48 protein-coding genes and 6 pseudogenes (1 of these 54 cut by a window edge) are annotated in these 56,463 nt (G+C 70.5%); 26 read left to right on the forward strand and 28 right to left on the reverse strand.

What is annotated here, in order from left to right; all coding sequences use genetic code 11:
• Together RGU41_RS15605 and RGU41_RS15610 are read left to right on the forward strand one after the other, a co-directional pair.
• Positions 1-320, forward strand: the 3' end of a protein-coding gene (locus RGU41_RS15605) for a metal-dependent transcriptional regulator (RefSeq protein ID WP_322136800.1). The gene continues 370 nt to the left of window position 1, outside the view; 320 of the gene's 690 nt are visible here — the last part of the coding sequence; its start codon lies off the left edge, out of view; its stop codon occupies positions 318-320.
• 52 nt (positions 321-372) lie between these two features.
• A complete protein-coding gene (locus RGU41_RS15610; protein WP_134446205.1) occupies positions 373-1,173 on the forward strand; it encodes an HAD-IIA family hydrolase in 801 nt (266 codons plus the stop codon).
• A gap of 178 nt (positions 1,174-1,351) precedes the next feature.
• On the opposite strand, the gene RGU41_RS15615 is transcribed toward RGU41_RS15610, so the two are convergent.
• From RGU41_RS15615 to RGU41_RS15630, 4 genes are all read right to left on the reverse strand, one after another.
• A complete protein-coding gene (locus RGU41_RS15615) occupies positions 1,352-1,924 on the reverse strand; it encodes a hypothetical protein (protein WP_322136801.1) in 573 nt (190 codons plus the stop codon).
• Complete coding sequence (locus RGU41_RS15620) at positions 1,909-3,798, reverse strand: hypothetical protein (RefSeq protein ID WP_322136802.1); 1,890 nt, start codon at positions 3,796-3,798, stop codon at positions 1,909-1,911. The genes RGU41_RS15615 and RGU41_RS15620 overlap by 16 nt, the downstream gene beginning before the upstream one ends.
• A complete protein-coding gene (pyrE, locus tag RGU41_RS15625) occupies positions 3,798-4,346 on the reverse strand; it encodes an orotate phosphoribosyltransferase (RefSeq protein WP_134446203.1) in 549 nt (182 codons plus the stop codon). Before pyrE ends, RGU41_RS15620 begins: the two co-directional genes overlap by 1 nt.
• 73 nt (positions 4,347-4,419) lie before the next feature.
• Positions 4,420-4,545 (reverse strand): hypothetical protein, encoded by a 126-nt coding sequence (locus RGU41_RS15630; RefSeq protein WP_255454334.1) that lies wholly within the window; start codon positions 4,543-4,545, stop codon positions 4,420-4,422.
• Positions 4,546-4,679: 134 nt separating this feature from the next.
• On the opposite strand from RGU41_RS15630, the gene RGU41_RS15635 reads away from it, so the two are divergent.
• Positions 4,680-5,621: a LysR family transcriptional regulator gene (locus tag RGU41_RS15635; RefSeq protein WP_134560357.1), complete on the forward strand. Its 942-nt coding sequence runs from the start codon at positions 4,680-4,682 to the stop codon at positions 5,619-5,621.
• Between the two features lie 115 nt (positions 5,622-5,736).
• On the opposite strand, the gene RGU41_RS15640 is transcribed toward RGU41_RS15635, so the two are convergent.
• The 4 genes from RGU41_RS15640 to RGU41_RS15655 are packed head-to-tail and all read right to left on the reverse strand — an operon-like array spanning position 5,737 to position 10,502.
• Positions 5,737-7,047 carry an aspartate aminotransferase family protein gene (locus RGU41_RS15640; RefSeq protein ID WP_134446200.1) on the reverse strand — a complete coding sequence of 437 codons (1,311 nt, stop codon included), beginning with the start codon at positions 7,045-7,047 and terminating at the stop codon, positions 5,737-5,739.
• A gap of 37 nt (positions 7,048-7,084) precedes the next feature.
• Positions 7,085-8,101 (reverse strand): TIGR03842 family LLM class F420-dependent oxidoreductase, encoded by a 1,017-nt coding sequence (locus tag RGU41_RS15645; RefSeq protein WP_134446199.1) that lies wholly within the window; start codon positions 8,099-8,101, stop codon positions 7,085-7,087.
• Between the two features lie 59 nt (positions 8,102-8,160).
• Complete coding sequence (gene hydA, locus RGU41_RS15650; RefSeq protein WP_322137373.1) at positions 8,161-9,582, reverse strand: dihydropyrimidinase; 1,422 nt, start codon at positions 9,580-9,582, stop codon at positions 8,161-8,163.
• Between the two features lie 8 nt (positions 9,583-9,590).
• Positions 9,591-10,502 carry a nitrilase-related carbon-nitrogen hydrolase gene (locus RGU41_RS15655; RefSeq protein WP_322136803.1) on the reverse strand — a complete coding sequence of 304 codons (912 nt, stop codon included), beginning with the start codon at positions 10,500-10,502 and terminating at the stop codon, positions 9,591-9,593.
• Between the two features lie 694 nt (positions 10,503-11,196).
• Between RGU41_RS15655 and RGU41_RS15660 the strand changes: the two genes are divergently transcribed.
• The 5 genes from RGU41_RS15660 (at position 11,197) to RGU41_RS15680 (ending at position 15,842) form a co-directional block, all read left to right on the forward strand.
• Entirely contained in the window at positions 11,197-11,730 is a 534-nt protein-coding gene (locus RGU41_RS15660) for an ABC transporter substrate-binding protein (protein WP_322137374.1), read from the forward strand.
• A 3-nt stretch (positions 11,731-11,733) separates the two neighbouring features.
• Positions 11,734-12,807, forward strand: a complete 1,074-nt coding sequence (locus RGU41_RS15665; protein ID WP_416172964.1) for a putative F420-0 ABC transporter permease subunit — start codon at positions 11,734-11,736, stop codon at positions 12,805-12,807.
• A complete protein-coding gene (locus tag RGU41_RS15670; protein WP_134560361.1) occupies positions 12,798-13,598 on the forward strand; it encodes an ABC transporter ATP-binding protein in 801 nt (266 codons plus the stop codon). The genes RGU41_RS15665 and RGU41_RS15670 overlap by 10 nt, the downstream gene beginning before the upstream one ends.
• 76 nt (positions 13,599-13,674) lie before the next feature.
• Positions 13,675-14,676: a 2-phospho-L-lactate transferase gene (cofD, locus tag RGU41_RS15675; RefSeq protein ID WP_322136804.1), complete on the forward strand. Its 1,002-nt coding sequence runs from the start codon at positions 13,675-13,677 to the stop codon at positions 14,674-14,676.
• Positions 14,677-14,762: 86 nt separating this feature from the next.
• Complete coding sequence (locus RGU41_RS15680) at positions 14,763-15,842, forward strand: fructose PTS transporter subunit IIA (RefSeq protein WP_322136805.1); 1,080 nt, start codon at positions 14,763-14,765, stop codon at positions 15,840-15,842.
• A 223-nt stretch (positions 15,843-16,065) separates the two neighbouring features.
• Here RGU41_RS15680 and fgd read toward each other — a convergent pair.
• The 3 genes and pseudogenes from fgd to cofE all read right to left on the reverse strand — a co-directional run.
• Positions 16,066-17,067: pseudogene (fgd, locus tag RGU41_RS15685) on the reverse strand (glucose-6-phosphate dehydrogenase (coenzyme-F420)); the annotation flags it as partial.
• A 165-nt stretch (positions 17,068-17,232) separates the two neighbouring features.
• Positions 17,233-17,787, reverse strand: a pseudogene (gene cofC, locus RGU41_RS15690) (2-phospho-L-lactate guanylyltransferase); the annotation flags it as partial.
• On the reverse strand, positions 17,784-18,683 hold the full coding sequence (gene cofE / locus RGU41_RS15695) for a coenzyme F420-0:L-glutamate ligase (protein WP_241975476.1): 900 nt from the start codon (positions 18,681-18,683) through the stop codon (positions 17,784-17,786). The gene cofE and the pseudogene cofC, both read right to left, overlap by 4 nt.
• Positions 18,684-18,882: 199 nt before the next feature.
• Here cofE and RGU41_RS15700 point away from each other — a divergent pair, with 199 nt between their 5' ends.
• The 3 genes and pseudogenes from RGU41_RS15700 to RGU41_RS15710 all read left to right on the forward strand — a co-directional run bounded on the left by RGU41_RS15700 (position 18,883) and on the right by RGU41_RS15710 (position 22,545).
• Complete coding sequence (locus RGU41_RS15700) at positions 18,883-20,907, forward strand: fructose-specific PTS transporter subunit EIIC (protein WP_322136806.1); 2,025 nt, start codon at positions 18,883-18,885, stop codon at positions 20,905-20,907.
• Between the two features lie 129 nt (positions 20,908-21,036).
• Positions 21,037-21,872: pseudogene (locus RGU41_RS15705) on the forward strand (exodeoxyribonuclease III).
• 40 nt (positions 21,873-21,912) lie between these two features.
• A complete protein-coding gene (locus RGU41_RS15710; RefSeq protein WP_322136807.1) occupies positions 21,913-22,545 on the forward strand; it encodes an antibiotic biosynthesis monooxygenase in 633 nt (210 codons plus the stop codon).
• On the opposite strand, the gene RGU41_RS15715 is transcribed toward RGU41_RS15710, so the two are convergent.
• Complete coding sequence (locus tag RGU41_RS15715; RefSeq protein ID WP_322136808.1) at positions 22,542-23,519, reverse strand: AEC family transporter; 978 nt, start codon at positions 23,517-23,519, stop codon at positions 22,542-22,544. The genes RGU41_RS15710 and RGU41_RS15715 overlap by 4 nt on opposite strands.
• A gap of 81 nt (positions 23,520-23,600) precedes the next feature.
• Between RGU41_RS15715 and RGU41_RS15720 the strand changes: the two genes are divergently transcribed.
• Together RGU41_RS15720 and RGU41_RS15725 are read left to right on the forward strand one after the other, a co-directional pair.
• Complete coding sequence (locus tag RGU41_RS15720; protein WP_134560373.1) at positions 23,601-24,416, forward strand: alpha/beta fold hydrolase; 816 nt, start codon at positions 23,601-23,603, stop codon at positions 24,414-24,416.
• A gap of 228 nt (positions 24,417-24,644) precedes the next feature.
• Entirely contained in the window at positions 24,645-29,741 is a 5,097-nt protein-coding gene (locus RGU41_RS15725) for an SCO7613 C-terminal domain-containing membrane protein (protein WP_322136809.1), read from the forward strand.
• A gap of 60 nt (positions 29,742-29,801) precedes the next feature.
• Here RGU41_RS15725 and RGU41_RS15730 read toward each other — a convergent pair whose 3' ends face one another.
• From RGU41_RS15730 to RGU41_RS15745, 4 genes and pseudogenes are all read right to left on the reverse strand, one after another.
• Positions 29,802-30,248 carry a hypothetical protein gene (locus tag RGU41_RS15730; RefSeq protein WP_322137421.1) on the reverse strand — a complete coding sequence of 149 codons (447 nt, stop codon included), beginning with the start codon at positions 30,246-30,248 and terminating at the stop codon, positions 29,802-29,804.
• Between the two features lie 175 nt (positions 30,249-30,423).
• Positions 30,424-30,837 (reverse strand): annotated as a pseudogene (locus RGU41_RS15735) (SDR family NAD(P)-dependent oxidoreductase); the annotation flags it as partial.
• Positions 30,834-31,358: a pyridoxamine 5'-phosphate oxidase family protein gene (locus RGU41_RS15740; protein WP_322136810.1), complete on the reverse strand. Its 525-nt coding sequence runs from the start codon at positions 31,356-31,358 to the stop codon at positions 30,834-30,836. The gene RGU41_RS15740 and the pseudogene RGU41_RS15735, both read right to left, overlap by 4 nt.
• Before the next feature lie 9 nt (positions 31,359-31,367).
• Positions 31,368-32,387 carry a LacI family DNA-binding transcriptional regulator gene (locus RGU41_RS15745; RefSeq protein WP_134446184.1) on the reverse strand — a complete coding sequence of 340 codons (1,020 nt, stop codon included), beginning with the start codon at positions 32,385-32,387 and terminating at the stop codon, positions 31,368-31,370.
• A 139-nt stretch (positions 32,388-32,526) separates the two neighbouring features.
• Between RGU41_RS15745 and RGU41_RS15750 the strand changes: the two genes are divergently transcribed.
• On the forward strand, positions 32,527-33,471 hold the full coding sequence (locus RGU41_RS15750) for an NADP-dependent oxidoreductase (RefSeq protein ID WP_322136811.1): 945 nt from the start codon (positions 32,527-32,529) through the stop codon (positions 33,469-33,471).
• Between the two features lie 13 nt (positions 33,472-33,484).
• Here RGU41_RS15750 and RGU41_RS15755 read toward each other — a convergent pair whose 3' ends face one another.
• Positions 33,485-34,321 carry an SDR family NAD(P)-dependent oxidoreductase gene (locus RGU41_RS15755; RefSeq protein ID WP_134446182.1) on the reverse strand — a complete coding sequence of 279 codons (837 nt, stop codon included), beginning with the start codon at positions 34,319-34,321 and terminating at the stop codon, positions 33,485-33,487.
• On the opposite strand from RGU41_RS15755, the gene RGU41_RS15760 reads away from it, so the two are divergent.
• Both RGU41_RS15760 and RGU41_RS15765 read left to right on the forward strand, forming a co-directional pair.
• On the forward strand, positions 34,320-35,087 hold the full coding sequence (locus tag RGU41_RS15760; protein ID WP_322136812.1) for a hypothetical protein: 768 nt from the start codon (positions 34,320-34,322) through the stop codon (positions 35,085-35,087). The two genes, RGU41_RS15755 and RGU41_RS15760, sit on opposite strands and share 2 nt — an antisense overlap.
• Positions 34,996-35,523, forward strand: a pseudogene (locus RGU41_RS15765) (2,3-bisphosphoglycerate-dependent phosphoglycerate mutase); the annotation flags it as partial. The gene RGU41_RS15760 and the pseudogene RGU41_RS15765, both read left to right, overlap by 92 nt.
• Here RGU41_RS15765 and RGU41_RS15770 read toward each other — a convergent pair.
• Entirely contained in the window at positions 35,472-35,666 is a 195-nt protein-coding gene (locus RGU41_RS15770) for a hypothetical protein (RefSeq protein WP_322136813.1), read from the reverse strand. The pseudogene RGU41_RS15765 and the gene RGU41_RS15770 sit on opposite strands and share 52 nt — an antisense overlap.
• 3 nt (positions 35,667-35,669) lie before the next feature.
• On the opposite strand from RGU41_RS15770, the gene RGU41_RS15775 reads away from it, so the two are divergent.
• Positions 35,670-35,984, forward strand: coding sequence for a hypothetical protein (locus RGU41_RS15775; protein WP_322136814.1), 315 nt, complete (start codon positions 35,670-35,672; stop codon positions 35,982-35,984).
• A 26-nt stretch (positions 35,985-36,010) separates the two neighbouring features.
• Here the strand turns inward: RGU41_RS15775 and RGU41_RS15780 are convergent, their stop codons facing one another.
• The 8 genes from RGU41_RS15780 to RGU41_RS15815 all read right to left on the reverse strand — a co-directional run bounded on the left by RGU41_RS15780 (position 36,011) and on the right by RGU41_RS15815 (position 43,291).
• Positions 36,011-37,156, reverse strand: coding sequence for a glycerate kinase (locus RGU41_RS15780; protein WP_322136815.1), 1,146 nt, complete (start codon positions 37,154-37,156; stop codon positions 36,011-36,013).
• A gap of 116 nt (positions 37,157-37,272) precedes the next feature.
• The gene (gene rbsD / locus RGU41_RS15785) at positions 37,273-37,656 is read right to left on the reverse strand and encodes a D-ribose pyranase (protein ID WP_134446179.1); all 384 of its coding nucleotides are present in this window, start codon (positions 37,654-37,656) and stop codon (positions 37,273-37,275) included.
• Positions 37,653-38,591: a ribokinase gene (locus RGU41_RS15790; RefSeq protein ID WP_322136816.1), complete on the reverse strand. Its 939-nt coding sequence runs from the start codon at positions 38,589-38,591 to the stop codon at positions 37,653-37,655. The genes rbsD and RGU41_RS15790 overlap by 4 nt, the downstream gene beginning before the upstream one ends.
• Positions 38,588-38,911 carry a substrate-binding domain-containing protein gene (locus tag RGU41_RS15795; RefSeq protein ID WP_322136817.1) on the reverse strand — a complete coding sequence of 108 codons (324 nt, stop codon included), beginning with the start codon at positions 38,909-38,911 and terminating at the stop codon, positions 38,588-38,590. The genes RGU41_RS15790 and RGU41_RS15795 overlap by 4 nt, the downstream gene beginning before the upstream one ends.
• Positions 38,850-39,533, reverse strand: coding sequence for a substrate-binding domain-containing protein (locus RGU41_RS15800; protein WP_322136818.1), 684 nt, complete (start codon positions 39,531-39,533; stop codon positions 38,850-38,852). Before RGU41_RS15800 ends, RGU41_RS15795 begins: the two co-directional genes overlap by 62 nt.
• Positions 39,534-39,598: 65 nt before the next feature.
• Entirely contained in the window at positions 39,599-40,570 is a 972-nt protein-coding gene (locus tag RGU41_RS15805) for an ABC transporter permease (protein WP_322136819.1), read from the reverse strand.
• A gap of 5 nt (positions 40,571-40,575) precedes the next feature.
• Positions 40,576-42,201, reverse strand: coding sequence for a sugar ABC transporter ATP-binding protein (locus RGU41_RS15810; RefSeq protein ID WP_322136820.1), 1,626 nt, complete (start codon positions 42,199-42,201; stop codon positions 40,576-40,578).
• A 1-nt stretch (position 42,202) separates the two neighbouring features.
• Positions 42,203-43,291, reverse strand: a complete 1,089-nt coding sequence (locus RGU41_RS15815) for a LacI family DNA-binding transcriptional regulator (RefSeq protein ID WP_322136821.1) — start codon at positions 43,289-43,291, stop codon at positions 42,203-42,205.
• 245 nt (positions 43,292-43,536) lie between these two features.
• Between RGU41_RS15815 and RGU41_RS15820 the strand changes: the two genes are divergently transcribed.
• Both RGU41_RS15820 and RGU41_RS15825 read left to right on the forward strand, forming a co-directional pair.
• Entirely contained in the window at positions 43,537-44,382 is an 846-nt protein-coding gene (locus RGU41_RS15820; protein WP_322136822.1) for a hypothetical protein, read from the forward strand.
• Positions 44,383-44,459: 77 nt separating this feature from the next.
• Positions 44,460-44,738, forward strand: coding sequence for a hypothetical protein (locus tag RGU41_RS15825; RefSeq protein ID WP_322136823.1), 279 nt, complete (start codon positions 44,460-44,462; stop codon positions 44,736-44,738).
• A 79-nt stretch (positions 44,739-44,817) separates the two neighbouring features.
• Here RGU41_RS15825 and RGU41_RS15830 read toward each other — a convergent pair whose 3' ends face one another.
• Positions 44,818-46,932: a glucose PTS transporter subunit IIA gene (locus tag RGU41_RS15830; RefSeq protein ID WP_322136824.1), complete on the reverse strand. Its 2,115-nt coding sequence runs from the start codon at positions 46,930-46,932 to the stop codon at positions 44,818-44,820.
• Between the two features lie 345 nt (positions 46,933-47,277).
• On the opposite strand from RGU41_RS15830, the gene RGU41_RS15835 reads away from it, so the two are divergent.
• The 7 genes and pseudogenes from RGU41_RS15835 (at position 47,278) to RGU41_RS15865 (ending at position 55,230) form a co-directional block, all read left to right on the forward strand.
• The gene (locus RGU41_RS15835) at positions 47,278-48,687 is read left to right on the forward strand and encodes a DUF6421 family protein (protein ID WP_322136825.1); all 1,410 of its coding nucleotides are present in this window, start codon (positions 47,278-47,280) and stop codon (positions 48,685-48,687) included.
• 15 nt (positions 48,688-48,702) lie between these two features.
• Positions 48,703-49,392, forward strand: coding sequence for an SDR family NAD(P)-dependent oxidoreductase (locus RGU41_RS15840; protein ID WP_134446170.1), 690 nt, complete (start codon positions 48,703-48,705; stop codon positions 49,390-49,392).
• Positions 49,393-49,516: 124 nt separating this feature from the next.
• Positions 49,517-50,401 carry an ABC transporter ATP-binding protein gene (locus tag RGU41_RS15845; RefSeq protein WP_134561936.1) on the forward strand — a complete coding sequence of 295 codons (885 nt, stop codon included), beginning with the start codon at positions 49,517-49,519 and terminating at the stop codon, positions 50,399-50,401.
• The gene (locus tag RGU41_RS15850; protein ID WP_241987433.1) at positions 50,398-51,522 is read left to right on the forward strand and encodes an ABC transporter permease; all 1,125 of its coding nucleotides are present in this window, start codon (positions 50,398-50,400) and stop codon (positions 51,520-51,522) included. The genes RGU41_RS15845 and RGU41_RS15850 overlap by 4 nt, the downstream gene beginning before the upstream one ends.
• 54 nt (positions 51,523-51,576) lie before the next feature.
• Positions 51,577-52,644, forward strand: a pseudogene (locus RGU41_RS15855) (threonine aldolase family protein); the annotation flags it as partial.
• 70 nt (positions 52,645-52,714) lie between these two features.
• On the forward strand, positions 52,715-54,415 hold the full coding sequence (locus tag RGU41_RS15860; protein WP_322136826.1) for a long-chain-fatty-acid--CoA ligase: 1,701 nt from the start codon (positions 52,715-52,717) through the stop codon (positions 54,413-54,415).
• Positions 54,416-54,636: 221 nt separating this feature from the next.
• Positions 54,637-55,230, forward strand: coding sequence for a nitroreductase family protein (locus RGU41_RS15865; RefSeq protein ID WP_134446166.1), 594 nt, complete (start codon positions 54,637-54,639; stop codon positions 55,228-55,230).
• 111 nt (positions 55,231-55,341) lie between these two features.
• On the opposite strand, the gene RGU41_RS15870 is transcribed toward RGU41_RS15865, so the two are convergent.
• A complete protein-coding gene (locus RGU41_RS15870; protein ID WP_134446165.1) occupies positions 55,342-56,388 on the reverse strand; it encodes a zinc-dependent alcohol dehydrogenase family protein in 1,047 nt (348 codons plus the stop codon).
• Positions 56,389-56,463: the final 75 nt, after the last annotated feature.

Consider the following 56,463-nt stretch of genomic DNA (forward strand, 5'->3'; position numbering starts at 1 on the left):
TCGGCCGGCCGGCGGTCGACCCGCACGGCGACGCGATCCCCGCGGCTGACGGCTCCGTCACCGCGCGCGCCGGGCTCGTCGCGGCCGCAGCCGGCCCCGGCCTCGTCGGCGTCGTCCTGCGGATCAGCGACCGGGATCCCGTCGTGCTCCGAGGCCTCGCACGCGACGGCATCGGGCCGGGAACCGTGCTCGCGCTGCTGGGACCGGGCGTCGTGCGACTGCTGAACGGCAGCATCCGCCACCTGACCGATGCGGAGGCCGCGTCGATCTGGCTCGATGCGGAGCCCACCGACGAGCCCCGCGCGGAATCGAAGCGATGACACCGACCAAACCCCGGAACGCTACTCTGGAGGGGAACCCGAGGAGCGCCGAATGACACGCCGTGACGAGATCGAATGCTGGCTCACCGACATGGACGGGGTGCTGGTCCACGAGAACAGCCCGCTGCCCGGGGCCGCCGAGCTTCTGCAGCAATGGAGCGACGCGGGAACGCCGTTCCTCGTGCTGACCAACAACTCCATCTTCACGCCGCGTGACCTGAGCGCCCGGCTGCGCGCCTCAGGACTCAACGTGCCAGAGGAGCGCATCTGGACCTCGGCCCTCGCGACCGCCGACTTCCTGAAGAGCCAGATGCCCGGCGGCACAGCATTCGTGATCGGAGAGGTCGGCCTGACGACGGCCCTGCACGAGGCCGGGTTCATCATGACGGAGACGAACCCCGACTACGTCGTCGTGGGCGAGACCCGCAACTACTCCTTCGAGGCCATCACCAAGGCCATCCGCCTGCTGCTCGCCGGTGCGCGCTTCATCGCGACGAACCCGGATGCGACGGGGCCGAGCGCGGACGGCCCGATGCCCGCGACGGGCGCCATCGCCGCTCTCATCTCGAAGGCGACCGGCATGGAGCCGTACGTCGTCGGCAAGCCGAACCCGATGATGTTCCGCTCGGCGATGAACAAGATCGGCGCGCACTCGGAGAACACCGCGATGATCGGCGACCGGATGGACACCGACATCGTCGCCGGCATCGAGGCCGGCTTGTACACGCTGCTCGTGATGACCGGGATCAGCGACGAGGCCGAGGTCAGCCGCTACCCGTTCCGCCCGGACGAGATCATCTCCGGCGTCGACAAGCTCGTGTCCCTCGAACCCGTCGAGTCCGACGAGATCTAGCCCACCAGCGTCACCCCGCGTCGCCCATCCGGTTCGCGCGTTCCGAATTCAGGAGTTGAGCGCGTCCCCACCCGAACAGGGCGGATGCGCGGCACTGGTCTGGGGCCCTGCCTCGGCTCGCAGGGCTCGACTCCTGGATTCGGCACAGCGACGAACGAGGAGCCGGGAGTTCCTGCGGCTAAGCGGTCGGGCCGGGGCCGGCGAGGCTCCCGGTGATGCCGTCGCCGGAGGACCGGCTCACGAAGCAGAAGTACTGGTGCGGGGCGTCTGCCCACTGCTCGGCGGTGATCGGGTAGCTGCCCTGAACCTGCACATCGGGATACGCCGCCGCAGCGGTGAGGTCGATCACGCCGGGCGCGCTGCAGAGCAGGTTGATCTGCGCAGCAAGCGCCGCCTCGCCGGGGAACGGCGTGGTCGCGTCCCCGGGGAACAGACCGCGATAGACGAGCTGCGCCTGGTGCGGGGTCGCGCAGTCGGCGACCGTGAAGGTCTCCTCCCACGGGGAGACGTAGGGCTGCAGGCATTCGCCGCCGAACAGGGTCTGCCAGGCGTGCACGCCGACCGACTGCGCGGCGGTGGGCGCCGGGGTCGGCGTGGGGGTCGGCGTGGGGGTGGGGGTCGGCGTCTCCGAGGCTGTGGCCGCGACGGTCGATACCGGGGAGCCCACGAGGCGCTGGCCGAGCAGGAAGAGGCCGACGAGAACCACGAGGACAAGCAGGCCGACCGCGGTCCAGATCAGGGGTTTCGGCAACCCGCTGTGCCCGGCGGATGCCCCGCCGGGGCCATGCCCTGAACCACCGTTCCCGGAGCCGCCCGAACCGGAGCCGCCGTTCCCGGAGCCCCCGTTCCCGGAGCCGCCGACGGTGGGACCATTCGTTCCGGGCCTCTTCGGTCCGGAACCAGGTGTCGCCTCTGAACCGTTTGTCCCTGATCCGCCCGTGCCTGCCGCGGCTGTTCCTGGGTCGCCGGGGGCGTTCCCTTCGAGCGACGCGAAAAGAAGCCGGCAGCGGAGGCTGCAGGGGCGGGCGCATTCGCGACGCCCGGTGCAGCGAGAACCGTCGTCGGGGCAGCGGCCGTTGCGCCGGCGGCGGCGTCTCCGTCGGTGTCGGTGTCGGTGTCGGCGGCGGGCTGGAACAGTGCATCGAACGCGCTCAGCGCCCCCGCCGTCTCGCCGCCGACGACAGCCGGAGGGTCGGCCGGATGCCCGACAGAATCGGCGAGCGGAGCCTGAGGAGTGAAAACCTCGGTGTGGGCGAGTCCGGAATCGGCCCACGGGTCGCTCTCGACCGGGAAGGGAACGATCGGAGCCGGGAGCAGCGGCAGCGCCGCAGCCGGAGCCGCACTCGCTGACGCGACAGACGCCGCGGCAACCGCGGCGGCAGCACTCGCGGCGGCGGCCTCGAACACGGCGCGCTCGGCGGCGGCCTCGGTCTCGATCTCAGCTCGGGCCGCGGATGCGACGGCGTCCGCACGCTCGGCGGCAGCTTCGGCAGCAGCATGCTCTGCGGCGGCGGCGGCAGCTCGCGATGCGGCTTCGACTTCGGCGGCACGCTCGGCGGCCTCGGTCCCCGCGCGCGCGGTGGCTGCGGCCGTCGCGGCGGTGAGGGCTGCGGCGGCACGAGCAGCAGCGGCAGCTGCACCGGCGGCGGCGGACGCACCGGCGGGCGGCGTGATGACGGGTGCCTGGGCGGCGGCGCGACGCCCGCGGAGCCGGAAGTGCGACGGCGCAGGCACCACGGGCAGGGGCTCGGGGATGGGCTCCGGCTCGGGCAGGTTGCGAGCCGGGTACAGGGTGCCGCGTCCGTCGGCGGTGGCGGCGCGATCCGCGGCGACCTCTTCGGGCGTGAGCACGAGCGGCGACCGCGCGGGTGTGGTCCACCAGGGTTCGAGCGGTGCGTCCGGCCGGATGCCCCGGTCGGCCCCCACGACCGGCGAGCCTCCGGTGGGGCCCGGGTTCGGAGTCGCGGCAGCGCCGCCGGTCGTCGCGAGTGGGCGAGCGGACGGATAGAAGATGTCGCCGGGGACGTAGCCGGCGGAAGCAGCAGAGCCTGCGGACGCGGAGGCTCCTGCCGCTGCCGGACCGGCAGGGACAGAACCGGAAGAGGGCTCGATACCCGCAGGAGACCCTGTCGTCGAGGCCGCAGGGGCCGGCGGGGTGATCGGGGCAGGAGTCAGGCCGGCCCGTGCGGGAAAGGACGTGGCGCCGGCAGCGCGCGGCCGGAACACGGCCCGCTCGACCACAGAAGGCTCGCCCGCGGGCTCCGGCGAGTGCACGGCAGGCGTCGGGGCGAGCGGCGGGGCGAGCGGCGGAGCAAGAGAAGGAGCAACCGGCGGCGCAACCGGGGCGGATGCCGCCGGCTTGACCACGGTCACGGCGGCGGTCGCCGTCGTCGGCTTGAGTCCCCACAGGAACGCGGGCGCCGGAGTTTCAGGATCCGATGTCGTACCGGCACCAGGGGCGTCGCCGGAACGGGAAACCCGGCCGGGGGCATCCGCTGGGGCACCCTTCGCCCGGCGCGGGCGACGCATCACGAAGTCGTCCGGCAGGGTCGGCTTGGTGCCGTCGCCGAGCTGGGAGGCGAGCCAGTCGATTCCTTCTTCGCCGCTCCCCGACTGGTCTGGCATTAGTTCAGCCCCAGGTCCTCAAGGCCGATGGCGGCGAAGTAGGGGTAGCCGGCCGCTTCGATGACTTCGCGCGCACCGGTGTTGCGGTCGACGACGACCGCGACGCCGGCGATGATCGCGCCGACCTTGAGCAGGGCTTCGACGGCCGCGAGCGGGGATCCGCCGGTGGTCGAGGTGTCCTCGAGCACGATCACGCGCTTGCCCGCGAGGTCGGGGCCCTCGACCTGGCGGCCGCGGCCGTGGTCCTTGGGCTCCTTGCGCACGACGAACGCGTCGTAGGAGAGGCCGCGGGCGACACCCTGGTGCAGGATCGCCGCGGCTACGGGGTCTGCGCCCATCGTCATGCCGCCGACGGCGGTGACGTCGGGCACACCGGCGATGAGGTCGATCATGACCTGGCCGATCAGCGGGGCGACCCGGTGGTCGAGGCTCACCTTGCGGAGGTCGACGTAGTACGTCGCCTTCTTCCCGCTCGTGAGGGTGAAGTCACCGTGGAACACGGCCTCAGCCGAGATGTAGTCAATGAGCTGCTGCCGAATGTCCGTCACGGATCAACTGTATGCCATTCGGGATTGGCGACGCCTGCCCCGGCCCGGGGGACGGGGAGGCGTCACGCAGGGGTCAGAAGCCGCGAACGAAGGTGCGCTGTTCGGGCATGTGGCGGTAGCCGTCATTCTGCACATCGACAACAACGCCAACGATGGACGCGACAACGATCAGGGAGAGCACGGCAATGAGAACGAACACGAGGGGGCCTTTCAACCAGGGGTGGATGTCGGTGATACGGAGGCACTGCTGCACGTGTGCGACGTATTTATTTGACCACCTCTAACCATGCAGCACAATCGCATTGTCCTGTACTCATTGTGTAGCGTAGCTACATGGACATTCAGCGGCTCGAACTGCTCAGGGAACTGGCCGAACGCGGCTCGATCACCGAGGTCGCGCGGGCGACGCATCGCACGGCATCCGCCGTCTCCCAGCAACTCAAAGTGCTCGAGCGCGAGGCCGGGGTGCGCCTCACCGAGCGCCGCGGGAGGGGCATCGTTCTGACGGATGCCGGGCGCGCGCTCGCCCGCAGCGCCACCGATGTGTCGGTCGCGATCGCCCGCGCCACCGCCGTCTGGCACGAGTTCCGGAACGACGCCTCCGGAGGGGTCAGCGTGGTCACCTTCCCGACCGCCGGCGAGATGCTCCTGCCCGGGGCCATGCTGCAACTCGCCGACCGGCCCGGCCTCGTGGTCACGTGCACCGACCTCGACCCGGAGCTCCGGGACTTCCCTGCGCTCACGGCCGACTACGACATCGTGCTCGCGTACAGCCTGAGCGGCCAGCGGTCCTGGGGCGGGCGCGGCCTGACGGTCGTTCCGCTCATGACGGAGCCGATCGACGTCGGGCTGCCCGCCGATCACCGGCTCGCCGGCCGCTCCTGGCTCGCCCCGGCGGACGTGATCGACGAGACCTGGATCGGGGTGCCGGACGGGTATCCCTTCGAGCGGATCCTGGACGAGATCGAGGAGCGCACCCCCGGCCACGTCACTGTCGCCCAGCGATTCGCCGACATGAGGCTCATCGAGGCGTTCGTGACGGCAGGCCTCGGGATCGCCCTCGTGCCGCGCTACACGTGGGGAGGCGGCCAACCGGGGCGGGTGACGCTCAAGCCGTTGCGCGGGGTGGACGCCGAGCGGCAGATCGTTGCGCTGATGCGCCCGGACCGCGCCGAGCGCCTCGCCGTACGCACGGTCGTCGACGTGCTCCGCACCCAGGCCGCCAGCGTCCAGCAGGCCCACGCCCCCGCATCAGCCCCCACTCCCTCTCCCTGAGAAGCCGCGCCCACCCCTCACGCGAGAGTACGAAATGTGCCCGTATTCGCGCCATTTAGGGGCACATTTCGTACTCTCGCGGAAGAGCGGACGCGAGCAAGCGGGAGGGGAGGGGCTAGGGGAGGGAGAGGACCTCGTCGTAGATCGCCAAGGCTTCGGCTGCCTCGGCGTCGGTCACGACGCACGGGGGTACCACGTGGATGCGGTTCTCGGCGATGAAGGGCAGCAGTCCGCGGGCGAGCAGCCCGGCCTTGATCTTCGCCATCACCCCGGCTCCCACCGGTTCCCTGGTCGCGCGGTCCGCGACCAGTTCGAGCGCCCAGAACACGCCGACGCCGCGCACCTCACCGATGATCGGGTGCCGCTCCGCAAGCTCCGCGAGCCCCGGCGCGAGCACGTCCCTCCCTATCCTGGCCGCGTTGTCGACGATCCCCTCCGCCTCCATCGCGTCGAGCGTCGCCACGATCGCGGCCATGGCGAGCGGATGCCCGCTGTAGGTGAGTCCGCCGGGGAACACGGTCGTGTCGAAGTCGTTCGCGATCGAATCCGGGATGATCACCCCGCCCGCGGGCACGTACCCCGAGTTGACGCCCTTCGCGAAGGTGATCAGGTCGGGCACCACGTCGTAGAGATCGAGGGCGAGCCAGCTGCCGGTGCGGCCGAAGCCCGCCATCACCTCGTCGAGGATCAGCAGGATGCCGTAGCGGTCGCACAGGGCGCGCACCCCCGGCAGGTACCCGGGCGGCGGCAGCAGCACGCCCGCGGTGCCCGGGATCGTCTCGAGCAGCACGGCGGCGATCCCGCTCGGCCCCTCGCTCTGGATCACGCGCTCGAGGTGCCGCAGGGCGCGCTCGCACTCCTGCTCCGGGGTCGTGGCCCAGAAGTCGCTGCGGTAGAGGTACGGGCCGAAGAAGTGCGCGTGCCCGCGCGCGAACTCGTTCGGTACCCGGCGCCAGTCCCCCGTCGCGACGATCGCGGCCCCGGTGTTGCCGTGGTACGAGCGATAGGTCGAGAGGATCTTGTCGCGACCGGTGTGCAACCGGGCCAGCCGGATCGCGTTCTCATTCGCATCCGCCCCGCCGTTGGTGAAGAACACCTTGTGGAAGCCGTCGGGCGCGCGGGCGACGATGCGGCTCGCGGCCTGGCCGCGGGTGAGGTTGGCCGTCGCGGGCGCGACCGTGGCGAGCAGGCCGGCCTGTTCGACGATCGCGCGCACGACGGCCGGATGCTGGTGGCCGATGTTGAGGTTGACCAGCTGGCTGGAGAAGTCGAGAAACGTGGTGCCGGAGTGGTCCCAGACCCGGGTTCCGAGCCCGCCGGCGAGGACGAACGGGGTGCGTCCGCCGCCCTGGGCCGACCAGGAATGGAACACGTGGGCGAGGTCGAGGTCGACGGTGAGTTCGTCGAGCCGATCGGTATCAGTCACAGCGGTTCTCCTTGTTCTCGCACCCGGGCTGCCATTCTCAGATCTTCGCGGCGGGCGCTGTGTTGAGCGCCGGGATGATGCTCTCACCGTACACACGCAGGGTCTCTTCCTTGTTGTCGTGCTGCAGGTACCCGGCGAACTGGTCGACGCCGAGTTCGCGGAGCGCTTCGAGCTTCCGGATGTGATCCGCCTTGGTGCCGAGCACGCAGAACCGGTCGACGATCTCGTCGGGCACGAAGTCGGCGTGGGTGTTGCCCGCGCGGCCGTGCTGGTTGTAGTCGTAGCCTTCGCGCCCGGCGATGTAGTCGGTGAGGGCGCGCGGGACCGCGGAGTCGGCGCCGTACTTGGCGACGATGTCGGCGACGTGGTTGCCGACCATGCCGCCGAACCAGCGGCACTGGTTGCGCATGTGCTCCCAGTCCTCTCCGATGTACATCGGGGCGGCGACGCAGAATTTCACGGATGCCGGGTCCCGGCCTGCCGCTGCCGCCGCCTTCCGCACCGTGCTGATCATCCACTCGGCAACGTCGAGGTCGGCCATCTGCAGGATGAATCCGTCCCCGACCTCTCCCGTGAGCTTGAGCGCGAGCGGCCCGTACGCGGCGACCCACACCTCGAGGGAGCTGCCGAAGCTCCACGGAAAGCGGAGGGTGGCGCCGTTGTACTCGACGGCGCGGGAGTTGCCGAGCTCGCGGATGACGTGGATCGCCTCCCGCAGGGTCTTGAGCGTCGCGGGGGCGCCGTTCGTGACGCGCACGGCGGAGTCGCCACGCCCGATGCCGCAGATCGTGCGGTTGCCGTACATCTCGTTGAGGGTCGCGAAGGTCGATGCGGTGACGGTCCAGTCGCGGGTGGACGGGTTCGTGACCATCGGCCCGACCATGATCTTGCGGGTCTCGGCGAGGATGCGGCTGTGGATCACGTACGGTTCCTGCCAGAGCAGGTGCGAGTCGAAGGTCCAGACGTGGCTGAAGCCGTAGGCCTCTGCGAGCTGCGCGAGCTGCACGACCCTGGCCGATGGCGGGTTGGTCTGCAGCACTGCTCCGAAGTCCATGGGGTTCCCTGCGCTCTGTCGGTGGTGGGCGGTGGGTGGCGGATGCCTGGCCGGCGCGCCTAGATCAGGTACTGGCTCAGGCCGCGCGGCAGGTACCGCCCGTCGCCCTTCGCCCCGAGGTAGCTGTTGCCGTCGACGATGACCTTGCCCCGGCTGAGCACCGTGTCGACGTGCCCGTCGATCTCGTACCCTTCCCAGGCGGAGTGGTCCATGTTCATGTGGTGGGTCTTGCCCAGCCCGATCGAGGTGTGCCCGGCCGGGTCGTAGAGGACCACGTCGGCATCCGCCCCCGGCTGGATCACGCCCTTGGTGCCGTAGAGGCCGAACATCCGCGCCGGGGTCGTCGAGGTCAGCTCGACCCAGCGTTCGAGGGTGATCCGCCCCTCGACGACGCCCTGGTAGAGCAGGTCGAGGCGGTGCTCGACCGAGCCGATCCCGTTCGGGATCTTCGAGAAGTCGCCGAGGCCGAGGTCTTTCTGGCCCTTCATGCAGAACGGGCAGTGGTCGGTCGAGACGAGCTGCAGTTCGTTGGTTCGGAGGCTCTGCCAGAGCTCCTCCTGGTGCCCCTCCGCGCGGCTGCGCAGCGGCGTGGAGCACACCCACTTCGCGCCCTCGAAGCCCGGGGCGCCGAGGTTCTCCTCGAGGGAGAGGTAGAGGTATTGCGGGCAGGTCTCCCCGAAAACGTTCTTGCCGCGGGAGCGGGCCGCCGCGAGCTGCGCGACGGCCTGCTTCGCGCTGACGTGCACGACGTACAGTGGCGCCCCGGTCAGGTCGGCGAGCATGATCGCCCGGTGGGTGGCCTCCTCCTCGAGCTGCCAGGCCCGCGCGATGCCGTGATAGTACGGGTCGGTCTTACCCTCTGCGAGGAGTTGCCCGACGAGCACGTCGATCGCCGGCCCGTTCTCGGCGTGCATCATCGTCATGAGCCCGGTCTCCGCCGACTTCTGCATCGCCCGGAGGATCTGCGCGTCGTCGGAGTAGAACACGCCCGGGTAGGCCATGAAGAGCTTGAAGCTCGACACGCCCTCGGCGAGCAGCCCGTCCATGGCCTGCAGCGATTCCGTGTTGAGGTCGCCGATGATCTGGTGGAAGCCGTAGTCGATGGCGCAGTTCCCCGCCGCCTTGTCGTGCCAGGTCGCGAGGCCGTCGAAGACACGCTGCCCGTAGCTCTGCACGGCGAAGTCGATGATCGTCGTCGTGCCGCCCCACGCAGCGGCGCGGGTGCCGGTCTCGAAGGTGTCTGAGGCCGCGGTGCCGCCGAACGGCAGCTCCATGTGGGTGTGCGCGTCGATGCCGCCGGGGATCACGTACTTCCCGGTCGCGTCGATCACCGTGTCGGCGGATGCCGCGACGTCGAACCCGAAAATGGCGGAGCCGGGGGCGAGCACCGCGACGATCTTCTCGCCGTCGATGAGGACATCCGCTTCTGAACGGCCGGTCGAGCTGACCACAGTGCCGCCCCGGATCAGGGTGCGCCCCACCCGGGCGCTCATGCGCGGGCGATCGGGTCGTAGGAGTCCGGCCTGCGGTCGCTGTAGAACTGCCAGGAGTTGCGCGTCTCGCGGATGAGGCCCAGGTCGAGGTCGCGGATCACGATCTCGTCGGTGTCGGTCGAGGCGATGGCGCCGACGTAGTTGCCGCGCGGGTCGACGAAGTAGGAGCTGCCGTAGAAGGTGACGGCCTCGTCGCCGAATTCCTCGGTTTCGGTGCCGATCCGGTTGTTGGCGCCGATGAAGTACTGGTTGGCGACCGCCGCGGCCGGCTGTTCGAGTTCCCAGAGCCGGTTGGACAGGCCGGGCTTGGTGGCCGAGGGGTTGAAGACGATCTCGGCGCCGTTCAGGCCGAGGATGCGCCAGCCCTCCGGGAAGTGCCGGTCGTAGCAGATGTAGACGCCGATCTTGCCGACCGCGGTGTCGAAGACCGGGTAGTCGAGGTTGCCGGGGCGGAAGTAGAACTTCTCCCAGAACTGCGGGAGGTGCGGGATGTGGTGCTTGCGGTACTTGCCGAGGTAGCTCCCGTCGGCGTCGATCACGGCGGCGGTGTTGTAGAGCACGCCTGCCTGCTCCTCCTCGTAGACCGGAAGCACGATCACGATGTGGTGCTCTGCGGCGAGCGCCTGGAACCGTTCGACGAGGGGGCCCGGAACGCTCGTCGCGTAGCCGTAGTACTGGGGGTCCTGGATGATGCCGAAGTAGGGGCCGTGGAAGAGCTCCTGGAAGCAGATCACCTGCGCTCCCTGCGCGGCCGCCGAGCGTACGAATCCCTCGTGCTTGGCGATCATCGACGCTTCATCGCCGGTCCAGGTGGCCTGGGTGATCGCGGCTCTCACGATGTTCCCGCCCTTGCCGGCCGCATCCGCGCGGATCTTCGCGCTGGCCGGGGTATTGGATCCGTCGGACATGTCTGCCTCCACCAAGTCACTACTGCGAGATAACTGAAACGTCCGCCGAAACGTCCGGCGTGCTGAGTGCGTGTGGATCATCCTGTCGCCCAACGGGCCGGGAGGCAAGCACTCAGCGAAACCGTTATCCGGCGCTGGTACCATTCAGAAAGTCCCGCCCGGCCACCGAAGGTCTCATGACACGTCTCCCGTTCTTCCGCGGGCCCCGCGCTTCTCGCGCCTGGCCGGCGCTCATTGCTGCCACGGCGCTCACCGCCCTCCTCGGAGGCTGCGCGACCACGAGCCCGATTCCCGCAGGCCCCGCCCCGGATGCGGTCACGGCCAGCCCCACCCCAACGTCGAAGCCGGCCTACCCGCTCACGATCGAGAACTGCGGCACGACGGTCACGGTCACGAAGGCCCCGAGCCGGATCGTGTCGATCAAGTCCTCGGCCACGGAACTTCTCCTCGCGCTCGGCCTCGGCGACAAGATCGTCGGCACCGCGTTCCTCGACGGTCCGCTCCCGCAGGCGCTCAGCTCGATCGGCACCAACCTCAAGGTCGTCAGCGACTTCCTGCCCAGCCAGGAGGCCGTGCTCGCCCTGAACCCTGATTTCGTCTTCGGCGGGTGGGAGTCCAACTTCGCCGCTGACGGCGTCGGCACCCGCGACACCCTCGCCGCGGTCGGCATCGGCAGCTATGTCGCGCCGTCGGCCTGCAAGGGCGCCGACCAGCCCAACCCGCTCACCTTCGACACCGTCTTCGGGGAGATCACCCAGGCCGGCGCCGTTTTCGGGGCCCCCGAGGCAGCCGCACGGCTCGTCGCCACCCAGCGCAAGGAGCTCACGACGCTCTCCCCGCGACGACGAAGACCTCTGCGCTCTGGTATTCGAGCGGCGTCGACAGCCCGTACGTCGGTGCCGGGATCGGTGCGCCGCAGATGATCATGGATGCCGCCGGACTCACGAACGTCTTCGCGAGCGTGAAGGACACCTGGACCTCCGTCGGCTGGGAATCCGTCGTCGCTGCCGATCCGAGCGTGATCGTGCTCGTCGACGCGACCTGGAACACGGCAGAGTCGAAGATCAAGACCCTCGAGACCAACCCCGCGACGAAGAACCTCACCGCGGTGAAGAACAAGCGGTACATCACCCTCCCGTTCGCTTCGACGGAGGCCGGCATCCGCAACGTCGAGGCCGCGGCAACGACGATCGACCAGCTGGCCGACCTCAACTCGCTGAGCAAGTAGTCGGTGACTGCGGGCACGGACTCCGTGGCGGGACGGACCCGGCCGGCCGCATCCGCTCGCCCGAACGGCCGCTTCGGGCTGTGGCTCGCGCTCGCCCTGGCCGCGCTTGTGCTCGTCTCCGCGCTGGCCGTGACGATCGGGCCCGCTCCGGTGAACCTGGCGGATGTCGCAGGCAGCCTCGCGGCGCACCTCGGCTTCCCGCACTCCGGCACGGTGCCCGTCCTCACTGACGCGATCGTCTGGCAGCTGCGGCTCCCCCGGGTGCTGACCGCGGCGTTCGTCGGTGCGGGCCTCGCCCTGAGCGGCGCGGTCATGCAGAGCGTGACCCGCAACCCGCTCGCCGACCCGTACCTTCTCGGGCTGTCCTCAGGGGCGTCGCTCGGCGCGGTCTGCGTCGTGATTCTCGGCGTCGGGGTCGCACTCCCGCTCGCCGCCTTCGCCGGCGCACTCGCCGCGCTCATCGCGACGCTCTCCATTGCCAGGGTCGGCGGAACGATCACGCCCGGCCGGGCCGTGCTCGCCGGCCTCGCGATCGCCCAGCTCGGCGCGGCGGGCACCTCCTTCGTGATCTTCTGGTCGGCCAAGGGCGACTCCTACCGGGAGATCCTGAACTGGCTGCTCGGCTCCCTCGCCGGCAGTTCCTGGGCCACGGTCCTCATCGCCGGGAGCGCGCTCCTCCTCGCCGGCACCGGGCTCGTGCTCGCCGCGAGCCGGCTGGACGCCTTCGCCTTCGGCGACACCGCCGCGGCCTCGCTCGGAGTCGACGTCAACCGCACCCGGTGGGCGCTCCTCGGCACGGTGGCACTGCTGACCGGGGCGATGGTCGCCGTGAGCGGTGCGATCGGGTTCGTCGGGCTGATCCTCCCGCACCTCGTGCGCGGGCTCAGCGGGCCGGGGCACCGCAGGCTGCTGCCGCTCGTCGCGGTATATGGCGCGGTGTTCCTCGTGATCGCGGACACCCTCGCCCGAACGGTCTTCGACCCGCGCGAGCTGCCGGTGGGCATCATCACCGCCCTGATCGGGGTTCCGGTGTTCATCGCGCTGATCAAGAGCCGGAAGTCCGTTTCATGGGTGTAGTCATCGAGCGGGTGTCGTTCCGCGTCGGCGGGCGCACGATCCTGGACGACGTCTCCGCGATCATTCCGACCGGCTCGGTGACGGGCCTGCTCGGCCCGAACGGCGCGGGAAAGTCCACACTGCTGCGCCTCATCGCGGGCCTGCACACCCCGACGAGCGGGCGGATCACCCTCGACGACGCACCCCTGGCGACCCTCGGCCGACGCGAAACCGCCCGCCGGATCGCCCTCCTCGAGCAGAACGCGAGCCCCACGATCGACCTGCTCGTGCGCGAGGTCGTCCTCCTCGGTCGTATTCCGTACCGCTCCGGAATCTTCGGCGGCTTCGACGGCGCCGAGGACCTGCGCATTGTCGCCGAATCGCTCGCCCAGGTCGGCGGCACCGACCTCGCCGACCGAAGCTGGGGCACCCTGAGCGGCGGCGAGCAGCAGCGGGTGCAGATCGCCCGCGCGCTCGCCCAGCGGCCGAACCTGCTCCTGCTCGACGAGCCGACCAACCACCTCGACATCGGCGGCCAGCTCGGCCTGCTCGCCCAGGTGCGGGACCTCGGCCTCACCGCCGTCCTCGCCCTGCACGACCTCAACCTCGCCGCCGCATACTGCGACCAGATCCTGTTGCTCGCCGACGGCCGCCTGGCAGCCGCAGGCACACCCGCCGATGTCCTGGTCCCAAGAGTCATCGCCAAGGTCTACGGCGTCGACAGTTTCGTCGTCCCGCACCCCCGCGGCGGGCATCCGTCCCTGCTCTTCGCCCCCTCACCCCCCACCCCGCCCGTTCGCGAAAGCGGGTGAATCGTCGTTATGACCCATCGAAAACGACGATTCACCCGCTTTCGCGGCAGCAGGACGACAGCAGGAGGATAGGGACATGACGAAGATCACGGTACTGGCGGGCGGGATCGGCGGGGCCCGGTTCACGCGGGGGCTGCTGCACTACCTCGCGGCGAGCGACCCCTCCGCGCGGGTGACGGTCATCGTCAACACCGGCGACGACATGTGGCTCGATGGCCTGCGGATCTGCCCCGACCTCGACACGGTGATGTACACCCTCGGCGGCGGCATCCACGAGGAGCAGGGCTGGGGCCGCCCGGACGAGTCCCGCCGCACCTCGGCCGAGATCGCGGCGTACGGGCGCGGCTGGTCGTGGTTCACGCTCGGCGACCTCGACCTCGCGACCCACATCGTGCGCAGCGACCTGCTGCGCTCCGGCTCCACCCTGAGCGAGGCGACCGCGTTCCTCTGCGAGCGCTGGCAGCCCGGAGCCCGCCTCCTGCCGATGAGCGACCAGCCCGTCGAGACCCATGCGCGCCTCGCAGCGGATGCCGACGAGCACCGCGCCGGGGACCTGATCCATTTCGAAGAATGGTGGGTCCGGTATCGGGCGAGCGTGCCGGTCAGCCAGTTCGTGCAGCGCGGGCTCGACACGGCGGAGGCCGCGCCCGGCGTGCTCGAGGCAATCCTGGAGGCGGACCTCGTGATCCTGCCGCCGTCGAACCCCGTGGTCTCGATCGGCACGATCCTTGCGATCCCGGGCATCCGTGACGCCCTGCGATCCACGCCCGCCCGCGTCGTCGGCGTCTCGCCGATCATCGCGGGAGCCGCCGTCCGCGGCATGGCCGACGCGTGCCTCCAGACCATCGGCGTCGCCACGACCGCTGCGGCCGTCGGCCTGCACTACGGCGCCCGGTCCACCGGCGGCATCCTCGACGGCTGGCTCGTCGACGAAACGGATGCCGCGGCGCTGCCCGCTCTCGCGGCCGCCGGGATCCGCTCACTCGCGGTGCCGCTCTGGATGCACGACCTGGACACGACGGCGGAAATTGCGGCAACATTGTTCCGGATCGCGTCGCCTGCGCGGGGGATACACTAAGTCAGGCTAATTATTCTTCAAGCTAACTAATTTGCCCCCGGTTCAGCGCTCGATTCCGGTCGGCCTACCGGAAGGACCCTACTGTCATGCCCGCACATCTCGACTCCGCGTTGCACGGCGGCTCGATCACCGCCGTCGTCGGAGCTGTCCCCGGCATGCCGGCATACGTCGCCGCGCTCATCGTCGGCGCCATCATCGTCGCGGCCGCCGTCGCGATCGTTCTGATCGTCGTGCGGCACCGCGCAGCGCGCCGCAGCGCAGCCAGCGCCTCCACTGGGTCCGGCTCGACCAACACGGCCAGCGCCTCCACGGGGGCCGGCTCGACCAACACGGCCAGCGCGTCCGGCGCGTCCGGCGCGGCCTCGGATGCCACGGGCACCCCGGGCCACCCGGCCAGCGCGGCCCCGACCACCGTCGGGAACGCCCCGGGCAGCACCCAGACGACCGCACCCGGCTCCGATGCCGCCCACGCTCCCGCTTCGGCCGGAACGCCGGGCGCATCCGCTCTCGCCTCGGCCGCCGTATCCGCCCCGGCGCCGTCCCTGGTGCACCCGAGACATGAGCCCGTCGTCATCAGCACGCCGCACCCCAAGCGAAAACTCGCCACGATGACGATGCCGCTCACCACGGCGATCCCGATCGTGCCGACCACCTCAACCGGCTCGGTGTCGACCGGCAAGAAGACCGTGCTCGACTACATCGACGAGCGCACCATCGTGCTCGACGTCGAGGAGACCGACCGGGACCGGATGATCCGCACCCTCGCCGGCATGATGAGCACGACCGGGCGGATCACCGACGTGGGGCTCGTCGCCCAGGCCGCGTTCCGCCGCGAGACCCACGGCACCACGAGCATGGGCAACGGCATCGCGATCGCGCACGCCAAGTGCGACTCCGTCGTCGCCCCGGTGCTCGCTTTCGCGCGCAGCAAGCACGGCATCGACTGGAACTCAGCGGACGGCGAGAAGGCGACGCTGATCTTCATGATCGCCGTGCCCAAGGCCTCGGCAGGAACCGAACACCTCCGGGTGCTGTCCCAGCTCTCGCGCTGCCTCGCGAAGCCGGCGTTCCGCGCCGCGATCCAGTCCGCGCAGACCCCGGCCGCCGTGCTCGAGGCCCTCGCGATCAGCGCCAACCTCAAGAAGCCCGAGCAACCCCAGCCCTAGCCCGATCCGGCCGTCATCCCAGCTCCAGCTCCAGCTCCAGCTCCAGCTCCAGCGATCGTCAGTCTTCCGAATTCAGGAGTTGCGGCCGCCAGACTGCAGCACTTCCCGGAGCAGTGCGGCGGGGGCGGGCACCGCGGGCGCAACTCCTGAATTCGGCACGCCCACTGTCGAAGGTGACGCTCGGTCGTGTCTGCACGCGCGGCTCAGGCGCGGGCGCGGATGCGGGGGCCAGGTCGCGCTCGAAGGCCGTCAGGAACCGCTCCTGGTCGTGGCCGGGCGCGTGGAAGACCAGGTGGTTGAAGCCGGCATCGATGTACTCGCCGATCGCCGCGACCGTCTCGTCGGGGTCAGAGCCCACGATCCAGCGCTTGGCGACCTGCTCGATCGGCAGGGCATCCGCGGCCGCCTCCATCTCCGACGGGTCGGTGATGTCGTGCTTCTGCTCGGGCGTGAGCGACAACGGGGCCCAGAACCGGGTGTTCTCGAGCGCGAGCGCCGGGTCGGTGTCGTAGGAGAGCTTGATCTCGATCATCCGGTCGATCGTGGCCGCATCCCGCCCGGCCTTCTCCGCGCCGGCCGCGACAGCCGGTAACAGCTTCTCGGTGTAGAGCTCCATGCCCTTGCCCGAGGTGCAGATGAAGCCGTCCCCCGACCGGCCCGCATAGCCCGCCACGAGGGGTCCGCCCGCGGCGACGTACACCGGGATGCCTCCCTCGGGTCGGTCATAGATGCTCGCGTCATGGGTGCTGTAGTACTCGCCCTCGAAGCTCACCTTGTCCTCCGACCAGAGCGCGCGCATCATCGCGATCGACTCGCGCAGCCGGGCGTAGCGTTCCTTGAACTCGGGCCAGTCCTGGGCGCCTGCGCCGCGGAACCCGGTCGCGATCTCGTTGAGGGCCTCTCCCGTCCCGACACCGAGCATGATCCTGCCCGGGTAGAGGCAGCCGAGCGTCGCGAAGGCCTGGGCGATCACGGCGGGGTTGTACCGGAACGTCGGCGTCATCACCGAGGTGCCGATCTGCACCCGTGTCGTGCGCTCCCCGACGGCCGCCATCCAGGCCAGAGAGAACGGGGCGTGGCCGCCGGTGTGCCGCCAGGGCTGGAAGTGGTCACTCACCGCGACCGATTCGAAACCGTGCCGCTCGGCGGCGACGGCGATCTCGACCAGCTCACGCGGGGCGAACTGCTCGGCGGAGGCCTTGTATCCGAGTTTCAGAGGAAGCATGATGCTCATTTCTCGAGGGGGCGATCGGGGGACGGAACCAGGGCTGCGGGCGGTGGGACGGGCGACTCCTGCTGGGCCGAGTCCTGCGGGGCGGCGGATGCTGCGGTGAGCAGGGCGGACGTGTACGGTCCGGCACCCAGTCGTTCGACCAGGGCACAGGTCGGCCGGGGTGTCGACGTCGCGGCGGATTCCGGACCCGGCCGGCAGCGTGAGCGGAACGTGCCCGGCCGCCTCGTGCGCCGCGCGTGAGCCGGAGCCGAAACGCGGGCTGATCGGCACCCCGGCGAGCGCGAGCAGGGTCGTGGTGCCGGTCCGGTCGGCATCCGGCACCATCGACCGCTCGTGGTGGGCAGCAAGCGCGAGCGTCCGTTCGACGTCATCCGCGGTGAGGGCAGGCAGGTCTCCGGTGATGACGGCGCGGTGCGCAGCGGGGAACTCCGCAGCGGCCGCGGCCAGTCCCACGTCGATCGCGGCGTTGAGCGGGTCGACCGGGTCCCGAACCTCGGCGACGATGTGCGCGCCCAGGCGGGCGAGTCGCGCGCCGAGGACGGTGTCCCCGGTCACGACGAAGACGGCAAGGACCGGGGCGGCTGCGGCGAGGGCAGCAACGGTGTCGAGGGCGAACGCGTCGGCGAGCTCGGCACGGTCCGGGCCGGCGCCGCCGAGGCGTGTCTTCGCGCCAGGGTTTCCCTTGACCGGAACCACGACCACCCAGCTCACGGCAGGTCGGCTTCCGCGGCGGTGAGTCCGGCGGCCAGTCCGGCCGCGTAGCCCCTGGTGTAGCCGAGGGCCTCGGCCTCCGCGCTGCCGAGCCGGAACATGTCGGTCTCGCTCGGGCGCAGCAGAATAGCCGCCCCGCGATCGACAACACCCGATCTGGCGGTGACGGGGTCAGCGGCCGGGAGCGGCAGGACCAGCCGGCCGAGCCCCCGGATCACGGCGACCGGGTTGCCGCTCGCCTTGCCCTTGACGAGGTCGGCGGCGCCGGCGATCTCGTCGCCGACGGCGGGCGCGGTGACGTTGAGGAGTTTGCCGGCGGCATCCGTCGTGCCGCGCAGGTCGTCGAGCACGGCGACGCCGGCCGCGCCGATCGCGATGTCGGTCTGGCCCTCGCGCCAGGGGCGCCCAGCGGTGTCGGTGATGATGACACCGAGGCGGAGCCCGGTGCGTGCCCGCACCGCGGCGCAGAGGGCGCGGGCGGAGGCATCCGGATCGGCCGGAAGGAGCAGCACGAAGCCCTCGGGGGTGTTGCTCGCGTCGACGCCGGCCGCGGCCATCACGAGGCCCTGCCGGTTCTCGACGATGCGGGTCACGCCACCCGGGTACGCGCGGGTCGCGACGACACGCACGGTCTCCTCGGTGATCGCCTGCTCGCGGTCGGCCGCCGCGCGCAGGCGGCCCTCGGCCTTGGAGACGATCTTGCTCGTGACCGCGAGGATGTCGCCGTCACTCAGCAGGGTGCCCCCAGCGACTCCGGCGGCCGCGACTTCTGCAGCGGCGAGGATCAGCCCGGCGAGGTCGGCGCCCGCCGCGACCTCGGGAATCCCCTCGAGGGCGAAAACGCTCAGTTCGCCGCGCACCGGTCCCGCTTTCCGCTCATCCTTCGATCCTGTCACGTCCCGTAACCGCCCGGAGGTCCCGGCTCTTCCCGACTCGTCGCAGATCGAAGTTCCCACGTCACGTGAACGTCGATGTGCGACACCTCACGAGCCACCCTCGTTCGCGGGGCGAAATAAAGTTAGTTAAGCTTATGAAATTGAGCTGCGGTGTTCACGGAGATTCCGGTCGACCTCGGCCCGGAAGGACTCTCGAGCCATGCCCGAACCCCTCACCGCGACAACAGCACCACATCGACTCCTGATCCTGGGCCTCACGGCCTGCCCCACCGGCATCGCGCACACCTACATGGCTGCCGAGAAGCTATCGGCCGCGGCGGCCGAACTCGGCTATGACATGAAGGTCGAGACGCACGGCTCCGTCGGCGTCGAAGGCGCCTTCAGCCCGGCCGACATCGACCGTGCCGACGCCGTCGTGATCGCGGCAGACACCAGGATCGACCCGTCACGCTTCGCGGGCAAGCGGATCATCTCCGTCGGGGTGGCCGACGGCATCCACCGCCCTGCCGCTTTGATCCGGGAGGCCCTCGCCGCCGCGCCGTCAGCGGCCGCCGACGGACCCGACGGCTCGGCCGGGAATACCCCCGCCCCGACCACCGGACGGTCAGACGTCGGCGGCACCCTTTACCGCGCCCTGATGAACGGCGTCTCCTACATGATCCCGTTCGTCGTGGTCGGCGGGCTGCTGATCGCCATCTCGCTCTCCCTCGGCGGCGAGGCGACCCCGAAGGGCCTCGTCATCCCGGAGGGCAGCTTCTGGTTGACGATCAACCAGATCGGCGTGCTCGGCTTCACCCTGATGGTGCCGATCCTCTCCGGGTTCATCGCCTACGCGATCGCCGACCGGCCCGGGCTCGCGCCGGGCATGATCAGCGGCTGGATCGCCACGACAGGGTCGTTCTACCACTCCGAGTCCGGCGCCGGCTTCATCGGCGGCATCGTCACCGGGTTCCTCGTCGGTTTCGTCGCCCTCGGCATCAAGAAGATCCCCGTGCACCGGTACATCAAGCCGATCATGCCGATCCTCGTGATCCCCGTGCTCACCACCGTGATCGTCGGCGGCGCCTTCGTGCTCGCCCTCGGCCAGCCGATCAGCTGGGTCTTCTCCACCATGAGCACGTTCCTCACCGGCCTGCAGGGCGGCAGCGCGATCGTGCTCGGCCTGATCCTCGGCGCCATGGTCGCCTTCGACATGGGCGGCCCGGTCAACAAGACCGCGTTCCTCTTCGGCAGCGCCCTGATCGCGACAGGGAACCCCGCCCCGATGGGCATGGTCGCCGCCGCGATCGCCGTCCCGCCGCTCGGGATGGGCCTGGCCACCCTGATCCGCGGCCGCTACTTCTCCAAGCCGGAGCGTGAGGCCGGGATCGCCGCCCTGTTCATGGGGTTCTTCGGCATCACAGAAGGCGCCATCCCGCTCGCCGCCGCCAAGCCGCTGCAGGTCATCCCCGCGAACATGCTCGGCGGAGCCGTCGCCGGCGGCATCGCAGCCCTCTTCGCGGTCACCGACTCCGTGCCGCACGGCGGACCGATCGTCGCCGTCTTCGGCGCCGTCTCCGGGGTGCCGATGTACTTCGCGGCCCTGCTCATCGGTGCCGTCGTCACCGCCCTCGTCTCCCTGCTGCTCCTCGGAATGTCCGCGCGCAGGGCCGGACGCCACACGCGGCAGGCCGCCGCGGAGACATCCGTCTCGACGGCACCACAGGCAGTGCCGGCACCGGCCCCGGCACCGGCACCGAAGACGGTTCTCGACTACATCGACGAAGACACGATCGTGCTCGACGCCGCCGACACCGACACCGACGCGATGATCCGCACCCTCGTCGGCCGGATGGGCGCCACCGGCCGCGTCACCGACGCAGGCGTCGTCATCCAGGCGGCCCTCGCCCGCGAGAAGCTCGGCACCACGGCCGTCGGAGACGGCATCGCGATCCCGCACGCCAAATCGGACGGCGTGAGCGCCCCGATCCTGGCCTTCGCCCGCAGCAGGCACGGCGTCGCCTGGAACGCGCCCGATGGCACCCCGGCCACGCTGATCTTCCTGATCGCCGTTCCGGAGGCGGCGGCCGGAACCGAGCACCTCACCGTGCTCGCCCAGCTGTCCCGCGCCCTGATGAAGCCCGCCTTCCGCGCCACCCTCCAGGCCGCAGCGACCCCGGCAGACGTGCTCGCGGCACTGGCCGCCCAGGTCGGACCGAAGCAGTCGACGCCCGTCGCACCCTGAGGCCGGCACTCCAGCGCCGTGAGGTGTCGCAGATCGAGGTTCCCGCATGCAACGAACGTCGATCTGCGACACCTCAGGGGGCGGTGCGCGCCAACGCGACCTGCGGCATCCGTCAAATAGGCTGGGCGCATGCGCATCGCCACCTGGAACGTCAACTCCATCCGAGCCCGCTCCGCCCGTGTCGTCGACTGGCTCGTGCGCGAGGACATCGACGTGCTCGCCATGCAGGAGATCAAGTGCAAGCCGGAGCAGTTCCCCTCCGACGTCTTCGAGGAGGCCGGCTACGAGCTCGCCATCCACGGCCTCAGCCAGTGGAACGGCGTCGCCTTCGCGAGCAGGCACCCCGTGACGGATGTCGCAACGAGCTTCCCCGGCATGCCCGGCTTCCTGAAAGGCCAGGAAGGCCCCGGGCTGCCGCTCGAGGCCCGTGCGCTCGGGGTCACGGTGAATGACCTGCGGCTCTGGAGCCTCTACGTTCCGAACGGGCGCGCGCTCGACGACCCGCACTACGCGTACAAGCTCGACTGGCTCGCGAAGCTCGACGAGCACACCCGCGCCGAACTCGCCGCCCGCCCCGATCTCGCCCTCGCGCTGATGGGCGACTGGAACGTGGCCCCCTCGACTCCGACGTCGGCGACCCGACGCTGGTCCCCGGGGTGTCGACGCACATCTCACCGCCGGAACGGGCCGCCTTCGAGGCCTTCGCCGCCGCAGGGCTGACCGACCCCGTGCGCACCCTCGTTCCGGAGGGCTTCACCTACTGGGACTACAAGCAACTGCGGTTCCCGCGCAACGAGGGCCTCCGCATCGACTTCATCCTCGGCTCGCCGGCGTTCACCGACCTCGTCACCGCCGCGAGCATCCACCGGAACGAACGCAAGGGCGACGCACCGAGCGACCACGTGCCCGTCGTCGTCGACCTCACCCTCGACGACGAGGACGACGACCGCCCGATGATCTTCTGACCCCTCGCCGGATGACGCGACCGTCGGGGATACTGGAAGCATGTCTTCCGTATCGCCGGGGAACGACGGCAATCCGGCGGCGGCCGGGCCGTCCGATTCCGTCACCGTCTCCATCACGCGCCGGGTGCAACCCACCCGGATAGCCGAGGCGACCCACTGGGCCCAGCAGGGCATGGACCTCGCGAGCGCGTTCCCCGGCTTCCTCGGCTCCGGCTGGGTGCGCACGAGCGCGGACTCGCTCAGCTGGCACATGCTCTACCGTTTCGACAACTCCGATTCACTGGATGCCTGGGAAGGCTCCGATGAGCGCGCCGAGTGGCTCGCCCAGGGCGTCGACTACATCCTCGACGCCCGCGTGCAGAAGCGCACCGGCATCGAAGGCTGGTTCGACACCCCGCAGGAGGGCGCGGACTCGGGCATCTACCAGCCCTCGCAGTGGAAGCAGACCGTCGCGATCGGCCTCGGCTTCTTCCCGACCAACGTGGTCTTCACCTTCCTCGTCACACTCGCGATCCCCGAGTGGGGCGGCTACCCGATCGTGCCCCGCATCCTGATGACGACCCTCGTGATGGCGCCCACGATGACACTGCTCGTGATGCCGTGGATCACGCGGTGGCTCCGCCCGTGGCTGACCCGGCCGCCGGCATCCGCCTACCGCCGCCCACAGGTCTAGACCACCCGCAGGCCTAGGCGGCCGGCGCGAGCAGGGCCGCGATCACGAGCAACGCCGGGATGGCGGCGATCGGCGCTCACGAGCACGGTGTCGCGGGCGACGACCATGCCGCGGTCGTACCGGGCCGCATAGTTGAAGACGTTCTGCGCGGTCGGCAGGGCTGCGACTGTCACGACGGCGAACAGCTCTGCGGGGCCGAGCCCGAAGACGAATCGGCCGAAGGCCCAGGCAACGACCGGCATCACGGCCACCTTGAGCGTCGCCGCGAGCGCGACCTGCTTCCTCCCTGAGCCGGGTCGCAGGATCCGGTCGCCGCGCAGTGACATGCCGAACGAGAGAAGGACCATCGGGACACCGGCCCCTCCGAGGATGTCGAGGGGTGCGAACACGGCGTCCGGGATCGGGATCCGGAACACGGCCACGATCAGACCGGACAGGGAGGCGAGGATCAGCGGGTTCCGGAACGGCTGGGTCAGGATCGACCGGACCGAGACCCGGCCGCTCGTCGCGACGTCGAGGATGCCGAGCAGGATCGGCGCGAAGACGAGCAGCTGCAGGAGGAGCACCGGGGCGACGTAGTGCGCACTGCCGAGCACGTAGATCGCTACGGGCAGGCCGATGTTGTTCGCGTTGACGTAGCCGGCTCCCGCGACGCCGAGCGCGGTTTCCGCCACGCGGTCCCGGCGCCGGCTCCCACCGATCGCCCTGCGGCGCACGAGGAACCGGCTGGCCGCGAGGTAGACCACGACGATGACCAGGACGGTGCACAGGGTGGTCAGGAGGAACCAGGAGAACAGCACCCGGACATCCGTGTGGCTCAGGACGGTGAACATCAGCGCGGGCATCGCCACGAAGAAGGCGACCCGATTGAGCACGAACCCGGCCGTCGGGCCAGCGAACCCCGCACGCTCGATGAGGTAGCCCACCAGGATCACGAATCCGATGATGGAGAACCCGACCAGGACGCCGCTCATTACTCCCAGATTAGGGGACAGTTCTGCTGCAGGAGAGCGCGAGTCTTGCCAGCGGTCACGCCACAGCCGTACGCTCGAAGCATGCCTCATCTCAGCGTTCCGGGTGCGTCGATGTACTACGAGACCGAAGGTGCGCTGTCGTCGCCGGCGATCCTGCTGCTGCACGCCGGCATCGCGAACCTGCGCATGTGGGACCCCCAGGTCGCAGCCCTCGCCGCCAGGCATTTCGTGGTGCGGTTCGATGCGCGCGGCTTCGGGCAGACCACGACCGAGAACGTCGCGTTCTCCAACCGGGCGGATGCCGTCGCGCTGCTCGATCATCTCGGCATCGCGTCCGCGACCCTCGTCGGCTGCTCGCGCGGAGGGTCGATCGCGATCGACATCGCCCTCGAGAGCCCGGACAGGGTCGCCGGGCTCGTCACGATCGGGTCCGGCCCGAGCGGTTTCCCCGAAGTCGAGCTCACCGAGCTCGAGGACGCCCGGTTCGACGAACTCGACGAGGCCTTCGACGCCCGTGACTGGCACCGGCTCGCCCGGCTGGAGGTCGCGCTGTGGGCGATCGGCACGACCAGGGACGAGAAGGCCCTCGATCCCGAGTTCGTGTCGACGGCCTACGCGCTCAACCGGGTCAATGTCGTGCACGCCGAGGAGAACCCGATCCCGATCCCGCTCGAACCGCCCGCGAGCAACCGGGTGATCGATATCGAGGTTCCCGCGCTCGTGACGGTCGGCGAGTTCGACGTGACGCCCGCGCTCGCCCAGTACGAGTACCTGCTGTCGACGCTGCCCTTCGCGAGCGGCTGCACCTTCCGCGACGCCGCGCACCTGCCGAGCGTCGAACTCCCTGACGAGTTCGAGCGGGTACTCCTCGACTGGCTCACCTCGAACGGCCTCTAGCCCCCGTCGCCCCGCCCCGCCCCGTCCGGAGCATCCGCTCGCACTCCCGCGAGAGCGGAGTTATGGCCCTTAAAACGCTGGTTTAGGGGCCACAACTCCGCTCTCGCGGAACGATAGGGGGCGCGGGCGGAGACGGGAGCGGTTGTCCACAGGCCGAACGGGGCATCCCGCCAGCGGGCGGCGACACGCTAACCTGTGGGGGCAGTCCACATCAAGCGAGGGGCAACGATGTCAGACCCGGCCGGCGGCGATTCAGCCGCACCCGATCCATTCGCGCAGCACGCGGGCACGGTGCTCTGGCCCGGCTCGCTCCGCGACCTGACCGACACGACCCTGTGCCCGGCCTGCCAGACCCCGCTCGCGCCATACGGGTGCCCGTCCTGCGGGCTCGACCTGCGGCATCCGGTCGCCGCCGAGCTGCTGGCCGTGTCAACGGATGCCGCGAAACTGCTCGACCGGCGCGTGGCGCTGATCGGGCGCCTGCGTTTCGACGCCGCCCGGGCCCGGGCCGCCGCCCAACAGGTGCAGCACACGCCGACCGCGCCGGCTCCGGCGCCTCCCCTGTCCTGGCTCCCCCAACCGCCGGCGACTGCTCCCCTGGTGGTCCCGATCGCGGCTTGGGCTTCGACCGCGCCATCGGTGCCGGTTCCGCCAGAGCACGCGACGCCGACGCACTCCCGATCAGCGCCCGCGCTGTCCACGCCGGCGCTGTCCACGCCGGCCCACCAGTCCCCGCCGCGGCAGGCACTCCCGAAGGCCGCACCTGCGCCGCGGGACCCCTCGCTCCCGCCGAAACGGTCGAGCGTGCAGATCCTGCTGCTCGTGGTCGGGGTCACGCTCGTGTCGGTCGCCGCGATCTTCTTCCTCACGGTCGCCTGGATCTTCGCCGGGCTCCTCGTGCGTTCCCTCATCGTCGGGGCATTCACGGCCGGGGCGCTGGTCACGGCCGCGGTGCTCAAGCGCCGCGGACTCGGGGTCACGGCGGAGGGCATCGGCGCCCTCGCGGTCGTGCTCGTGCTGCTCGACGCCTGGTCCCTCCGGCAGAACGACCTCTTCGGGCTCGGCGCGGCGGAGTCCGACGGCTACTGGGGGGTGACGCTCCTCGTGTGCACCGGGCTGTTCCTCGGCTGGCACGCCGTATCCGGGCTGCGGGTTGCGAGTGTCGCCGGCTTCGCGGCCGCCGCGCCCGGGCTCGGCCTGCTCGTCTCCGCCGCGGCGGTCGGCCAGGACGACCTGACCCGGGTCTACCTCGCGTGCCTCGGGGCATCCGTCGGCGCGCTCATCCACCGGTTCACCCGGGCGTCGACGCCGAAGGGCGCCGCCGCGCCGGTCGGTCGTTGGCCAGGCGCCGACCGGGCGCCCGAGCGGGCGATCGTGTTCGGTTTCGCCGTCGTGTCGCTGCTCGGTGCCCTCGCAACGGCCCCGTTCGTGGAGACGGGCAGCGAACTCTCCCCGCTCTGGCTGCTCGGCGCGGTCGCGCTCGTCGCCGCCGTGCACTCCGTCACGATCCTCGGGGTGCGCGCGGTACCTCCGGCCCAGGCCCCGGCCGACCCTGCCCAATCCGTCGCCTCAGCCTCTGCCCCGGCCGGCCCGGGCGCAGGCTCGCTCGCCTTCGCCTGCTTCTGTTCGGCCGTCGCGGCCCTCGCGCTCGCCCTGATCGCCCTGATCGTCGCGATCCGCACCACCAGCATCCCGCTCCTTGTCACGGCGCCCCTGCTGGTCGCGCTCACCCTCGCGCTCGGCTTGGAGCTCGTGTCCAACCGCGCCGCCGGTCCGCGGCGCACCGCCGAGCGCGTCGCGGCCCTGACGGCGGCCCTCGCCGCGGGCTATTTCACCCTCGCGACGGTCTCCAGCGCCGCGTGGCCGCTCGGCGTCGCGCTCGTGCGTGGCCTGACTGTGTTCGCGAGCGACCCGGGCAGGCCGTTCAACCCGCTCCTCTCCTGGTTCGACGAGCTGGACAACCCGGTCGGCCCGAACAGTCTCTGGGCCCTCAGCGCCCTCGTCGCAGCCGGCGCCCTGGCCGCCGTCATCTGGCACGCCGGGGGGCTGCTGCACGCTCGCACGCGCCTGGTCGCGGCGGTTTTCGCGGCTACTCTCGTGCTCGCGGTCCCGTTCGCGGGGCAGCTCCCCGGCTCGGTATGGCTGGTCACCCTGCTCTTCGGGCTGCTCGGCGGCGGCGCGCTGTTCGCCCTGCTCGCGCACCAGCGCGACCGGCTGCCGCTCGGTTCCCTCCGTCCCATCGTGCTCACCCTCGTCATCGTGAGCGTCTCCCTCGGTTTCCTGGTCGGCTGGGCGCGGTCGGACACCTGGTGGATCGGCACAGCCACCGGCATCCTCGCGCTCGTCGTCGCCCGCGGCCTGCTCGGCAACGTCCAAGAAGCCCACATCGCGGGAACCCCCGACCGCCCCGCGCACAGCGGGCGGGAACAGGGACGCGGCGCGCTCCTGGCGGGCGCGCTCCTGCTCACCCTGCTCGCCGTCGTCGTCGCGCCGTGGGCGCTCACCCTCGGCGCCCGGCCGCCGGCGACCGTGCTGCTCGTGGACCAGCTGCGCGGCCTCACCCTCGCGACCGCGCTCCTCCAGCTTTTCTTCGCGGTGCCGCTGCCCCGCTGGGTGCAGCCCACCGAGCGCCGCTGGGCCTTCCGGACCCTGCTCGCCCCCACGATCCTGGCCTTCGCCCTGCCCGTCGGGGACCTCGCCGCCGCCCTCGACCCGACCGGTCGCGCCGTCCTGCTGCAGCCCGAACCGGCAGCGGGCATCATCCACACTGTGCTGCTGCTCACTGCCGCCGTGCTCTGGCTCACGCTCCGCGGCAACCGCGCCGCCGCTCCCATCGAGCGGCTCACCGCGCTCGTCGCGATCGCCCCGGTGCTGTTCCTGCTGTTCGGCGCCGTGCTCCGGGCAGCGGATGCCCCCGCCACCGTCGCCGACGTGGCCGCGCCGGCCGCCGCCATCCTGTGCTGCGCCCTCGGGCTCACGCTCGGGTCGCTCGCGCTACGCACGTCGCCAGGGACGGTGTCCCGCGGCCCCACCGACCGGCTCGCCCTCGAGGTCGGCGCACTGCTCGTGCTCGGCCCGGCAACGATCACGGCGATCGCCACGAGCCGCCCGCTCGGCTGGGTCGCGCTCCTCCTCGCCGGCCTCGCCGCGCTCCTGGCCGCGATCACCCCCGACGGGCTCTTCGGCTCGCACTCCGCGCGACGGCACCTCGGCTGGGTGGCGCTCTGCCTCGGAATCGCGGGCCTCTGGCTCGGCCTCTCCCGGTCAGGCACCGAGGCCGTGGAACCCTACGTGCTGCCCGTCGCGGCGATCCTGCTCGTGCTGGCCGCGCTCATCCGCCGCTTCGGACTGGTCGACCGCAGGACGGCCGGGAGCCCGGTCGCCGCTTGGCTCACCCTCGCCGGGCTGCTCGTCGCGCTCGTGCCCGTCGCGCTTGTCGCCGGGACCGGCCCGCTCGCCCGCCCGCTCGCGGTCACCGGCGTCTCGGCCGCGCTGCTGCTCACTGCATGCACCCTGCGCTGGACCCCGCCGCGGTCCGGGTACCTCGCCGCGGCCGCGGCGAGCGGCACCCTCGGGCTGCTCGTGACGAGCGGCGGCCGGATCGTGGCGCTCCTCCGCTCCACCGAAGACGCAGGGCTCCTCATCGAGGCCTGGCTCCTGCCCGCACTGCTGGTTCTCGTTGTCGCCGGCATCCTCAGCGCACGCTCCGGGCGACGGATGCTCGGGGACGCCTCGGGTCCCGGTGACGCCCACCTCACGGCCAGGCTCGCCGTGCGCACCGGATACGGCCTGCTCACGGTCGCCGTCACCTTCGGGTCACTCGCCGAGGTCCTCAGCCTCGCCGCAGCGGCCCCCGACGAGACCCCGCTCGCCGCTCCGCGCGTCGTGCTGCTCGCCCTCGCCTGCGCGGCAGCGCACGTCGGTCTGATCCGGTGGGACCGCACCAGGGAGGGCCGCGCTCTCGCCTGGGCCGCCCTCGGCGGCGCCGGCGTCGCACTGCTCGGCGGATACCTGCACGGTGTCCCGGTTCCGCTCGAGATCGTGACGGTTCCGGTCGGACTCGTGATCGTCGGCGGGCGCCTCCTCGCCGCCGGCCAGTTCCACAGCCCCGTCCCGGCCACGGCCGCGGACTCGGGCGCGGCCCGGTCGACCCGGTTCTGGATCCAGGCCGGCCTCCTGCTCGCCGTGCTCCCGAGCGCCACGATCCCGCCGACACCGGACGGGTCCCTGCTCCGCCCGATCCTCGTGCTCACCTTCGGCGGCGCACTCGCGATCGCCGGCGCCACGCTCACAGCGACACCGGCGTGGCGTCCGCTGGCCTGGCCGGCCGTCTCCGCCGGACTCGTCGCCGTGCTGCTCACCGCCCTGAACCGAGTCAGCCCGCTCCTCGACACCGTCCCGGCCGGGCCGGATTCCCGGCTCGAGGGCTGGCTCCTGCCCGCGGCTGTGCTCGTGGCCGCGACCGGAATCGCCCTCCTGGCCGCGGCCCGCCGCGGCCCCGTCGCCGGTCTCGCCGCGGCCGTCGGCGACCACCCACCGACTGGCCCGGTCGACGGCGATGCGCGCGACGGCATCCGCTTCACCGGTTCGACGCCCGGCCCGGTGCGGACCGGCCCGCGACAGGTGCCGGCCACGGATGCCGCGACGTCGGCGCTCGGCTACGGTCTCGTGATCCTGGCGATGGCCGGCGTGCTCGGGGCCGAAGTCGCCGCGCTCGGGTATGCGCCTCTCGCGACGATCCGCGTCGTGCTGCTCGCCTGGACATTCTCCGCGGTGCACGTCACGGTGTTCCAGCTCGACCCGGGCCGGGCCGGCCGCTGGGTCGCGTGGCTGGCCATCGCCGCCGGCGGAGTCGCGGTGCTCGCCGGCTATGGCCACGGCGTGCCGCACCCGATCGAGATCGTGAGCGTTCCGCTCGCCCTCGCGCTCGTCACGAGCGGCTGGCTGCACCTCGAGGCGACGCCGTCCGCGCGCAGCTGGCCGTGGCTCGCACCGGGCCTCTTCGTGCTGCTCGGTCCGTCGCTCCTGCTCGACGTGACCGAGAGCCCGCTCTGGCGGGTCGTCGGGCTCGGAGTACTCGCGGTCGCCGTGCTGCTGGCCGGCCTGTGGCAGCGGTTGCAGGCGCCGTTCGTGCTGGGCGCCGTGGTGTTGCTCGTGCACGGTCTCGCCCAGCTGTGGCCGTGGATCGCGCTGGCCTACGAGGCCGTCGCCTGGTGGCTGTGGCTCGGCATCGGCGGCACCCTGCTGATCGTGCTCGCTGCCCGCTACGAGCAGCGGATCCGCGCTCTCAAGCAGATCGCGCTCGGCATCTCGTCGCTCCGCTGACGGGTCAGCGCAGCGACACCGTCGCGTGTCGCCGCCCCCTGCCGTGACGCGGGCGCGCTGTCAGCCGAGATCGAAGGTGACCCCGGTCAGGCGTTCGCTTTCCGACCACAGGCGCACGGCATCCGCGTGGTTGCCGGCCCGTTCGGACCGCCCGACCGGATGCGGGTGGCCGTGCTGCTCGCCGAAGCCGTCCGGCCCGACGAAGGTGTTGCCGGCGAGTCCCGGCTCGGTCGCGGCGTAGAGCGTGGGCAGCGCCCCCATCTCGGCCGGCTGGGCGAGGACCCGGTTGGCGAGATCCGTCAGTCGGCGTTCGAAGCCGTTGTTGTTGCCGCGCATGGTTGCGCCGACGGACTGCAGGTTCGTACGGGCGTACCCGGGGTGGGCGGCGAGGGCGAGCAGGGGTGCCCCTGCCGCGTGGGCCCGGCGCTGGAGTTCGCTTGTGAAGAGCAGGTTGGCGAGCTTGCTCTGGCCGTAGGCAGCCCAGGCCCTGTACTTCTGCGCGCCCATCAGGTCGTCCGAATCGCATCCGGCCGCGCCGGTGCAGTGCGGAGGAGAGTGTGACGACCCGGGCCTTCCGGCCGGTGTCCGGGCCGGTGACCGCGTCCGGGGCGGTGGCCGCCGCGGCGCGGGCGAGGAGGCCGGGCAGCAGCAGCCCGGTGAGGGCGAAATGGCCGAGGTGGTTGGTGCCGAACTGCAGTTCGAATCCGTCGACGGTCCGGCGCTCCGGCACGTTCATCACGCCCGCGTTGTTGACGAGGACGTCGAGTCCTTCGGGGTGCTCGGCGAGCCAGGCACTCGCGAAGGACCGAACCGAGGCGAGGCTGGACAGATCGAGCTCGCGCACCTGCACCGCGGCATCCGCCGCCCGGTCGGCCGGCAGCCCGGCCAGGATGCGCCGCGCTGCGTCTTCGCCCCTGACGAGATCACGCACGGCGAGGGTGACGGATGCCCCGTGCCCGGCCAGCTCGGACGCCGTCACGAATCCGAGCCCCGAGTTCGCTCCCGTGACGATGACCGTACGGCCTTGGAGGTCGGGGATGTCCGCGGCGGTCCAGCCGGGCTTCTTCGGCGACTTCTTCGGAGAAGCGGTGGTCATTTCGACAGCTCGATCCGGTAGCGCACGTGGTTCCGGTCGGCGCTCGCCTGCCAGAACTCGATCTCGCTCGGCTGCAGCGCGTAAAGCCGCCAGCTCGGGTTGGGCCGGCCGTCGGCGCCGGGGCGCTCGTCCCAGTCCTGCGCGGATGCCCGGGCCGAGAGCTCGATCACCGAACCGACAACGCGCACCTGCCTGCCCAGCTGCGGCCAGTAGAAGTTCATCGCCGCGCTCGGGTTCTCACTGAGCTCGAGGCCCTTGCGCGAGGTCGCGGAGCTCGCGAAGTGCCAGCCGGCCTCGTCGATGTTCTTGAGGATGAGCATCCGTGAGGACGGCTGGCCGGCAGCGGTCGTCGTGGCGAGGCTGAAGGCGTGCGGCTGCGGCACCCCGGCGGCGAGGGCGGCGGCAAGCCAGGCCTGGAAGAGCAGGGCGGGATCGGACTCGGCGGCCTTCGCGTCGAAGGGCGGGAGGGAGGCCGGGAAGTCCGGCAGGGAGCGCAACAGGGAACGGAAGGATTCGGTCACGCGCAGAGCCTAGCGGGATCGACTGGGATCGACCGGGGTCGCGGAGGAGCCCCGGATGATCAACCGGCTGGGCAGGCGCACGGACTCCGGCGTGCCGCCGTCGATCACGGTCCTGAGCATGTCGACGGCGATCCGGCCCATGTCCGCGACACTGTGCGCGATGACGCTCACGGGCGGATCGAGCAGGGCGAGCCAGTCGATGTCGTCGAAGGAGACCAGGGCGACGTCGGTGCCGATCCGGAGGCCGAGCTTCTGGATCGCGCCGATCGCGCCGAAGGCCATCGGGCTGTCCGCGACGAGAAGCGCGGTCGGCGGTTCATTGAGTGCGAGCAGGGTGCGCACGGCGGCCGAGCCGCTCTCGGGCTGGAAGTCGCCGAAGACGATGAGCGCTGGGTCGAGGCTGAGGCCCCGGTCGCCGGCGGCCCGGACGAAGCTCGCGTAGCGTTCACGGCCGGTCGAGGTGGACTGCGGCCCGGCAATGTAGCCGATCCGGGTGTGCCCGAGCGCGGCGAGATGATCGACCGCCTCCCGGATCCCGGTGTCGCTGTCCGTCGTGACGCTCGGCAGGTCGATGCCCTCGATGGTGCGGTCGATGAAGACGGCCGGGATCTCCCGTCCGACGACCGAGCGGATGCTGCCGCTCCCGTCACCGAGCGGCGCGACGATGATGCCGTCGACGCGCCGGGCGATCAGGTTGTCGAGGTACCGGTCCTGCTGGTCCTTCCGCTCGTTCGCGTTGCCGAGCAGCGTCACGAAGCCGTGCACGAGGGCAGCCTGCTCGACCGTGTGGGCGAGGTCCGCGAAGAACGGGTTCCGGACATCCGGCACCAGCAGGCCGATCGCGTGCGTGCGGGTGGACCGGAGCGCCCTGGCCTGGGCGTTCGGCCGATAGTCGAGCTCCGCGACGGCCGCCTGCACCCGGGAGCGGGCGTCCGCCGAGGTGGCAGGGTTTCCGGAGAGCACCCGGGACGTCGTCGCGACGGAGACGCCGGCGAGCGCGGCAACGTCCTTGATGGTGATCGTGACCATCACTGCACCCCCTGCCCTGCCGGGACTGCGTCAAGTGGAAACGTTTCCAAGCTGATGCCCAGACTATTGCGGAGGCGCAGAGGTGTCAAAATGCGGGAGGGGGTTGTCATTCCGCCCTCCACCGACTCGAGGAGACCCCATGGCCCAGATCGTTCAGTACAGCGAATTCGGCGGACCCGAGGTGCTCGAGCTGGTCGAGGTGGCCGAGCCCCGGGCATCCGCCGGCGAAGTCGTGGTCGCGGTCCGGGCGGCGGGCGTGAACCCGATCGACTGGAAGATCCGCAGGGCCATCCGCCCGACGGGCCCGATCACGACGCCGAGGCGGCCGGGCTCCGACGCCGCCGGGCGGATCGTCGAGGTCGGCGCCGGCGTGACCGGCTGGTCGGTCGGGGACGCCGTGATCGTGCTCGGCGCCGCTGGCGCCTATGCCAGCCACCTGACAGCGACCCCAGCGCAGCTCACTCGCAAGCCGGACGGACTCGGCTGGGCGGAGACCGCGGCCCTCGGAGTGCCGGCCGGTACGGCCTACCAGGCGCTCCGCTCCCTCGGACTGGGATCGGCGGACACCCTGCTCATCCACGGCGGTTCTGGCAGCGTCGGACAGGCCGCGATCCAGTTCGCCCTGCTCGACGGCGCGACCGTGATCGCGACGGCGAGCGAGCCGAACCAGGCCCGGCTGGCCGAACTCGGCGCGATCCCGGTTGTGTACGGGCCCGGTCTCGTCGATCGCATCCGTTCGGTGGCTCCCCGGGGCGTCGATGTCGTCCTGGATGCCGCGGGCACCGACGAGGCCCTCGAGGCTTCCTTCGCGCTCGTCGCCGACCGCAGCAGGATCGGCACGATCGTGGTCGGCCGGAAGGCGGCGGAGCTCGGCATCCAGGCCTGGTCAGGCGGCAGCCCGGTTCCGCTCACCCCGGAGCAGGTCGAGCTCAGGGCGGCGGGCCTGCGACTTGCAACCGAGCTGGCGGCCGCCGGCCGGTTCGATGTCGAGATCGCGGCGGTCTTCCCGCTCGCCGAGGCGGCCGCAGCCCAGGAGCTCAGCGAGCACGGGCATCCGCGCGGCAAGATCGTCCTGCTGCCCTGACCCGCCCGGACGGTCAGCGACGCCCGACGAAGTCGTCCATGGTGTTGTAGACGCCGAAGACGCGGCCGGCCACGAGATCCCAGACCGGCAGCGGCAGGATGCCCCGCAACACTTTCGACAGACCGACCGTCCACGGCATGGTCACCTGCGGAGTCCCGGCGAGCATGGCCCGCCAGACCCGGTCGACGACGTATTCCGGTGTGAGTATGGGAGTCAGGAGCGGCCCGCGCGCGCCGTCGAACATGCCGGTCGAGATATAGCTCGGCGACACCGTGGTGACCTTGACCCGGCTGAAACCCTGCTGCACGAGCTCGAGCCGCAGGGAATCGCTCCAGCCGATCAGGGCGGCCTTCGAGGCCGCGTACACGCTCATCCTCGGGTTGGAGAGCAGGCCGGCCGCCGAGGCGATGTTCACGATCCGCGATTCCCGGCCGTTGGTGCTCATCATCCCCGGCAGGAACTCGCGGGCGATGTACATCGGGGCGAGGGCGTTGATCTGCATGGTGGGGCGAGTGTCGTCGCCGTTGTCGTGTTCCCAGAAGAAGGCGCCGCGCACGATCCCGGCGTTGTTGATCACGATGTCCGGATTTCCGATTTCCGTGCGCACGCGTTGGGCTGTCTGCGCGATCGCACCCAGGTCTCCGATGTCGACGACGTACGGAAACACCGCGGTCGAGCCGGTGGCCCCCTCGGAGAGGCGAGCGGCCGTCCTGGTGAGAGCGGCGGCGTCCCGATCCCACAGGATCACCGCCCGCGCCCCCTCTGCGACGGCCCGCTCGGCGTAGAGGCGGCCCATGCCGCTGGCAGCGCCGGTGATCAGCACGCGGGCTCCGGAAACGGTTCGAGTCATGCCTCCATCATTCATCATCGCCGCCGGTCCGGGAGCCGCCATCCTGGGGAGCGCCCCGGAAGCCCAGTGCATACCCAGCCCCGGCTGGCATCGTGGACGCAACCGATCGACGACTCACAAGACGACTGACCAGGAGCACACCATGGGATTCCTCGACCGCCTCTTCGGCCGCGACGAACAGGGCAGCACGGCACAGGCCCGCACCGCGCCCACCACGCGTGGCGCCGTCCCGCAGCGCACCGACGACGAGATCGCCGTCGAGCGCTACCAGTACCTGTTGCGCACGGCGCCGCCGGAGACCATCGAGCAAGTGCACACCGAGGCCTTCGCCAAGCTCACCGACCAGCAGCGCGACCTGCTCTTCCAGCGCCTCACCGAGAACGCCACGCCGAGCGAACGCCCGGCCGACGCCGCGCCAGCGACGCTCGCGAAGGCCGCCACCCGTGCAGAGCTCCGCGAGCCCGGCACCCTCGAACGCACCCTCGGCCGCCAGGGCCAGGGCGGCCTGGGGTTCGGCGGCATGGTCGGCAGCACCATCCTCGGCACGGTCGCCGGTTACGTGATCGGGTCCGCGCTCGTGAGCGCGTTCCTGCCGGACCCGGGGGCGACGGATGCCGCAGCGAGCGATTCAGGGACCGATTCCGGCGGGGACTCCGCGAGCGACACGAGCACGGATGCCGGAGCGGACACGGGGTCCGACACCGGCGGTGACTTCGGCGGGGGCGACTTCGGCGGCGGGGACTTCGGCGGCGGCTTCGACTTCTGAGCCGTCCGCCCCGGAACGGCCGTGCCCAGCACGACCGCGCCGGGCACGGCCGGGCGATAGCCTGACAGGAGCGTCCCGGTCGGAACGCCGAGAGGACAGGCCAGTGAGCACCCGCACTCCCGGCACTCTCGTGCTCCTGCGGCACGGCGAGAGCACGGCGAATGCCTCCGGCCTGTTCACCGGGATCCTCGACGCGCCGCTGTCCGATCTGGGGGCGGCAGAGGCCCGGTCCGCCGCCAGGCTGGTAGCCTCGGCGGGCCTCCACCCCGACGCCGTGTTCACCTCAGCCCTGCAGCGGGCCCGGCGAACGGCCGACATCCTGGTCGAGGAGCTGCGACAACACCCAGCGGCCCCGCAGGCCGACTGGCGGCTCAACGAGCGCAACTACGGAGCCCTGACCGGTCGCTCGAAGGCCGACGTGCGGGCGGAATTCGGCGAGGCCCAGTTCCTGGCCTGGCGCAGGTCGGTCAACACCGCTCCGCCCCCCTCGACGACGAGGCTTTCGCGGCCGCGCGCGAATCGCCCCTGTTCCGCGGGCTCCCTGCCGAAGCGCTCACCCGCACCGAGGCGCTCAGCCACGTCATGGCGAGGGTCGGCCGGTTCCACGCCGAACAGGTGGTTCCGCGCCTCCGCCTCGGCCAGACCGTGCTCGTCGTCGCCCACGGGAACTCGCTCCGGGCCTACTGCGCGCTGCTGGACGGCCTCGACGACCACGCGATCCACCGGCTCAATCTTCCGACCGGGCATCCGCTCGTCTATCGCTTCACGGCCGCCGACCTGGCGCAGGAACCCACGGGCGCGCTCCCGCGGCAGCCGCTCTCGGCGGGCGGCCACTACCTCGATTCCGCCGCCGCACTGCCCGCCGCGGCCCGGCTCACCGCCGACGGCGGCACCTAGTCCCCTCGAGTTGCGGATGCCACAAGTCAGGGCCGGGAGTGCTGCGGAACCGTGAGCAGGCGACAGGTGGTCGCGACGGCCTTCTCGAGGTTGGCCGCGCCGGCGGCGAGCGCCTCCGCCAGGGTGCAGACGCCCAGGACGATCGGAACGAGAGCGGCGAACCCGTGCCCGTACAGCGCCTCGGCACCCTCCCCGACCCGGCCGGCGAAGGCGATCACGGGCACGCCGTGCCTGGCCGCGGTTTCCGCGACGCCGAGCGGGGTCTTCCCGCCGAGGGTCTGGGCGTCGATGCTGCCCTCCCCCGTGAACACGATGTCGGCGCCCGCCATCGACTCGGAGAGGTGGGCGGCCTCCATCACGAGGTCAACGCCGCGCTGCATCGTGCTGTCGAAGAAGGCGAGGAAGGCCGCTCCGAGCCCGCCGGCGGCGCCGGCGCCGGCGACCGTGGCGACCTCGCGGCCCGTCATCGACGTGACGACGGACGCGAAGACGCCGAGGGCAGCGTCGAGCTCGGCCACGGTCGACTCATCCGCACCCTTCTGGGGTCCGAACACCCGGCTGGCCCCGCTCGGGCCGAGCAACGGGTTGGTCACGTCGCACGCGATCCGGAAAGACGTGCCCGCGAGTCGCGGATCGAACCCGGACAGGTCGATCCGGGCGAGGCGGGCAAGGGCTGCGCCTCCGCGGGGCAGCTCAGCGCCGCCGACGTCGAGCAGCCGCGCGCCGAGCGCCTGAAGCATGCCCGCCCCGCCGTCGTTGGTGACCGATCCGCCGAGCCCGACGATGAACCGGCGTGCCCCCCGGTCGAGCGCGTCGGCGATCAGCCAGCCGACCCCGAAGGTGCTCGCGATCCGGGGGTCACGGTCGGCGACCGCGACGAGGTGGACACCGGCGGCCGCGGCGATCTCGATGACCGCCAGGCCCTCGGCGGCCACGAACCCATAGGTCGCCGGAACCGTTCGTCCGAGCGCATCCTGCACCTCGGCCGTGACGAGGGTGCCGCCGAGCGCGGTCACGAGGGCGTCTGCCGTTCCCTCCCCGCCGTCGGCCATCGGAGCGGCGATGCACACGGCATCCGGGAACACCGAACGGATGCCGCGTTCCATCGCGGCCGCGGCCTCCGCCGCGGTCATCGATTCCTTGAAGGAGTCGGGTGCCAGAACGAACTTCATGCGGTGATCCTCTGCCGGGCGCAACCGATGGGGTGAGAAAAAGGGGCCGGGGAGATTTCCCCGGCCCCTTCAGTGTGGCCGTTTCGGCGGACCACGTCGATCTCAAGAGCCGTGGCTCAGAATGACACCCCGCAGACCAGGGCCGCATTCGCGTACGGCGTGGCCTCGCCCGTGCGGATGAAGAGCTTGGCAGACGCGGAGAGCGCCTTGAGATCCTCGTGGCTGATGTACTCGATCCCGTCGAAACGCTCGGCCAGCCAGGCACCCGCCGGGGCGCCCTTCGCTTCCTCGGCGGCGATGCAGTGCTGGAACACCATGTCGCTTGTGAGGGCATCGAGGACCTGCTCGAACCGCGGAATGCCGTGGACGAGAGCGAGGTCGACCACCGGCACCCCCGCCGGAATCGGCATGCCGCAATCGGCCACCAGGACCAGGTCGGTGTGCCCGAGTCTGGCGAGGGCGCCGCAGAGGTCGGCATTCAGGATGCCGGTCCGCTTCACTTCTCCACCTCGGGGAGTTCGTCGTCCGCGCCGGGATACGACTGCTGGGTGCCGAGCGTGCGCACCGCGAACGCGCCGACCCTGACCGCGAGGCGCACGGCGTCGAGGAGACTGGAGCCGGCGGCGAGCCGTCCGCTGAGCGCCCCGACGAAGGCATCGCCGGCGCCGGAGGAGTCGACCGCTGCGACCCGGGGCGAGGGAACCGTGGTCGTGCCGAGGGAATCGGAACAGATCGCACCCTGTTCTCCCCTGGTCAGCACCACGGCGGGAACACCCCAGGCGCGGAGCCTGGCCACGAGCTCGGCGTCCCCACGGGGGATGTCCGTGCCGGGGTCGACGAGCGCGAGGACGAGTGCGGCCTCGTGCTCGTTGACGACGAGCGGGTCGGCCCGCCGGATCGTGGCGGGGTCGACGGCGATCACGGGAGCGAGGTTGAGCACGACCCGGCCGGTGGCCAGGCGGGCGGCCGCCTCGATGCCGGCGGCGGGGATCTCGCCCTGCAGCACGACGACGGCGGCCCGCGCGATGAGGTCGGCGGCGTCACCGACGACATCCGCCCCCACGGCGGCGTTCGCCCCGGGGACGACGACGATGGTGTTCTCCCCGTCGTCGGCCACGGTGACGAAGGCGAGGCCGGTCGGGCCGTCGATGGCGGACACGGCGGACAGGTCGACGCCGGCCCGCTCGAGGAGAGCCATCGTGAGCCCGGCGACGGAATCGCTCCCGGTGGCGCCGACGAGGCTGACGTGCGCGCCCAGCCGGGCCGCTGCGACGGCCTGGTTGGCGCCCTTGCCGCCCGGCAGGAATTCCATCGACCGCGCGATCAGGGTTTCCCCTGGCGCGGGATGGCGCTCGACGACCATGAGCTGGTCGACGTTGATCGAGCCGACGACGACGATCGGGCCGCCGTCAGCGGTGGGGGTGAAGGAGCTCACTTGGTGAAGTCGCCCACGTTCGTCTTCGTGACGGTGACGACCTCGACGGGGACGGTCGCGTCGACCTTTTCGCCGGCGAGGGTCTTGACGGCCAGTTCGATGGCGAGCTTGCCGAGTTCGGCGGGCTGCTGGGCGATCGTGGCGGCGAGGGTGCCCGCTGTGATCGCGGCGAGTCCGTCGGTGGTTCCGTCGAAGCCGACGACCTTGACGTCCGTCCCGGCGCGGGATCCGAGCGCCTGAACGGCTCCGAGGGCCATCTCATCGTTCTCGGCGAAGACACCGGTCACCTCGGGGTGGGCCTGGAGCAGGTTCGTCGTCACGTCGAGTGCGGTGGTCGCGGTCGAAGTTGGCGGTCTGCTTGGCCACGACGGTGATGTTCGGGTAGGCCTTCATGCCCTCTTCGAAGCCGGCGCCACGGTCGCGGCTCGCGCTGGTTCCGGAGACACCCTGCAGGTCGATGACGCTGCCCTTCTCGCCCATCGCGGTCGCGAGCTCGACCGCGGCCTGCTTGCCGCCGGCGACGTTGTCGCTCGCGACGAGGGAGGCGACGGTTGCGCCGTTGACGGTGCGGTCGACCGCGATCACCGGGATGTTCGCGGTGTTGAGCGCCTTGACGGCCGAGCCGGCGGCATCCGAGTCGACGGGGTTGACGATGACGAGCTTGGCCCCGCTCGATGCGGCCGTGGCGAGCTGGTTGGCCTGGGTCGCCGAGTCGTTCTGGGCATCCACGATGTTGAGCTGCAGACCGGCGGCGGTCGCGGCGGCCTGGGCGCCGTCGCGCAGCTCGACGAAGAACGGGTTGTTCAGGGTGGAGACGGCCAGCACGATCTTGGTGCCGGACGCCGAGTCCCCGCCGCCCCGGCCGCACGCGGTCGTGCCGACGAGGATGAGGGCGGCTGCGGTGGTGACGGCGGCGATTCTGCGGAAAGAGGACGACTTCATTGTGTGTTCCTTTGGTTTGAGTGATGGAGGGAAAGGGAGAAAGTGCGGGTATGGAGGAATAGTGCTCAGCTGTTGCGCGTCTTGCGGCGCAGCACGTCGACGCCGACGGCGAGGGCGATCACGAGGCCGATGACGACCTGCTGCCAGAACGAGGTGACGTTCAGCAGGTTGAGGCCGTTGCGGATCACGACGAGCACGAGCGCGCCGACGAAGGTGCCCGAGATCTTGCCGAGGCCGCCAGAGAGCGAAGCCCCGCCGATGACGACGGCCGCGATGGCGTCGAGCTCGTAGCCCGCAGCCGCCTGGGGCTGCGCGGAGTCGAGCCGGCCGGCGAGGAGGAGCCCGGCGAGCGCCGCGAACAGGCCGGCGAGGGCGAAGACGGTGACGAGGATGCGCTTGACCGGCAGCCCGGACAGGCGCGCCGCCTCGGCGTTGCCGCCGACCGCGTACATCGACCGCCCGATCACGGTGCGGTTGAGCACGAAGGAGGCGACGACGGCTGAGAGCAGGAGCACGACGATCGGCATCGGGACGGGTCCGAGGTTTCCGCCGAGGAAGGAAACCTCGGGCGCTGTCTTGATCGGGCGGCCGTCGGAGATGACGAGGGTGAGGCCGCGGGCGACGCTCAGCATCGCGAGGGTCGCGATGAACGAGGGCAGCTTGCCGTAGGCGTTCGCGAGGCCGTTGACCATCCCGGCGAGGAGCCCGGTGACGAGCCCGCCGATCAGGGTCAGCCAGCCGGGAAGCCCGGCGGCGACGAAGAGCCAGCTGGACACCATGGCCGCGAGGGCGGCGACCGCTCCGACCGACAGGTCGATGCCGCCCGCGACGATGACGAAGGTCATCCCGAAGGCGAGCACGGCGACGGTGGAGACCTGGATGCCGATGTTCAGCAGGTTCTGCCCGGTCAGGAAGTCCGGGGTGGCGATGAAGAGGGCGAGGCACAACACGACGAGGCCGACGAGCGCTCCGTTGTTGGCAAGGAATTTCTTGTAGTCGACGCGGCGGCGCGCCGGGGCCAGGGTAGTCGTGGACATCGGTGTCATTCCTTCTCGTGGGTCGGTGCGTTGTCGGGGGTGACGGCGGCGAGGTCGCCGTCGGTCGTTGTGGTGATCGGTTCGTTGATCGGTTCGTCGGATTCGATGTCGTCGACGATGGCGTCGATCTCGGTGCTGCCCGCTTCCCGGGCGGCGAGGGTCATCACGGCGTCCTGGGTGGCGTCCGCGGCGCTCAGCTCGCCGGCGATCCGGCCGTCCCGCATCACCAGGATGCGGTCGCTCATGCCGAGGACCTCGGGGAGTTCGCTCGAGACCATGACGATCGCGCCACCGGCATCCGTGATCGCGTTCATCAGTTCGTAGATCTCGACCTTGGCGCCGACGTCGACGCCGCGGGTGGGCTCGTCGAGCAGCAGCACGGTCGAGGCGGCGATGATCCAGCGGCCGAAGACGGCCTTCTGCTGGTTGCCGCCCGACAGTGCGCCGACGGGCTGGTCGATGGTGTGCATCCGGATGCGGAGCTTCTCGGCGACGGCCTGGGCCCTGCGGCGCTGGCCGGTGAAGTCCGCGAGCCCGAGGCGTGCGGTCGACGCGAGCGTCGCGTAGCCGAGGTTGTCGTTGACGGATGCCCCGAGCACGAGCCCCTGTCCCTTGCGGTCCTCGGGCACGTGGCCGATGCCCGCGGCGATCGCGGCCGGGATGTTGCCCTTCGGCAGGCGGTGCCCGCGCACCACAACGGCGCCGGAGTCGTAGTGGTCGACGCCCGCGATCGCCCGGATCAGTTCGGTGCGACCGGCGCCGACGAGTCCGGCGATCCCGAGCACTTCACCGGCGTGCACGGTGAAGCTCACGTCGCTGAACGAGCCGCTCGCGCTGAGGTTCTCGACCGCGAGGATCTCGGCCGGTTCGGCGAGCACGGAGGCGCGGCGGGGGAACTGGTCCTCGATGTTCCGGCCGACCATGAGCCGCACCAGCTCCGCTTCCGGTGTCGAGGCCGGCACCTCGGCGACGAATTCGCCGTCGCGCAGCACCGTGACCGTGTCGCCGACCTCGGCGATCTCGTCGAGGTGGTGGCTGATGAAGAGCATCGCGACGCCGCGGCGCCGGAGGTCGGCCATCACGGCGAAGAGCGCCTGGGTCTCGTGCCGGGTGAGTGCGGCTGTCGGCTCGTCGAGGATGAGGATGCGCGCGTTGATGCTGAGCGCCTTGGCGATCTCGACGAGCTGCTGCTTGGCGATGCCGAGCTCGCCGACCGGGGTGTCCACGTCGACGTCGAGACCGATCAGGGCGAGGGCGGCACGCGCCCGGTTGCGGAGGGCGCGCCGGTCGACCATGCCGTGCCTGGTCGGCATCCGCCCGAGCATCACGTTCTCGGCGACACTCATGGTCGGCACGAGGTTGAGTTCCTGGTGGATGGTGGCGATACCGAGGTCCTCCGCCGCGCGGGTCGTCGGGAGCGTCACGACGGCGCCGTCGACCACGATGTCGCCGGAATCGGGCTGGTATACCCCGGCCATCATCTTGATCAGCGTGGATTTCCCGGCGCCGTTCTCGCCGAGGAGCACCTGTACGTGGCCGGCGTAGACGCTCACGGTGACGTCCTTGATGACGGTCACCTGGCCGAAGGTCTTGCCCACGTTCTGCAGGGTGACCAGGGGTTGTGGATTCATTTCAGTGCGTCCTTACGCTGTTATGACTGGCTGTGGGTGCTGGGGGCGCCGCGGGCGGCGTGGGCGGGCGGGGCGGTGTTCCCGGTGTTCCGGCCGGTGCCGACGACGCCCGGACGATCAGTTCGCTCGGCAGCACGACCGAGGCAGGGGTGCCGCCATCGATGACCTGCAGCAGCAGGTCCACCGCGGTGCGGCCCATGTCGGCGACGCTGTGCGAGATGACGCTCAGTGCGGGGTTGAGCAGCGCGAACCACTCGACGTCGTCGAAGGCGACCATGGCGAGGTCGACGCCGAGAAGCACCCCGCGGTCGTGCAGGCTGGCGATGGCGCCGACGGCCATCAGGCTGTCGGCAACGAGCAGGGCGGTCGGCGGCTCGCGGAGGCCCAGCAGGGCGTGCACGCCGGCCGAGCCGCTGGCCGCCTGGTAGTCGCCGAAGTAGACGAGTGAGGGGTCGGCGCTCAGCCCGTTCTCGGTGACGCACCGGGTGAAGGCGGCGAACCGGTCTCGCCCGGTCGAGCTGGCCTGCGGCCCCGAGATATAGCCGATCCGGGCGTGGCCGGCCGCAGCGAGGTGTTCAACGGCCTGGCGGATGCCGGTGGTTCCATCCGTCGTCACGCTCGGCAGGTCCATGCCCGCGATCGTGCGGTCGACGAAGACGGTGGGGATCTCACGGGCGATGAGGGAGCGGATGCTGTCGCTCCCCTCCCCGACGGGGGCGAGGATGATGCCGTCGACCCTCCGCGAGATCAGGGTGTCGAGGTACCGGTCCTGCTGGTCGGCGCGTTCGTTGGCGTTGCCGAGCAGGGTCACGTAGCCGTGCAGGTTGGCCGCCTGTTCGACGGTGTGGGCGAGGTCGGCGAAGAAGGGGTTCCGCACGTCGGAAACCAGGAGGCCCAGGGCGTTCGTCCTGGCTCCGCGCAGCGCGCGGGCCTGGGCGTTGGGCCGGAAGTCGAGTTCCGCCGCGGCCGAGGCGACGCGGGCCCTCGAGGTCGGCGAGGTGGCCGGGTTGCCGGAGAGCACCCGGGAGGCGGTGGCGACGGAGACGCCGGCGAGCGCTGCGACCTCGCGGATCGTGATCGCGTTCATCATGCTCACCTCATTGTGTGATTGGGCCCTGCGTCGTGGAAACGATTCCATGGAATCGTTTCCATACTAGGTGGCTCCCCTCCCGGCTGTCAACACCCCTGCCGCACAACCCCGTTCGCCAGCCCCGTTCCCTTCCGAACGCTGCGATACTCAGGGGAGACCGCCGGCACTCGTCCGGGGGGACGAGTCCCACGCGCACGAGCGTCGGAGGCCCAGCCACCACGTGTCGTGTCACAGGAGCGGACCCCATGTCCCGCACGCCGCTGAAGCCCGCCGATCTCACGCATCCGTCGCCCCCGCTCACCGGCTGGCACTCAGAGAACCACTGGCCGGCACCCGAGACCGTCGTGGTCGCCGACGACCGGATGACCGCGGACGCGGCATACCGCCTCGCCAAGTCGGGCACCGGGATGCTGTGGGCCGGCGATTTCCAGAACGCCCGGCAGCTGCTCGGCGCACTCGCCCGCCGCATCGACCACATCGACACCGCGCGCCGCCGCACGCATCCGCCGCGCCGCGGCCCGGCGGCCCTCTTCGAACGGACCAGGGCCGACGCCCACGAGCGCGCCCGGCTGCTCGGCCTCGTGCTCATTCCGCTCGACGCCGACTACACGATCGCCCTGCGGCGCGCGCCCGATGCCCGAGCCGCCTGCCTCGAGACCTACGGCCCGGCCGGCCGTGCCGCGACGGTCACGTCACTGCGCGAGTTGCTCGGCGTGATGGGCGCCCACGAGTGGCGGGTGAGGGGCGTCGTCGTCCCGGCGCTCGGCGGCAGCATCCACGCGCACTACGGCGTCTTCTCGCCCGTTCGCGGAGAATACCTCGACCTCGTGCTCGCCGCGCCGCTCCCCGCGACGGCCTCGACCGGGAGCACGAGCGCGGCAACGGATGCCTCCCGCACCGCCTTCGACATCGGCACCGGCACCGGCGTGATCGCCGCGATCCTCGCCGGCCGTGGCTTCGATCGCGTGATCGGCACGGACACGTCCCCGCGGCGCTGGCCTGTGCGCGCGAGAACGTTGCGAGGCTCGGCCTCACGACGTCGGTCACGATCGAGGACACCGACCTGTTCCCGTCCGGACTCGCCGACCTGATCGTCTGCAACCCGCCGTGGATCCCCGGAGCCGCCGTCACCGCAACCGACCACGCCGTCTACGATCCGGACGGGCAGATGCTGCAGGGCTTCCTCTCCGGCCTCTCCGGGCATCTCGCACCCGGAGGCGAGGGCTGGCTCGTGCTCTCCGACATCGCCGAGCACCTCGGGCTGCGTTCCAGGGACGCCCTGCTCGACCAGTTCGACGACGCCGGTCTCGAGGTCGTCGCACGCCTCGACACGAAGCCCGTGCACCGGAAGGCCGCCGACGCCGACGACCCGCTGCACGCGGCGAGGGCCGCAGAGGTGACCTCGCTCTGGCGACTGCGCGCGGCATCCGCCCCTGAGCGCTCCTGACAAAAAACACAAGGCGGGCAGAGAATCCTCTGCCCGCCTTGTGCGGTGAAACGTGATGCGTATTACCGGGTGACGACCGTTACTTAGCGGCGACCGTCAGGAGCGGGCTTCCGACCTGGACGTGGCCGGAGGCAGCCTGCTCGACGGGCCCGAACTTCCGGGCGTTCGTCACGAGCACCGGGGTGACGAGCGAGTAGCCCGCGTCCTCGATGATCGTGCGGTCGAAGACCACCAGCGGGGTGCCGGCTTCGACGCGGTCGCCGGCGGCGACCTTGACGTCGAAGCCCTTGCCGGCCAGGTTCACGGTGTCGATACCCACGTGGATGAGCAGTTCGACGCCGCTGTCGAGCAGCAGCCCGAAGGCGTGACCGGTCGGCTGGGCGACGAGGACCTTGCCGGCAGCGGGGGCGTAGACGGTGTCCTCTGTCGGGTCGATCCCGACGCCGGGGCCGACGATTCCCTTGCTGAACACGGGGTCAGGGACCTCGGCGAGCGGAACGACGATACCGGCGACCGGCGAACCGATCGTGGCGAGCAGGGTGGCGACGGCGGTGACCGTTCCGGTGCTGGTCGCAGTGGCGACGCCTGCGCCTGCAGTACCGGCGGCAACCGGTGCTGCGACGGATGCGACGTGTGCGGACTTCTTGCTCGCTTCGGCTTCGTCGGCCGCAACCTGGGCGGCAACTTCCGCCTTCTGTTCCGGCGTCTGGTAGCCGGAGAGGATCACGAGGATCATCGCGGTGAAGAAGGCTGCAGCGATGGCGATCGTGTACAGCGGGATGTTGTCGAACGCGGGGATGGTCAGCAGCGAGGTGAAGACGAATGCGCTGGTCTTGACGCCGCCGCCGAGTCCGATGATGACGCCACCGACGAGGCAACCGATGAGCATGCGCGGGTAGATGCGCTTGAACCGCAGGTGGATTCCGTAGAGAGAGGGTTCGGAAATACCGCCGAGGAGACCGGCAGCGAGAGCGCCCGTCGCGGTCTGCTTCATCAAGCGGTCCTTCTCGCGAATGGCGAGGAAGAGCACACCGGCAGTGGCGCCGAAGCACGCGAAGTTCCAGGCGCCCATCGGGCCCTGGATGAAGTCAAACCCGAGGGACTGGATGTTGAGCAGCATGATCGCGTTCAGCGGCCAGTGCAGGCCGAGCGGAACCATGAACGGGTAGGCCAGCGGGATGACGACCGCGAAGATGAACGGCGAGAAATCGTTGATCGACTTGAGGAAGTTACCGAGTCCGGCTCCGCCGTACACACCGATCGGGCCGATCAGGAAGGCGGTCAGCGGGATCATGATGAGCATGCTGATGAACGGCACGAAGATCAGCTGGACGCTGGACGGAATGATCTTCTTCAGGAGCACGGTCAGGGCGGCGAGCACTCCGGCCATCAGCAGCGGCGGGAACACCTGCGAGCTGTAGTCGAACACCGTCAGCGGCAGTCCGAAGATCTGCACGACGGATGCGTGGCCGCCGAAGACGGACTCCGCACCATCGGTCTTCCCCAGGGCGGTGAAGCCCGGGAGCATGACGACGGCCATGATGCCGAAGCCGACCCACGGGTCGGCGCCCATCCGCTTGGAGGCGTTGTATGCAACCATCAGCGGCAGGAAGACGAAGACGCCCTGCCACATCAGGTTCACGAACTGCCACGACGGATCAAGGGTGACGCCGGGCGCGTTCCAGGCCGGAATGACACCGAGGGTCGCCATCAAGGCCATGAAGGTGATGAACAGCGACGCGCCCAGCAGCGCACCGAGGATGGGACGGAACGAGTCGGACAGGACCTCGAAGAACGTGTCGAGGGCGGCGAACTTTCCGCGCGGTCCCTTTGCCTTCCCCGCAGCCTTCATATCGGCGACGGAGTCGCCCTCGCTGGATCCGCCGGAGCTGATCCGCTTCATTTCGGGGAGGGCCATAATTTCGTTGTACACGGTCTCAACCGCGCCACCGATGACGACCTGGTAGCGGTCGCCCGTCTGGGGGACGGCGCCGAGGACGGCGGGAATCGCCTCGACGGCCGACTGGTCGATACCGGATGCATCCTTGAGCTGGAAGCGGAGCCGGGTGGCGCAATGGGTGAGACCCACGACGTTTCCGGCACCTCCGATACTTTGAATAATCTCTGCAGCAGGTTTCGACGCCACCTTGGACTCCTTTGGGTGTGGATTAAGAACGTGTGTCTCCGGTGGCACGACTCAGGGCGACCGTGTGGGCCGGCTGAGAAAGTCGTGTGGGTTTTCACACATCATTAGCAACGTACACGATCTTTGTGCACATCTCAGCACCGGTTTTGACCGACGCGGCGAGCGCAGGGAACATGAATCGTTTCAGGATGGACCGAGGGAGATCGCGAGCGCCCGTGGGCGGTACCGGACTGCACTGCGCGGCTTATTCACGCGCGAAACCGGCCGAAAACGGCGATTCACTGCGGCAGCCCGCATGAAAACGCCGTCTGTCCCCGGATACGCTGGGGGCTCGCGCAGAGAAGCGCGTACACACCGCCGCGACCGCGGCACTCACGAGGACGGGAGGTTCCCATGTCGAATTACAGTGCAGAAGCATTGGTCGGTGAGCCCGAGGTTCTCGAGGACACGCGGGACCTCGGCACCGCAGTCGGCACAGACGTCGCCACCACCCCGGCGTGGCTGCGACTGAAGGCCGCTGCCACGGCGATGCAGGCCATCCAGGCCAAGGACGGTTCGGTCCCCGAGCCCGCCGACCGGGCGGATGCCGCCGGCCACGTCGCCGTGGTTCGCTCGGCCATCGAGGAACTCGCCCCGTACTTCGCGCACGACGCCGGCTACCTCGCGGCGCTCGGCCGCGACTTCGCCCGCTGGGCGGCCGAAGACTTCGGCGTGCCCGACTTCTTCGACTCCCTGATGGAGTTCCAGCCGCAGCTGCACCGGACCGATGGCATCCGTCACCTCGTCGTCTTCCCGATGTACACCCAGAACGGCAGCACGAACCGTCTGGTCGAGGCGGTCCTGGTCGAGGTGATCTGGCCGGAGTTCGTCGCCGAACTCGAGCAGGAGTATACGAACAAGCTGTTCGTGCCGATCCGGTTCCTCGATTTCACACCCGGTTACGACACCAATTCGGCCGTGCTCTTCCCTGAGACGGTCGCGATGCGCGAGATCCCGACCTTCACCTGGGGTGCGATCTTCGCCGACCGGGAGGCCGCGCGCTTCCGCAGGGTCGTCGGTGCGGCATCCGCCATCACCCGCCTCGAGCTGCCCACCGAGGCCGCGGCGCTTCTCGACGACCAGCACCTCACCGAGGAAACCTTCGTGATGTGGGACCTCATCCACGACCGCACCCACATGCGCGGAGACCTCCCGTTCGACCCGTTCATGATCAAGCAGCGGATGCCGTTCTTCCTCTACTCCCTCGAGGAACTGCGCTGCGACCTCACCGCCTTCCGCGAGTCGGTCACGATCGCGCGCGACGACAACGCGAGCCCGGAGGCCCGCAGGCATGCGAGCCTCGTGCAGTACGCGGTGATCTTCGACCGGATCTTCCGCTTCGCGATCAGCGGCAGCCGGGTGCGCAACTACGACGGCCTCGGCGGCCAGTTGTTGTTCGCGTGGATGCACCAGCACCACGTGCTGCACTGGACGGACACTGCACTCAGCCTCGACTGGGACGCCGTCCCCGACGTCGTGATCGCACTCGGCGCCCGGATCGACGAACTCTACTGGGCCTCGATCGACCGGCCGAAGAAGGCGCACTGGCTCGCCGCGTACGCGATGATCGCCGAGACGCTCACGCCGAACCCGGCCTCGGCCTGGGCGCGCGGGCTCCCGCTCGACGTGCTCGCCGGACCTCCGAAGGGGTACACCGACCTCGTGCTCGACGACGAATTCCCGCTCTCGATGTTCTTCGAGGCGCTCGACAAGAAGATGAAGGCCGTCATCGAGTCGACGGCCGGCATCACCGGGCGCGACTAGGCGGGGCGGCCGACGATGACCGAAGCAGCGGATGCCGCCCGCAGGTTCGTCGCCGGCCGCACCGTGCTCGTCGCCGGTGCGACGAGTGCCGCCGGGCTGGCCGTTTCCGCGGCGCTCGCGGCTGCGGGCGCCCGCGTGATCGTCGTCGGGTCGAACCGGCAACGCCTCGACGCACTCGTCGGGAGCGTGCCCGGCTCGTTCCCCTATGCCTGCGATCTCGCCGACTTCACCGCCGTCACCGACCTCGCCGAACGCGTCCATGCAGACCACGGCATGATCGACGGGCTCATTCACCTCGTCGGCGGCTGGCGCGGCGGCGGCGGCCTCGCCGGCCAGTCGGACGAGGATTGGGCATTCCTGCACCGGAATATCGTGACCACGCTCCGCAACACGAGCCGCGCCTTCAACGCCGACCTGCTCGCGTCGCCGACCGGTCGCCTCGGCATCGTCTCGTCGGTCTCGGTGGAAGCGCCGGCCCCCGGCGGTGCGAACTACGCCGCGGCGAAGTCGGCGGCGGAAACGTGGACCCGCGCCGTCGGCCACGGCTTCGCGAAGGCGGCCCCACCGAGCGGCCAGACCGCCGCGACCGCCGTCTTCGTGGTCCGCGCCCTTGACGGCCTCGAACCCGAGCTCGCCGAACGGGTCGTGTCCCTCTGGGACGTGCCGGCGGCATCCGTCAACAACACGCGCATCCCCCTCGGCTGACCGCGCCACCCGACAGGTGTTGCCGCTGCGGACGGCTGCGGCCGGTGTCACGGCCACTATTGTCCGAACCGGCGACAGGTAGAGGAGAGGCGCGCTAGCGTGGGCAAGCATACGGAGGAGGGGCATGCTCTCGATCGAGCACGTCAGTAAGCGGTTCGGCACCCGGCAGGTGCTGACCGACGTGAGCTTCGACATCGCCGACGGCCGACTGACCGGCTTCGTCGGCGCGAACGGCGCAGGCAAGACGACCGCGATGCGGATCATCCTCGGCGTGCTGTCGTCCGACTCCGGCGACGTCCGGCAGGGCGGGGTTCCGCTGACCGCGGATGACCGCCGCCGCTTCGGTTACATGCCCGAGGAACGCGGGCTGTACCCCAAGATGAAGATCGGCGAGCAGCTCGTCTATCTGGCCCGCCTGCACGGGCTGCCCCCGGCATCCGCCCGGCGCAACGCCGCAGAGCTGCTCGAGCGCCTGGGCCTCGGCGAGCGCAGCGGCGACCTTGTCGAATCGCTCTCCCTCGGCAACCAGCAGCGTGCGCAGATCGCGGCGGCCCTCGTGCACGACCCCGAGTTCCTCGTCCTCGACGAACCGTTCTCCGGACTCGACCCGCTCGCGGTCGAGGTCGTGATGGGCGTGCTCGGCAGTTATGCCGCTCGCGGTGTCCCCGTGCTGTTCTCCTCGCACCAGCTCGACATCGTCGAACGCCTCTGCGACGACCTCGTCATCATCGCCGGCGGCGAGATCCGCGCGAACGGCCCCCGCGAGGAACTTCGCGAGCGGCACAGCAGCCCGCGCTTCGAGATCCGCACGGGTGACGACGCCGGCTGGGTCCGCACGGTGCCCGGCGTCGACGTCCTCGAGGTGAGCGGCGGTTTCGCTGTCTTCGAGGCCCAGACGGATGCCGCGAGCCAGGCCGTCCTCCGCCTCGCCCTCGAGCGCGGCCCGGTCCTCGCTTTCAGCCGGCAACGCCCGAGCCTGGCCTCCATCTTCAAGGAGGTCGTGCAGTGAGCACTCCATCGGGAACGGCCGACCGGTATCCGGTGCCGACGCTTCGGCAGAGCGTCTGGCTCGTGGCGACCCGGGAGATCGTGGCCCGGCTCCGCAGCAAGGCCTTCCTGATCTCCACGGGCATCCTTCTGCTCGTCTCGATCGGGTCCGTCGTGGCCGGCGGCATCGCGAGCCAGAACCAGACCCTGCCCAAGGTCGCGGTGGTCGGGTCCGCCGCCGCGCAGGTCGTGCGCCAGGCCGGCACGCTGGCCGCCGTCGAGGCCGACGATGTCGCCGCCGCCGAGGCCCTCGTGCGGGCGGGCACGGTGACCGCCGCGATCGTGCCGGCGGAATCGCAGGCCGGCTATCCGCTGCCCCTGCGGGTGATCGCCCTCTCCGCGACCCCGCTCGAGGTCATCGGCGTCCTCAGCCTCCGCCCGGAGGTGACCCTTCTGGAACCATCGAAACAGGGCGAGGGCCTCGTCTACCTCGTCGCGATCGGTTTCGGGCTCGTCTTCTTCATGTCGGCGATCACCTTCGGCTCCACGATCGCGCAGAGCGTCGTCGAGGAGAAGCAGACCCGCGTCGTCGAGATCCTGATGACGACCATCCCGGTGCGGGCGCTCCTCGCCGGCAAGGTCGTCGGCAACAGCATCATGGCCTTCGGGCAGATCGTCGCGATCGGCCTGCTCGTCTCTATCGGCATGGCGGTGACCGGCCAGCACGCCCTGCTCGGCGACATCGGCCCGTCGCTCGTCTGGTTCGCGGTGTTCTTCGCGTTCGGGTTCGTGATGCTCGCCTCGCTGTTCGCGGCGACGGCGTCGATGGTGTCCCGGCAGGAGGACGTCGGCTCGGCGACCTCGCCGGTGCTCGTCCTCGTGATGATTCCCTATTTCCTGGTGATCCTGTTCAACGACAACCCCACCGTGCTCGCGATCATGTCCTATATTCCGTTCTCGGCACCCGTCGGAATGCCCATGCGGATCTTCCTCGGCACCGCCGCCTGGTGGGAGCCGCTGCTCTCGCTCGCGATCCTGCTCGCCTCGACCGCCCTCGTGATCCTGATCGGCTCCCGCATCTACGCGAATTCTCTCCTCCGGATGGGGGCACGGGTCACCTTCCGCGAGGCGCTCCGGGGCTGAGCGGATGCGCGGGCGCCGGTCCGCGAGCACATCTCACAGTGGCGGCGGAGCCGGATGCGCAAGGATGGAGGGGTGACTCAACTCCATGACCTTTCCTCGCGCGGTTTCGCCTCGGACAACTACTCCGGGGTGCACCCCGAGATCCTCGAGGCGATCGGCAGGGCCAACGGCGCCCACCAGATCTCCTATGGCGAAGACGTGTACACCGAGCGCCTCCAGGAGGTGTTCGCGCGGCACTTCGGCGAGGGCACAGAGGCCTTCCCCGTCTTCAACGGAACCGGCGCGAACGTGGTCGGCCTGCAGTCGATGCTGCCGCGCTGGGCCGCCGTCATCTGCGCCTCGACCGCGCACATCAACTCGGATGAGGGCGGCGCCCCCGAGAAGGTCGCCGGCATCAAGCTCCTCACCATCGACACCCCCGACGGCAAGCTCACCCCCGCGCTGATCGACCAGCAGGCCTGGGGATGGGGCGACGAGCACCGCGCCCAGCCGCTCGTCGTCTCGATCACCCAGACCACCGAGCTCGGCACCGCGTACAGCATCGAGGAGGTGCGGGCCATCGCCGACCACGCGCACGCGAACGGCATGACCCTGCACATGGACGGCGCCCGCCTCTCCAATGCGGCCGCGGCGCTCGGCGTCCCGTTCCGCGCGTTCACGCGCGACGCCGGCGTCGACGTGCTGAGCTTCGGCGGCACCAAGAACGGGATGATGTACGGCGAGTGCATCGTCGTGCTCAACCCCGAGGCATCCGCCGGCCTGGTCTACCTGCGCAAGCTCAACATGCAGCTCGCCTCGAAGATGCGGTTCATCTCGGCACAGCTGATCGCGCTGCTCGACGGCGACCTCTGGCTCCGGAACGCCGGCCACGCGAACGCCATGGCCACGAAACTGCGAACCGCCCTCGACGACGGCATCGCGGACGGCTCGATCACAGGCGTCTCCTTCAGCCAGCCCACCCAGTCCAATGCCGTGTTCGCGGTGCTGCCGCCCGGCGTCGCCGACAGCCTGCGGGAGGCGTTCCGTTTCTACGACTGGAACCCGGCGACCGGCGAGGTGCGCTGGATGTGCGGCTTCGACACGGAGGAGGCCGACATCGACGCCTTCGTCGCCGCCCTCAAGGTCGAACTCGGGTCGGCTCGCGCGCTCGCGAGCGACCGGGACACCGTGCAAACCCCGAACCGGCCGAACGATGAACGCCTTCGCCAACAAGCCCTGGCTCGGCTCGTACGCCCCCGGGGTGCCGAACACCATCCCGGCCCCCTCCGACACCCTCGTCGGCATGATCGAGGCCTCCTGCCGGCTCTACGCCGACGCGATCGCGCTCGACTTCTTCGGCGGCACCACGAGCTACACCCAGCTCGGGGAGCAGATCTCGCGCGTTGCGAACGGGCTGATGCGCCTCGGCGTGAAGCCCGGCGACCGGGTCGCTCTCGTGCTGCCCAACTGCCCCCAGCACGTGGTCGCGTTCTACGCCGTGCTGCGCCTCGGCGCGATCGTCGTCGAGCACAACCCGCTCTACACCGAGCGCGAGCTGCGGCACCAGTTCGAAGACCACGGCGCCCGGGTCGCGATCGTCTGGGACAAGGTCTACGCGACCGTGCGCGACTTCCCGGCCGACCTGGGACTCCGCACCGTCGTCGCCGTCGACCTCACGGATGCGATGCCGCTGGTCAAGCGCATCGCCCTGCGGTTGCCGATCAAGCAGGCCCGGTCCTCGCGAGACGCACTCACCGTCTCCGAGCTGCCGAAGGACGCCATCGAGTGGTCCTCCCTCGTGCGCGCCCGCAAGCTCCGCCACAACCACCCGCGACCGGCCCTCGGCGACACCGCGGTTCTGCAGTACACCAGCGGCACGACCGGCACCCCGAAGGGCGCGATCCTCACCCACTCGAACCTGCGGGCCAACGCGCTCCAGGGCGAGGCGTGGGTGCCCGGTCTCACCCCCGGCCAGGAGGTCTTCTACGCCGTCCTGCCGATGTTCCACGCCTACGGCCTCACCCTCTGCCTCACCTTCGCGATGGCGACAGGGGCCCGGCTCGTACTGTTCCCGAAGTTCGATGAGAACCTGCTGCTGGACGCCGCGAAGCACACTCCGCCGACCTTCCTTCCCGCGGTCCCGCCGATCTACGACCGGCTGGTCACCGCTGCCGAGAAACGGAACGTGAGCCTGCGGAGCATCCGCTTCTCGATCTCTGGCGCGATGAGCCTGCCCGTCTCGATCGTCGAACGCTGGGAGTCCGCCACCGGCGGGCTCCTCGTCGAGGGGTACGGCATGACCGAGGCCTCGCCGATCGCCGTCGGAAACCCGATCGGCCCGAGCCGCCGCCCAGGTACCGTTGGAGTGCCGTTCCCGAGCACAGAGATCCGCGTCGTCGACCCGAAGGACCCGTCGATCGACCGCGGTGTCGAGGAAGAGGGCGAGTTGCTCGTCCGCGGCCCGCAGGTCTTCTCCGGTTACTGGGACCAGCCGAGCGAGACCGCCAAGGTGCTCCTCGACGGCGGCTGGCTCCGCACCGGCGACATCGTGCGCGTCTCCGCCGACGGCTTCGTCACCATCGTCGACCGCATCAAGGAACTCATCATCACGGGCGGGTTCAACGTGTCGCCGTCCGAGGTCGAAGCCGCTCTGCTCTCACACCCCGACGTCGCCGACGCCGCCGTCGTGGGCATCGCGAGCAAGAACGGCGGCGAGGACGTCGTCGCCGCGATCGTGCTCACCGACGGCGCCGCGCTCGACGTCGACGCCCTGCGTGAGTACTGCCGCACCCGGCTCTCGGCGTACAAGGTGCCGCGGCGCATCGTCGAGGTCGAGGAGCTCCCCCGCTCGATGATGGGCAAGGTGCTGCGCCGCCAGGTGCGGGACAACCTCATCGCCGCCACCCCCGCCTAACGCCCGCCCCACCCGCCACCCGGCCCGGCCCAACCCGCGAAAGCGGGTGAATCGTCGTTATCCCGCGCTGAGACCGACGATTCACCCGCTTTCGCGACACAAAGCGACACACGGCCGCGCAGTATGCGTGTGCATGGAATAACGACGCGGCGCGCGCGCGTTGAAGAGAGCGGGTCAACGTTGCCCCGGACACCCACACGCTCCAGACGAAAGACGGGCACATGACCCTCATCACCGACACCCTCAGCCGCGCCGCCGACACGACGTCGCCCCTTCTCCCCGCGCTCTCCGGACGATGGAGCCCGCGCGGCTTCGACCCGACCGCGGTCATCGACGAGACGACCCTCACTACGCTTCTCGAGGCCGCCCGCTGGGCCCCGTCCGCGAGCAACATCCAGCCGGCCCGCTTCATCGTCGCGCGCCGCGGCACCGCGAGCTTCGCCAAGGTATACGAGGGCCTGATGGGCTTCAACAAGTCCTGGGCGGATGCCGCGTCCGTGCTCATCGTGAACATCGCGCATCTGCCGATCGACGAGACCCGCGAGAACCCGTGGGCCCGCTACGACCTCGGCCAGGCGGTCGCGCACCTCACCATCCAGGCCCAGGAAGAGGGGCTGTACACCCACCAGCTCGGCGGCATCGACGGCGCGGCGATCGCCGAGGCCTTCGGCCTCACGTCCGACCTCGCCGTCGTCTCGGTGACCGTCCTCGGTGTCCTCGGTGACGTCGACGCCCTCTCCCCCGAGCTCTACGCCCGTGAGATCGCGCCGCGCACCCGCAAGCCCCTCACCGAGCTCCTGCTCGCCAACGACTGACCCACCCCGCTTCCCCGCGAGAGTACGAAAAAGGCCCCTTCACGCGAAGCGAAGGGGCCTTTTTCGTACTCTCGCGGCCAGGAACGCTGCGAGCGGCGGGTTCCGGGCGGGTTAGGGGCGGAGGAGGACCTTGATCGCGCGGCGCTCGTCCATCGCGGCGTACGCCTCGGCGACGTCGGCGAGCGGCAGCTCCAGGTCGAAGACACGGCCCGGGTTGATCGCCCCGGAGAGCACCTCCGGCAGCAGTTCCTCGATGTAGCCGCGCACGGATGCGACACCGCCGTTGATCCCGACATTGCGGCCGAAGAGGGGCTGCATGGCAATCGGGCCACCGGTGGGCACGCCCACGTAACCGACCATTCCGCCGGGTCGGGCCGATGCGACAGCTTGCTCCATCGATTCCTTGGTTCCGACGCACTCGAGCACGAAGTCCGCGCCGATGCCGTCGAACATCTCGTGGATCTTCGCGACGCCCTCGGCGCCACGCTCCTCGACGATGTCAGTCGCGCCGAATTCGCGCGCGACGACCTGCCGCGAGGCGTGCCGGGACATGGCGACGATCCGTGAGGCCCCGAGGCGCTTCGCGGCGAGGATCGCACACAGGCCCACGGCGCCGTCACCCACGACGACGACGGTGCTGCCCGGGGTCACTCCCGCGGAGACCGCGGCGTGGTGCCCGGTGCCCATCACATCTGCGAGGGTCAGCAGGCCCGGGATCTGGGCATCCGTCGGCTGGGACGGTGTCGCGACGAGGGAACCGTCCGCGTGCGGCACGCGGACGCGCTCGCCCTGGGCGCCGTCGGCGAAGCCGCCGAGCCGGTCGTCAGCACCCCACCAGCCGCCGTGCAGGCAGGAGGTGCTCACGCCGTTCCGGCAGTTGATACACGTGTTGTCGCAGTCGTAGAACGGCGCGATGACGAAGTCGCCGACCTTGATCGTGGTGACGTCTGCGCCGATTTCCTCGACAACGCCGACGAATTCGTGGCCGATCCGGTGCGGCTCCTTGGTCGGCTGCACGCCGCGGTACGGCCACAGGTCGGAGCCGCACACGCAGGCTGCGACGACGCGCACGATCGCGTCACCGCCGGTCGAGAGAATCGGGTCGGGTACTTCTTCGAGGCGGATGTCCCGCTCGCCATAGATCACAGTTGCACGCATGCTCCGAGCCTAGTTCCCGACCTCGCCGGCACGCCGTCGCCCAGCCCCCGTTCCGCTGACCGCGAAAGCGGGTGA

The organism is Cryobacterium sp. 10C3, assembly GCF_034314285.1.
Taxonomy (GTDB): domain Bacteria; phylum Actinomycetota; class Actinomycetes; order Actinomycetales; family Microbacteriaceae; genus Cryobacterium; species Cryobacterium glucosi.

Excerpts from the sequence above, each read along its gene's own strand:
- RGU41_RS15610 (WP_134446205.1), top strand. The coding sequence starts at position 373 with ATGACACGCCGTGACGAGATCGAATGCTGGCTCACCGACATGGACGGG.
- RGU41_RS15620 (WP_322136802.1), bottom strand. The coding sequence starts at position 3,798 with ATGCCAGACCAGTCGGGGAGCGGCGAAGAAGGAATCGACTGGCTCGCC.
- RGU41_RS15635 (WP_134560357.1), top strand. The coding sequence starts at position 4,680 with ATGGACATTCAGCGGCTCGAACTGCTCAGGGAACTGGCCGAACGCGGC.
- RGU41_RS15645 (WP_134446199.1), bottom strand. The coding sequence starts at position 8,101 with ATGGACTTCGGAGCAGTGCTGCAGACCAACCCGCCATCGGCCAGGGTC.
- RGU41_RS15655 (WP_322136803.1), bottom strand. The coding sequence starts at position 10,502 with ATGTCCGACGGATCCAATACCCCGGCCAGCGCGAAGATCCGCGCGGAT.
- RGU41_RS15670 (WP_134560361.1), top strand. The coding sequence starts at position 12,798 with ATGGGTGTAGTCATCGAGCGGGTGTCGTTCCGCGTCGGCGGGCGCACG.
- cofD (WP_322136804.1), top strand. The coding sequence starts at position 13,675 with ATGACGAAGATCACGGTACTGGCGGGCGGGATCGGCGGGGCCCGGTTC.
- RGU41_RS15680 (WP_322136805.1), top strand. The coding sequence starts at position 14,763 with ATGCCCGCACATCTCGACTCCGCGTTGCACGGCGGCTCGATCACCGCC.
- RGU41_RS15700 (WP_322136806.1), top strand. The coding sequence starts at position 18,883 with ATGCCCGAACCCCTCACCGCGACAACAGCACCACATCGACTCCTGATC.
- RGU41_RS15710 (WP_322136807.1), top strand. The coding sequence starts at position 21,913 with ATGTCTTCCGTATCGCCGGGGAACGACGGCAATCCGGCGGCGGCCGGG.
- RGU41_RS15715 (WP_322136808.1), bottom strand. The coding sequence starts at position 23,519 with ATGAGCGGCGTCCTGGTCGGGTTCTCCATCATCGGATTCGTGATCCTG.
- RGU41_RS15720 (WP_134560373.1), top strand. The coding sequence starts at position 23,601 with ATGCCTCATCTCAGCGTTCCGGGTGCGTCGATGTACTACGAGACCGAA.
- RGU41_RS15725 (WP_322136809.1), top strand. The coding sequence starts at position 24,645 with ATGTCAGACCCGGCCGGCGGCGATTCAGCCGCACCCGATCCATTCGCG.
- RGU41_RS15730 (WP_322137421.1), bottom strand. The coding sequence starts at position 30,248 with ATGGGCGCGCAGAAGTACAGGGCCTGGGCTGCCTACGGCCAGAGCAAG.
- RGU41_RS15745 (WP_134446184.1), bottom strand. The coding sequence starts at position 32,387 with ATGGTCACGATCACCATCAAGGACGTTGCCGCGCTCGCCGGCGTCTCC.
- RGU41_RS15750 (WP_322136811.1), top strand. The coding sequence starts at position 32,527 with ATGGCCCAGATCGTTCAGTACAGCGAATTCGGCGGACCCGAGGTGCTC.
- RGU41_RS15760 (WP_322136812.1), top strand. The coding sequence starts at position 34,320 with ATGCCTCCATCATTCATCATCGCCGCCGGTCCGGGAGCCGCCATCCTG.
- RGU41_RS15755 (WP_134446182.1), bottom strand. The coding sequence starts at position 34,321 with ATGACTCGAACCGTTTCCGGAGCCCGCGTGCTGATCACCGGCGCTGCC.
- RGU41_RS15775 (WP_322136814.1), top strand. The coding sequence starts at position 35,670 with ATGGCGAGGGTCGGCCGGTTCCACGCCGAACAGGTGGTTCCGCGCCTC.
- RGU41_RS15780 (WP_322136815.1), bottom strand. The coding sequence starts at position 37,156 with ATGAAGTTCGTTCTGGCACCCGACTCCTTCAAGGAATCGATGACCGCG.
- RGU41_RS15800 (WP_322136818.1), bottom strand. The coding sequence starts at position 39,533 with ATGAAGTCGTCCTCTTTCCGCAGAATCGCCGCCGTCACCACCGCAGCC.
- RGU41_RS15805 (WP_322136819.1), bottom strand. The coding sequence starts at position 40,570 with ATGTCCACGACTACCCTGGCCCCGGCGCGCCGCCGCGTCGACTACAAG.
- RGU41_RS15810 (WP_322136820.1), bottom strand. The coding sequence starts at position 42,201 with ATGAATCCACAACCCCTGGTCACCCTGCAGAACGTGGGCAAGACCTTC.
- RGU41_RS15815 (WP_322136821.1), bottom strand. The coding sequence starts at position 43,291 with ATGATGAACGCGATCACGATCCGCGAGGTCGCAGCGCTCGCCGGCGTC.
- RGU41_RS15820 (WP_322136822.1), top strand. The coding sequence starts at position 43,537 with ATGTCCCGCACGCCGCTGAAGCCCGCCGATCTCACGCATCCGTCGCCC.
- RGU41_RS15825 (WP_322136823.1), top strand. The coding sequence starts at position 44,460 with ATGCTGCAGGGCTTCCTCTCCGGCCTCTCCGGGCATCTCGCACCCGGA.
- RGU41_RS15835 (WP_322136825.1), top strand. The coding sequence starts at position 47,278 with ATGTCGAATTACAGTGCAGAAGCATTGGTCGGTGAGCCCGAGGTTCTC.
- RGU41_RS15840 (WP_134446170.1), top strand. The coding sequence starts at position 48,703 with ATGACCGAAGCAGCGGATGCCGCCCGCAGGTTCGTCGCCGGCCGCACC.
- RGU41_RS15845 (WP_134561936.1), top strand. The coding sequence starts at position 49,517 with ATGCTCTCGATCGAGCACGTCAGTAAGCGGTTCGGCACCCGGCAGGTG.
- RGU41_RS15860 (WP_322136826.1), top strand. The coding sequence starts at position 52,715 with ATGAACGCCTTCGCCAACAAGCCCTGGCTCGGCTCGTACGCCCCCGGG.
- RGU41_RS15865 (WP_134446166.1), top strand. The coding sequence starts at position 54,637 with ATGACCCTCATCACCGACACCCTCAGCCGCGCCGCCGACACGACGTCG.
- RGU41_RS15870 (WP_134446165.1), bottom strand. The coding sequence starts at position 56,388 with ATGCGTGCAACTGTGATCTATGGCGAGCGGGACATCCGCCTCGAAGAA.